General features: G+C 69.6%; 55 protein-coding genes (1 of these 55 only partly in view). 28 read left to right on the top strand and 27 right to left on the bottom strand.

Annotated elements, in window-relative coordinates; translation table 11 throughout:
- Window positions 1–227 precede the first annotated feature (227 nt).
- A complete protein-coding gene (locus ACWD4J_RS21435) occupies window positions 228–983 on the top strand; it encodes a helix-turn-helix domain-containing protein (protein WP_451396984.1) in 756 nt (251 codons plus the stop codon).
- On the opposite strand, the gene ACWD4J_RS21430 is transcribed toward ACWD4J_RS21435, so the two are convergent.
- The 10 genes from ACWD4J_RS21430 to ACWD4J_RS21385 form a co-directional block, all read right to left on the bottom strand.
- Window positions 969–2,546, bottom strand: a complete 1,578-nt coding sequence (locus ACWD4J_RS21430) for a type IV secretory system conjugative DNA transfer family protein (protein WP_451396983.1) — start codon at window positions 2,544–2,546, stop codon at window positions 969–971. The genes ACWD4J_RS21435 and ACWD4J_RS21430 overlap by 15 nt on opposite strands.
- A 1-nt stretch (window position 2,547) precedes the next feature.
- Window positions 2,548–3,957, bottom strand: a complete 1,410-nt coding sequence (locus ACWD4J_RS21425) for an ATP-binding protein (RefSeq protein ID WP_451396982.1) — start codon at window positions 3,955–3,957, stop codon at window positions 2,548–2,550.
- A 10-nt stretch (window positions 3,958–3,967) separates the two neighbouring features.
- On the bottom strand, window positions 3,968–5,509 hold the full coding sequence (locus tag ACWD4J_RS21420; RefSeq protein ID WP_451396997.1) for an SCO6880 family protein: 1,542 nt from the start codon (window positions 5,507–5,509) through the stop codon (window positions 3,968–3,970).
- A gap of 23 nt (window positions 5,510–5,532) precedes the next feature.
- Entirely contained in the window at window positions 5,533–6,891 is a 1,359-nt protein-coding gene (locus tag ACWD4J_RS21415) for a hypothetical protein (protein WP_451396981.1), read from the bottom strand.
- Window positions 6,881–7,747 (bottom strand): hypothetical protein, encoded by an 867-nt coding sequence (locus ACWD4J_RS21410; protein WP_451396980.1) that lies wholly within the window; start codon window positions 7,745–7,747, stop codon window positions 6,881–6,883. Before ACWD4J_RS21410 ends, ACWD4J_RS21415 begins: the two co-directional genes overlap by 11 nt.
- 247 nt (window positions 7,748–7,994) lie before the next feature.
- Window positions 7,995–8,303 carry a hypothetical protein gene (locus ACWD4J_RS21405; RefSeq protein ID WP_351304906.1) on the bottom strand — a complete coding sequence of 103 codons (309 nt, stop codon included), beginning with the start codon at window positions 8,301–8,303 and terminating at the stop codon, window positions 7,995–7,997.
- 364 nt (window positions 8,304–8,667) lie between these two features.
- Window positions 8,668–10,260, bottom strand: coding sequence for a hypothetical protein (locus ACWD4J_RS21400; RefSeq protein WP_451396979.1), 1,593 nt, complete (start codon window positions 10,258–10,260; stop codon window positions 8,668–8,670).
- A 60-nt stretch (window positions 10,261–10,320) separates the two neighbouring features.
- Entirely contained in the window at window positions 10,321–10,551 is a 231-nt protein-coding gene (locus ACWD4J_RS21395; protein WP_451396978.1) for a DUF397 domain-containing protein, read from the bottom strand.
- Window positions 10,544–10,732: a DUF397 domain-containing protein gene (locus ACWD4J_RS21390; protein ID WP_451396977.1), complete on the bottom strand. Its 189-nt coding sequence runs from the start codon at window positions 10,730–10,732 to the stop codon at window positions 10,544–10,546. The genes ACWD4J_RS21395 and ACWD4J_RS21390 overlap by 8 nt, the downstream gene beginning before the upstream one ends.
- Before the next feature lie 11 nt (window positions 10,733–10,743).
- The gene (locus ACWD4J_RS21385) at window positions 10,744–11,592 is read right to left on the bottom strand and encodes a helix-turn-helix domain-containing protein (protein ID WP_451396976.1); all 849 of its coding nucleotides are present in this window, start codon (window positions 11,590–11,592) and stop codon (window positions 10,744–10,746) included.
- A 207-nt stretch (window positions 11,593–11,799) separates the two neighbouring features.
- On the opposite strand from ACWD4J_RS21385, the gene ACWD4J_RS21380 reads away from it, so the two are divergent.
- The 5 genes from ACWD4J_RS21380 to ACWD4J_RS21360 all read left to right on the top strand — a co-directional run bounded on the left by ACWD4J_RS21380 (window position 11,800) and on the right by ACWD4J_RS21360 (window position 15,466).
- The gene (locus ACWD4J_RS21380) at window positions 11,800–12,318 is read left to right on the top strand and encodes an ATP-binding protein (protein ID WP_451396975.1); all 519 of its coding nucleotides are present in this window, start codon (window positions 11,800–11,802) and stop codon (window positions 12,316–12,318) included.
- A gap of 158 nt (window positions 12,319–12,476) precedes the next feature.
- A complete protein-coding gene (locus tag ACWD4J_RS21375; protein WP_451396974.1) occupies window positions 12,477–13,097 on the top strand; it encodes a Uma2 family endonuclease in 621 nt (206 codons plus the stop codon).
- Between the two features lie 14 nt (window positions 13,098–13,111).
- Window positions 13,112–13,351: an AbrB/MazE/SpoVT family DNA-binding domain-containing protein gene (locus ACWD4J_RS21370; protein ID WP_451396973.1), complete on the top strand. Its 240-nt coding sequence runs from the start codon at window positions 13,112–13,114 to the stop codon at window positions 13,349–13,351.
- A 126-nt stretch (window positions 13,352–13,477) separates the two neighbouring features.
- Window positions 13,478–14,506 (top strand): bifunctional lytic transglycosylase/C40 family peptidase, encoded by a 1,029-nt coding sequence (locus ACWD4J_RS21365; RefSeq protein WP_451396972.1) that lies wholly within the window; start codon window positions 13,478–13,480, stop codon window positions 14,504–14,506.
- Window positions 14,507–14,725: 219 nt separating this feature from the next.
- Window positions 14,726–15,466 carry a phosphatase PAP2 family protein gene (locus tag ACWD4J_RS21360; RefSeq protein WP_451396971.1) on the top strand — a complete coding sequence of 247 codons (741 nt, stop codon included), beginning with the start codon at window positions 14,726–14,728 and terminating at the stop codon, window positions 15,464–15,466.
- A gap of 472 nt (window positions 15,467–15,938) precedes the next feature.
- Here ACWD4J_RS21360 and ACWD4J_RS21355 read toward each other — a convergent pair whose 3' ends face one another.
- Window positions 15,939–17,519 carry an FAD-binding oxidoreductase gene (locus ACWD4J_RS21355; protein WP_451396970.1) on the bottom strand — a complete coding sequence of 527 codons (1,581 nt, stop codon included), beginning with the start codon at window positions 17,517–17,519 and terminating at the stop codon, window positions 15,939–15,941.
- Between the two features lie 494 nt (window positions 17,520–18,013).
- On the opposite strand from ACWD4J_RS21355, the gene ACWD4J_RS21350 reads away from it, so the two are divergent.
- Entirely contained in the window at window positions 18,014–18,808 is a 795-nt protein-coding gene (locus tag ACWD4J_RS21350; protein ID WP_451396996.1) for a hypothetical protein, read from the top strand.
- 147 nt (window positions 18,809–18,955) lie between these two features.
- On the top strand, window positions 18,956–19,153 hold the full coding sequence (locus ACWD4J_RS21345; RefSeq protein ID WP_451396969.1) for a hypothetical protein: 198 nt from the start codon (window positions 18,956–18,958) through the stop codon (window positions 19,151–19,153).
- 164 nt (window positions 19,154–19,317) lie between these two features.
- Here ACWD4J_RS21345 and ACWD4J_RS21340 read toward each other — a convergent pair whose 3' ends face one another.
- Window positions 19,318–19,728, bottom strand: coding sequence for a metal-sensitive transcriptional regulator (locus ACWD4J_RS21340; protein ID WP_451396968.1), 411 nt, complete (start codon window positions 19,726–19,728; stop codon window positions 19,318–19,320).
- A gap of 220 nt (window positions 19,729–19,948) precedes the next feature.
- Here ACWD4J_RS21340 and ACWD4J_RS21335 point away from each other — a divergent pair, with 220 nt between their 5' ends.
- A complete protein-coding gene (locus tag ACWD4J_RS21335; RefSeq protein WP_423628779.1) occupies window positions 19,949–20,569 on the top strand; it encodes a DUF47 domain-containing protein in 621 nt (206 codons plus the stop codon).
- 6 nt (window positions 20,570–20,575) lie between these two features.
- Window positions 20,576–21,574 carry an anion permease gene (locus ACWD4J_RS21330; RefSeq protein ID WP_451396967.1) on the top strand — a complete coding sequence of 333 codons (999 nt, stop codon included), beginning with the start codon at window positions 20,576–20,578 and terminating at the stop codon, window positions 21,572–21,574.
- Window positions 21,575–21,844: 270 nt separating this feature from the next.
- On the opposite strand, the gene pstB is transcribed toward ACWD4J_RS21330, so the two are convergent.
- From pstB to mshD, 11 genes are all read right to left on the bottom strand, one after another.
- Window positions 21,845–22,621: a phosphate ABC transporter ATP-binding protein PstB gene (gene pstB, locus ACWD4J_RS21325; RefSeq protein WP_451396966.1), complete on the bottom strand. Its 777-nt coding sequence runs from the start codon at window positions 22,619–22,621 to the stop codon at window positions 21,845–21,847.
- A gap of 61 nt (window positions 22,622–22,682) precedes the next feature.
- Window positions 22,683–23,747: a phosphate ABC transporter permease PstA gene (gene pstA, locus ACWD4J_RS21320; protein ID WP_451396965.1), complete on the bottom strand. Its 1,065-nt coding sequence runs from the start codon at window positions 23,745–23,747 to the stop codon at window positions 22,683–22,685.
- On the bottom strand, window positions 23,744–24,751 hold the full coding sequence (pstC, locus tag ACWD4J_RS21315) for a phosphate ABC transporter permease subunit PstC (RefSeq protein ID WP_451396964.1): 1,008 nt from the start codon (window positions 24,749–24,751) through the stop codon (window positions 23,744–23,746). The genes pstA and pstC overlap by 4 nt, the downstream gene beginning before the upstream one ends.
- Before the next feature lie 96 nt (window positions 24,752–24,847).
- Window positions 24,848–25,981 (bottom strand): phosphate ABC transporter substrate-binding protein PstS, encoded by a 1,134-nt coding sequence (gene pstS, locus ACWD4J_RS21310; protein WP_451396963.1) that lies wholly within the window; start codon window positions 25,979–25,981, stop codon window positions 24,848–24,850.
- Between the two features lie 476 nt (window positions 25,982–26,457).
- Window positions 26,458–26,871 (bottom strand): NUDIX hydrolase, encoded by a 414-nt coding sequence (locus ACWD4J_RS21305; protein ID WP_451396962.1) that lies wholly within the window; start codon window positions 26,869–26,871, stop codon window positions 26,458–26,460.
- Window positions 26,868–28,100 (bottom strand): CHAD domain-containing protein, encoded by a 1,233-nt coding sequence (locus ACWD4J_RS21300; RefSeq protein ID WP_451396961.1) that lies wholly within the window; start codon window positions 28,098–28,100, stop codon window positions 26,868–26,870. The genes ACWD4J_RS21305 and ACWD4J_RS21300 overlap by 4 nt, the downstream gene beginning before the upstream one ends.
- Window positions 28,078–30,321, bottom strand: coding sequence for an RNA degradosome polyphosphate kinase (locus ACWD4J_RS21295; protein ID WP_451396960.1), 2,244 nt, complete (start codon window positions 30,319–30,321; stop codon window positions 28,078–28,080). The genes ACWD4J_RS21300 and ACWD4J_RS21295 overlap by 23 nt, the downstream gene beginning before the upstream one ends.
- A gap of 263 nt (window positions 30,322–30,584) precedes the next feature.
- Entirely contained in the window at window positions 30,585–31,574 is a 990-nt protein-coding gene (locus tag ACWD4J_RS21290; RefSeq protein WP_451396959.1) for an ABC transporter permease, read from the bottom strand.
- Window positions 31,571–32,509: an ABC transporter ATP-binding protein gene (locus tag ACWD4J_RS21285; RefSeq protein ID WP_451396958.1), complete on the bottom strand. Its 939-nt coding sequence runs from the start codon at window positions 32,507–32,509 to the stop codon at window positions 31,571–31,573. The genes ACWD4J_RS21290 and ACWD4J_RS21285 overlap by 4 nt, the downstream gene beginning before the upstream one ends.
- 16 nt (window positions 32,510–32,525) lie before the next feature.
- Window positions 32,526–32,933, bottom strand: coding sequence for a GntR family transcriptional regulator (locus ACWD4J_RS21280; RefSeq protein ID WP_451396957.1), 408 nt, complete (start codon window positions 32,931–32,933; stop codon window positions 32,526–32,528).
- Between the two features lie 140 nt (window positions 32,934–33,073).
- Window positions 33,074–34,003 (bottom strand): mycothiol synthase, encoded by a 930-nt coding sequence (mshD, locus tag ACWD4J_RS21275; RefSeq protein ID WP_451396956.1) that lies wholly within the window; start codon window positions 34,001–34,003, stop codon window positions 33,074–33,076.
- Between the two features lie 248 nt (window positions 34,004–34,251).
- Between mshD and ACWD4J_RS21270 the strand changes: the two genes are divergently transcribed.
- The 3 genes from ACWD4J_RS21270 (at window position 34,252) to ACWD4J_RS21260 (ending at window position 38,374) form a co-directional block, all read left to right on the top strand.
- Window positions 34,252–36,045 carry a bifunctional metallophosphatase/5'-nucleotidase gene (locus ACWD4J_RS21270; protein ID WP_451396955.1) on the top strand — a complete coding sequence of 598 codons (1,794 nt, stop codon included), beginning with the start codon at window positions 34,252–34,254 and terminating at the stop codon, window positions 36,043–36,045.
- Window positions 36,046–36,378: 333 nt separating this feature from the next.
- On the top strand, window positions 36,379–36,525 hold the full coding sequence (locus ACWD4J_RS21265) for a hypothetical protein (protein WP_451396954.1): 147 nt from the start codon (window positions 36,379–36,381) through the stop codon (window positions 36,523–36,525).
- A gap of 67 nt (window positions 36,526–36,592) precedes the next feature.
- On the top strand, window positions 36,593–38,374 hold the full coding sequence (locus tag ACWD4J_RS21260; RefSeq protein WP_451396953.1) for an ABC transporter ATP-binding protein: 1,782 nt from the start codon (window positions 36,593–36,595) through the stop codon (window positions 38,372–38,374).
- A gap of 91 nt (window positions 38,375–38,465) precedes the next feature.
- Here the strand turns inward: ACWD4J_RS21260 and ACWD4J_RS21255 are convergent, their stop codons facing one another.
- Window positions 38,466–40,277 (bottom strand): trypsin-like serine protease, encoded by a 1,812-nt coding sequence (locus tag ACWD4J_RS21255; protein ID WP_451396952.1) that lies wholly within the window; start codon window positions 40,275–40,277, stop codon window positions 38,466–38,468.
- A 329-nt stretch (window positions 40,278–40,606) separates the two neighbouring features.
- Here ACWD4J_RS21255 and ACWD4J_RS21250 point away from each other — a divergent pair, with 329 nt between their 5' ends.
- The 4 genes from ACWD4J_RS21250 (at window position 40,607) to ACWD4J_RS21235 (ending at window position 44,488) form a co-directional block, all read left to right on the top strand.
- Window positions 40,607–41,845 (top strand): S1C family serine protease, encoded by a 1,239-nt coding sequence (locus tag ACWD4J_RS21250; protein WP_451396951.1) that lies wholly within the window; start codon window positions 40,607–40,609, stop codon window positions 41,843–41,845.
- Window positions 41,846–41,875: 30 nt separating this feature from the next.
- Window positions 41,876–42,112, top strand: coding sequence for a hypothetical protein (locus tag ACWD4J_RS21245; RefSeq protein WP_451396950.1), 237 nt, complete (start codon window positions 41,876–41,878; stop codon window positions 42,110–42,112).
- Window positions 42,113–42,281: 169 nt separating this feature from the next.
- The gene (locus ACWD4J_RS21240) at window positions 42,282–43,007 is read left to right on the top strand and encodes a response regulator transcription factor (protein WP_451396949.1); all 726 of its coding nucleotides are present in this window, start codon (window positions 42,282–42,284) and stop codon (window positions 43,005–43,007) included.
- Entirely contained in the window at window positions 43,004–44,488 is a 1,485-nt protein-coding gene (locus tag ACWD4J_RS21235; RefSeq protein WP_451396948.1) for a sensor histidine kinase, read from the top strand. Before ACWD4J_RS21240 ends, ACWD4J_RS21235 begins: the two co-directional genes overlap by 4 nt.
- A gap of 119 nt (window positions 44,489–44,607) precedes the next feature.
- Here ACWD4J_RS21235 and ACWD4J_RS21230 read toward each other — a convergent pair whose 3' ends face one another.
- Entirely contained in the window at window positions 44,608–45,630 is a 1,023-nt protein-coding gene (locus ACWD4J_RS21230; protein ID WP_451396947.1) for a LacI family DNA-binding transcriptional regulator, read from the bottom strand.
- 23 nt (window positions 45,631–45,653) lie between these two features.
- Window positions 45,654–46,451: a winged helix-turn-helix transcriptional regulator gene (locus ACWD4J_RS21225; RefSeq protein WP_451396946.1), complete on the bottom strand. Its 798-nt coding sequence runs from the start codon at window positions 46,449–46,451 to the stop codon at window positions 45,654–45,656.
- 278 nt (window positions 46,452–46,729) lie between these two features.
- Here ACWD4J_RS21225 and ACWD4J_RS21220 point away from each other — a divergent pair, with 278 nt between their 5' ends.
- The 9 genes from ACWD4J_RS21220 to ACWD4J_RS21180 all read left to right on the top strand — a co-directional run bounded on the left by ACWD4J_RS21220 (window position 46,730) and on the right by ACWD4J_RS21180 (window position 54,344).
- Window positions 46,730–47,605, top strand: a complete 876-nt coding sequence (locus tag ACWD4J_RS21220; RefSeq protein WP_451396945.1) for an alpha/beta hydrolase — start codon at window positions 46,730–46,732, stop codon at window positions 47,603–47,605.
- A 114-nt stretch (window positions 47,606–47,719) separates the two neighbouring features.
- Complete coding sequence (locus ACWD4J_RS21215; protein ID WP_451396944.1) at window positions 47,720–49,918, top strand: glycosyltransferase family 39 protein; 2,199 nt, start codon at window positions 47,720–47,722, stop codon at window positions 49,916–49,918.
- Window positions 49,919–50,050: 132 nt separating this feature from the next.
- Window positions 50,051–50,305 (top strand): MoaD/ThiS family protein, encoded by a 255-nt coding sequence (locus ACWD4J_RS21210; protein ID WP_451396943.1) that lies wholly within the window; start codon window positions 50,051–50,053, stop codon window positions 50,303–50,305.
- On the top strand, window positions 50,241–51,323 hold the full coding sequence (locus ACWD4J_RS21205) for a hypothetical protein (protein WP_451396942.1): 1,083 nt from the start codon (window positions 50,241–50,243) through the stop codon (window positions 51,321–51,323). The genes ACWD4J_RS21210 and ACWD4J_RS21205 overlap by 65 nt, the downstream gene beginning before the upstream one ends.
- Before the next feature lie 196 nt (window positions 51,324–51,519).
- Complete coding sequence (locus tag ACWD4J_RS21200) at window positions 51,520–52,281, top strand: LmeA family phospholipid-binding protein (RefSeq protein ID WP_451396941.1); 762 nt, start codon at window positions 51,520–51,522, stop codon at window positions 52,279–52,281.
- Window positions 52,282–52,478: 197 nt separating this feature from the next.
- Entirely contained in the window at window positions 52,479–52,586 is a 108-nt protein-coding gene (locus ACWD4J_RS21195) for a putative leader peptide (RefSeq protein WP_451396940.1), read from the top strand.
- A 148-nt stretch (window positions 52,587–52,734) separates the two neighbouring features.
- Window positions 52,735–53,574 carry a sulfurtransferase gene (locus ACWD4J_RS21190; RefSeq protein WP_451396939.1) on the top strand — a complete coding sequence of 280 codons (840 nt, stop codon included), beginning with the start codon at window positions 52,735–52,737 and terminating at the stop codon, window positions 53,572–53,574.
- Between the two features lie 55 nt (window positions 53,575–53,629).
- On the top strand, window positions 53,630–53,917 hold the full coding sequence (locus ACWD4J_RS21185) for a DUF1416 domain-containing protein (protein ID WP_267242759.1): 288 nt from the start codon (window positions 53,630–53,632) through the stop codon (window positions 53,915–53,917).
- Between the two features lie 166 nt (window positions 53,918–54,083).
- Entirely contained in the window at window positions 54,084–54,344 is a 261-nt protein-coding gene (locus tag ACWD4J_RS21180) for a DUF3099 domain-containing protein (RefSeq protein ID WP_451396938.1), read from the top strand.
- A gap of 68 nt (window positions 54,345–54,412) precedes the next feature.
- Here ACWD4J_RS21180 and ACWD4J_RS21175 read toward each other — a convergent pair whose 3' ends face one another.
- Window positions 54,413–54,775 (bottom strand): DsrE family protein, encoded by a 363-nt coding sequence (locus ACWD4J_RS21175; RefSeq protein ID WP_451396937.1) that lies wholly within the window; start codon window positions 54,773–54,775, stop codon window positions 54,413–54,415.
- Window positions 54,776–54,878: 103 nt separating this feature from the next.
- On the opposite strand from ACWD4J_RS21175, the gene ACWD4J_RS21170 reads away from it, so the two are divergent.
- Both ACWD4J_RS21170 and ACWD4J_RS21165 read left to right on the top strand, forming a co-directional pair.
- The gene (locus ACWD4J_RS21170) at window positions 54,879–55,649 is read left to right on the top strand and encodes a hypothetical protein (RefSeq protein WP_451396936.1); all 771 of its coding nucleotides are present in this window, start codon (window positions 54,879–54,881) and stop codon (window positions 55,647–55,649) included.
- Window positions 55,646–56,004, top strand: the 5' end (the start) of a protein-coding gene (locus ACWD4J_RS21165; protein WP_451396935.1) for a hypothetical protein. Its footprint extends 550 nt past the window's final position; 359 of the gene's 909 nt are visible here — the first part of the coding sequence; its start codon is at window positions 55,646–55,648; its stop codon lies off the right edge, out of view. The genes ACWD4J_RS21170 and ACWD4J_RS21165 overlap by 4 nt, the downstream gene beginning before the upstream one ends.

Below are 56,004 nucleotides of genomic sequence, written 5' to 3'. Positions count from 1 at the left end.
GGCCCCTTCCGGCCCGTCGTTTCTGATGACGGAAACGCTACGTTGCATTCGATGCCCTGGCAACAAGCTTGTAGCGCGAAATCCCCATCAACACAGGTGAATGCCGGGATTTCGTTGCAACGGTTCTAAATCTAATGCAACAATCCTCACCTCGGTTCGTTGCAATGGATTGGAAATGAACGCTATGCTGAGGCCGCCACGTACCTCGCACCACGAAGGAGATCGCGATGCCGGGAGGCAGGCTCACCCAGCAGGAGCGCCAGCAGATCGCGCTGGGACTGGCCGACGGCCTCGCCTACGCGGAGATCGCCAGACGCCTGGAGCGCCCGACCTCGACCGTCACCCGTGAGGTGATGCGCAACGGCGGTCCCACCGGCTATCGCGCCGACCTCGCCCACCGCGCCACCGAACACCGCGCCCACCGCCGCAGGCAGGCCGCGCCCCGGGGCGCGAACACACCCGCGCTGCCCCACGGACGCGACGCAGAGGCCGTGCGCGAGTACGAGGAGGCGTTCACCACCGTCTTCATGTCACAGGGCCTGCCCAAGATGGCGTCCCGGGTGCTGGTCTGCATCTACACCACAGACGCGGGCAGCCTCACCGCGTCCGAACTCGTCCAGCGCCTCCAGGTCAGCCCGGCGACCATCTCCAAAACGATCGCGCTCCTCGAGAACATGGGCCTCATTCGCAGGGAACGCGACGAACGCCGCCGCGAACGCTACGTCGTCGACAACGACGTCTGGTACGAGGGCATGATCGCCAGCGCCCGGTCCCACACTCAGCTTGCCGCGACCGCACGGCAGGGTGTCAGCCTCCTCGGCCCCGATACCCCGGCCGCCGTCCGCCTCGAGAACATCGCCCGCTTCGTCGACTTCGTCGGCGAGAGCATGATCCGCGCCGCGGAGCAGGCCCGCGACGTCCTCTACACGAAACCCGAAACGACCTCAGGCGGCACTGCCACGCCCAGTTCAGATCGCGGGTAGTTCGTGCTGCGGCCACCTGGCGCGGGCCTGTTCGCGGGAGCGGAGGAGGGCCAGGGTGGGGAGGCCCTGGGCCGGGCCTGTGGTCAGGAGGTCCGGCAGCTGGGGCAGGGGGGCCACCGCGGCTACGTCGTCCAGGACCAGGGTGAGTGGTGGGTCGAGCCGACCGGAGGATGACCGTTCGGCCATGCGCCGGCCGTGCTCGACCACGTTTGAGGTCAGGGCGGTGAGCAGCGGCATCGCTCCCGGGTTCGTCTTCGGGTCCTCGATCGATTCACCCACCACGTAAAGCGTGCCCCCTTCGTTCGCAAAGGAATCCAGGACAAGGGCATCAGTTCGGTTTGGGGTGCAGGACTCGCGGACGTTGACCGTGAAGAGCGAGGAGAGGGCTCTGGCCGTCAACTCCTGGGCGATGTCACGGCGTTCCGGGTGGGAGGTCAGGGCTGCTTCCAGTTCGCCCGCTGTGCCCGGTGCGGCCTTGGGGTTCGTACGCAGGGTGCGTACGGCCTCGTGTACCTGGGTGCCCTGGGCCCAGCGGTGTACCTGTCTGAACTGGCGGCCGTCCACGGCCGCAGCGTGCAGGAAGCTTCGGAGTAGCGTTTCCGCGGTGTCTGCGACCGCGGCGTCCAGTTTGGAGGAGGGGCGGACCGGGGCGAGGAGGGCGGCTGCTCGTTGGGCTGCGATCGTCTTGTCCTCGCAGCCGGTGCTGGGGGACCAGTGGAGGCGGGCCGGGGTGTCGCACAGGTGGGAGGGGTCGTAGAGGAGGACCGGGCCCAACTTGGCGCGGGCGTCCTTCGTTTCCGCCCATAGGGCGGGGTTCGACGTGACGACCAGGGCTGCGCCCTCGGCGTCTCGTACTGCCTGGGTGGCGGTGCGGTGTCTGGTTTCGGCGGGGGCGAACTGTACGGGGCCCTGGGGTGCGGGTTCTGGTGCGGGTGCGGGTGTTTGGGGTGCGGGTTCCGCCGGTGCGGGTTCCGCTGTGCCCACCCTCCCCCACTCTCGGCTTCGCTCGAGCGGGGGGACCCCCATCGCCCCAGCGGAACGACTGCCCACAGCGGCGGAGGCGGCGTCCACAGCGGGGGAGCCGGCGCCCACGGCGGGGGAGCCGGTGCCCACAGCGGCAGAGGCGGCACCCACAGCGGCGGAGGCCGCCGACCGTCTTGCCCTCCAGCGTGCCACCACCCCTATCACGAACACCGTCAGGACGATCAGGATCATCAGCTGGCCGATCAACAGGCCCCAGAACAGGCCGTAGCCCGACAGCTGTTCCGGTGGGGTGTTCGGCCAGGCGCCCGGTACGTCATGCGGCTGGGCGATCAAGTGGTGCATCGCGACCGGGGTGTGGGTGACCGTCACATTGCGGGGCCAGGAGCCGTGGGCGCAGAAGCCCGCCAGCCCGGTCGCCGACCACACCAGCAGCGTCATGCCCAGGAGGAAGACGAGGACGCCGATCAGCAGGCCGTCAGGGATGCCGCGCTGCTCAGGACGGCCTCCCCGGTTGCCTGGGCCTCCCCGGTCCTCCCATCCCTCCCGGCCTTTCTCGCGGTACTGCTGTCCCGCTCCCACGTCACGCCACCGTGGAGTCGTTCATCTGTTTCATCTGCTGCTCCATGAACGCGGCCCGCTCCTCCGCCTCCAGTTCGGCTGCGTGCAGGGCGTCGTCGGACAGGTCGGCGGACGACTCGGTCATCGCGCGGTCCGTGAAGACCAGCGGGCGTTCCGTCTCCGTGACCAGGTGTTTGACGACCTGGACGTTGCCGTTGACGTCCCAGACCGCGATGCCGGGTGAGAGGGTCGGGATGATCTCCACCGCCCATCGCGGCAGGCCGAGCACTCGGCCCGTCGCCCGCGCCTCGTCGGCCTTCTGGGCGTAGACCGTCCGGGTCGACGCCATCTTCAGGATCGCCGCCGCCTCCTTGGCGGCCGCGCCGTCCACCACGTCGCTCAGGTGGTGCACGACCGCCACGAACGACAGGCCGAGCCGCCGCCCGAACTTCAGCAGGCGCTGGAACAGCTGCGCCACGAAGGGCGAGGCGATGATGTGCCAGGCCTCCTCGACCAGGAAGATGCGTTTCTTCCGGTCGGGGCGGATCCACGTGTGCTCCAGCCACACGCCCACGATCGCCATCAGGATCGGCATGGCGATCGAGTTGCGGTCGATGTGGGACAGGTCGAAGACGATCAGCGGGGCGTCCAGGTCGATGCCGACCGTCGTCGGCCCGTCGAACATGCCGCGCAGGTCGCCGTCCACCAGCCGGTCCAGGACCAGGGCGACGTCCAGGCCCCAGGCCCGTACGTCCTCTATGGCGACGTTCATCGCCTCGGCCGACTCCGGCTCGGGGTGGCGGAGTTGCTCGACGATGTCGGTCAGGACGGGCTGGCGCTCGACGATCGTCTCGTTGACGTACGAGTGCGCGACCTTCAGCGCGAAGCCGGACCGCTCGTCGAGACCGTGCCCCATGGCGACCTCGATGATGGTCCTGAGCAGCGCGAGCTGCCCGGTCGTCGTGATCGCCGGGTCCAGCGGGTTGAGGCGGATGCCGGTGTCCAGGGCGGCCATCGGGTCGAGCCGGATCGGAGTGATCCCCAGCTCCTCGGCGATGAGGTTCCATTCGCCCACGCCGTCCTCGCCCTGCGCGTCCAGGACGACGACCTGCCGGTCGCGGAACCTCAGCTGCCGCAGGACGTACGTCTTCTCCAGCGCGGACTTGCCGTTGCCCGACTCGCCGAGCACCAGCCAGTGCGGGGCCGGCAACTGCTGCCCGTACAGCTGGAAGGGGTCGTAGATGTAGCCCTTGCCCGAGTAGACCTCGCGGCCGATGATCACGCCGGAGTCGCCGAGGCCGGGTGCGGCCGTCGGCAGGTAGACCGCCTGGGCCTGCCCCGTCGACGTACGCACGGGCAGCCGGGTCGTCTCGACCTTCCCGAAGAGGAAGGACGTGAAGGCTTCGGTGAGGACGGACAGCGGATCCCGCATGAGTTCAGCCCTACCTTCGGATGCCGGTCGCGAACGGGAGCGTGTTGACGAAGGCCCTGTGGTGCTCGCGGTCGCACCACTCCAGCTTCAGATACGACTTCCCGGCCGAGGCCCGGATGGTCCGCTTGTCGCGCGCCAGCGCCTCGGGCGTGCGGGAGGACACGGTGATGTAGCCGACGAGGTTGACGCCGGCCGCGCCGCTCGCCAGGTCCTCGCCGCGCTGGTCGAGGCGCGAGTGGGCGGCGATGTCGCGCGGGTCCACGGTCCGGTTCATCTTGGCGGCGCGGCTGGCCTCCGCCACGTCGTTGGTCTTCTCGGTCAGCATCCGCTCGATGGCGACCTCCGTGGGCTCCAGGTCCATCGTGACGGCCACGGTACGGATCACGTCCGGGGTGTGGACGAGCAGCGGCGCCAGGAAGTTGACGCCCACCGGCGTCATCGGCCACTCCTTCACCCAGGCCGTGGCGTGGCACCAGGGCGCGCGGCTCGCCGACTCCCGCGTCTTGGCCTGCAGATACGTCGGTTCCATCGCGTCCAGCTCGGCCGGCCAGGCGTTCCGCTTCGTCATCGCCTGGATGTGGTCGATCGGATGGTCCGGGTCGTACATGGAGTGGACGAGCGAGGCGAGCCGGCCCTGGCCGAGCGGCTGGCGAACGCGGATGTCGGCCTCCTGGAGCCGTGAGCAGATGTCGGTCAGCTCGCGCGCCATGACCACCGCGAGCCCGGCGTCCCGGTCGAGCTTCTTGCCGCCCCCCGGCCGGGCGGCGCGCGCCATCGCCTGCGCCTCGGCGGCCAGCTCCCGGGTGTAGTGCATGCAGGCGACCAGATACGCCCGGTGCTGCTCGCTGCTCGTCGACACCATGGACTGCAGCTGGTCGTACGACTGCTGGAGCCAGCCCGGCGCCCGCTCGTCGCCGCGCACCGCGACGTCCTTGGCGTGCGCGTCCGGGTCGGCTGGCAGCGTACGGGCGAGCATCTGCAGGCGCGTCACGAAGCCGTCGCCGTTCGCGACGTGCTTCAGCAGCGTCCCGAACCGGTCGACCAGCGCCTCCTGGTCCTCGCTGTCCCGCAGGCCCACGCCCGGGCCCTCGATCTCGATGGCGGCCGTGACCGTACGCCGGTCCGCGTGCAGCAGTACGGCGATCTCGTCAGGACCGAAGGGCGCGGCCAGCCAGCTGATACGGCCGATCCCGGGCGGCGGCCCGACCTCGACCTCACGGCCGTCCATACGCGTGCCGGCCTCCATGGACCCCGACCGGTAGGCGACGCCCTGCCGCAGCGTCCGCTTGTACGAACGGTTGATCTCGAACCACTTGTAGAACGTGCGCCGCTTGTACGGGACGTAGACGGCGGCCAGCGCGAGCAGCGGGAAGCCCATCAGCAGCACGATCCGCATGCTGAGGACGGGGACGAGGAGTCCGCACATCATCCCGAGGAACGCGCCCGCGATGATCAGCGCGATCTCGCCCGTCTCCCGGTTCCTGCCGACGATCGCGTTCGGCCGGGCGCGGCCGATCAGATACGTACGGCGGGGCGTGACCGGATGGGACAGGTGAGACGCATGGGAATCAGTTGTCAACGCCCTTCACCTCCCGTGCGGTTGGTACGTCCGGAGCTGCTCGCGGCGGGTCCGGCGGTGCGGGTGTTGCTTGCGTGCGGGGTGTTGACCGGGCTGGTCCGGGGCGGGGGTGCGGCGGAGGGGACAGATCCGCCGCCGCCCGTGCCGGTGGCCGACCCACGCGTGCCGTGTGCGGCCACCCCTCCACTCGCCGGGTTCGCGGGGCGCGGCTGGCTGCTGCCGCCCCCGCCGCCGTCCTCCGCCCGGCCGCGGGCGCTGTGGGTCTTGATGCCCTGGGACACGAGGGCGGCGGGGGAACTGATGACCGCGGCCGCCTTGTTCTCGGCACCCTGCATGATGCGGTTGTTGCGGGAGTTCGCGATCTCGTCGCCGAAGCCCGGTACGAACCGGTAGATCATCGCGCTCGCGAAGATGGCCAGCAGGATGATGGCGAGGCCGGACACGACGGCCGCGAGCGAGTCCGGACCGTCGGACGTGGTCAGTGCTCCGGCGAGCCCGAGCACGATGACGATCACGGGCTTCACCAGGATCACCGCGATCATGATTCCCGCCCAGCGGCGGACATGGCCCCAGAGGTTCTTGTCGACGAGCCCTGCGTAGACCACGACGCCGAGCAACGCACCGACGTACAGGAGCACGGCCCGCAGATACAGCTCCAGATAGAGCACGCCGGCGGCGAGGATGGAGATCAGCGACACCAGGATCAGCATGATCGGGCCGCCGCCGATGTCGGTGCCCTTGCTGAGAGCCTCGGAGAACGTCCCGAAGAACGTGTCCGTCTGGTCGCCGGTGGCATTGGCCAGCACGTCGCTGACGCCGTCGGTCGCGGAGACGACGGTGTAGAGGATCAGCGGCGTGAACGCGGACGACAGGACGGTGAGCCAGAGGAAGCCGACAGCTTCGCTCAGGGCGGTGGTGAACGGCACACCGCGCACGGCACGCTTCGCCACCGCCAGCAGCCACAGGACCAGGGTCAGGATGCTCGACGCCGCGAAGACGATGGCGTACTGCTGCAGGAACTTCGGGTTCGTGAAGTCGACGTTGGCCGTCTCCTTGATGGCGTCGGACAGCACGTCGACGGTCCAGGAGGCGGCTTTGGCACAGCCCTTTGCGAGGGAGGAGAGGGGGTCGAGGGTGGAGGTGAGGGGGTCGGTGGTGGAGACGCCTCCGCCGCCGGTGGAGCCGCCGTCGCGTTCGCAGTAGTTCTTGGCGGGGCCGACGATGAGGTCGCAGTTGTCGTCGGACGGCTTCGGTGTGGGTGCCGCGACGGCACGCGCGGCGAACAGGAGGACTGCGGCCTGTGCGGCGGCCAAAGCGCCGGTGACCTTGATCATGCGCTGGGAGTTACCGGGCATACGTGAACCCTCCGTACTCCTCGACGGCCTTCGCGATCTCGTCGGACGGGGACACCTTGTTGTCGCCGTTCACGGGGGCCGGTCCCTCCTTCTGCGAGAAGCTCCCGACCTTCCAGTCGCCGTCGGTCCACTTGAGCTGGAGCGTCATCGTGAACCAGTCGCTGGTGACGGGGTTGGTCGAGTCCTCACCGGCGGTGCCGAAGATGCCCGTGCACCAGACCTCCACGGTCGCGGTGCTGTCCGAGTACTTCGTGACCTTGGTGCCGACCGGCATGGTGCGCGAGACGTACGTCTGGCCCGCGGCCGCGTTGCCGTTCTCGTCCAGGCCGACCTTCGCCAGGAAGTCCTTCGAGTACGCCTTGTCGAACTTCGCCTCGAGTTCGGACACCTTGTCGGCGACGAACACGGCCTTGACGATCTCGCTACGCCGGGCCGGCTTGAGGATGTCGGCAGACACCAGGACCACGGCATAATTCGCCGCCGCCGACTGCGCCCCCTCCCGATCACGCCCAAACCCCGAAGGAACCCCGCCGTCCTTGGCGCTGACAGGCTTCTGCCCGGACGCGGCCGTAGGCGCCGCGTCCGCTCTGTCCCCGCTCCCCGCAGAGGAGTCGCCCCCGCCCCCGTCCCCGCCGCCACGGTTCGCGAAAGCGATCGCTGCGATCAAAAGGACCACCACGCCGACGATCGTGATGAGGCTTCGCGAGGAGGAGCGGCCGGGGCGGCGCGCGCCGCCGTAGATGTCGCCGCGTCGCTCGGGGAGACGGGTCCGGGTCTGGCCCGAGCCGCCGAAGTCGTCGTCCGCGCGTGCGGAGCGTCCGAAGTCGTCGTAATGGTGCTCGTCGCCGAGACTCATGCCGCGTCAGCCCCCTCAGGCTCGTGCAGAACCGCGTAGTACGACGGTAGCCCTGCCGGTCCCCAAGTGGACGCGGTGTGGTGACTCGACATCAGCAATGCCACGGACATCTGGGACATCAGGGAAACGCAACCTCAGCCGGTGGGCGCGACGGACGGGTGGGTTAGGTGGGAGGGCCGGGCGCACCCGGACGACTGACGGAGCGTTGGGGGCCGCGGTGCCGGTCGGGGGCCGGACGCGGCCGCAGCTAGACGGCCATGCCGTACACGATGGTGAAGAGCGTGCCCAGCGATCCGATGATGAATACCCCGGTCAGGCCCGCGATGATGAGGCCCTTGCCCTGCTCCGCGCTGAAGGTGTCGCGCAGGGCCGTGGCGCCGATTCTCTGCTTGGCGGCGCCCCAGATCGCGATGCCGAGACAGAGCAGGATGGCGACCGCCATCACGACCTCGACCATCACCCGTGCTTCGTTGCCCAGGCTCCCGAAGGGCCCCCAGTCCGGGGCGATCCCGCCGATGATGGTGGTGATGTCGCCCTTTTCGGCTGCCATAAGCATGTAACTCACCGCCCCTGTATGGGTTGTTCCGCACCCCCTGCCAGTGCGCGCAGAGGTCCAGCCTCATTCTTGCCGACGATGGCGCTGTCGGATGTCGACTTGGCGCCATTGATTGGCGGGTTTCGTACGGATCTCCGGCTGCCGGCCCCCGCGAGCCCCTCGCGGGGGGAGTAGGGCGGTATACGAAGGTACGTATGGTCACTCTGTGTATCACGAGGGTTGACCTCGGGCAATGATGGCCGGTCGGTGGCACCTCGTCACACGACCGGCGCCCCTGGGGCGTCCAGGGGCGCAAGGGAGCAAGGCGGCGCGGGCCGAGCGGACGGCACGGCGGTGAGGGCGCGTCAGAAACCCTCAGCGCGCGTCAGGCCGTCGAGGACGGCAGGCCGAATCCGCTCTCGACGACGTACGTGCACTGCGTGTAGGTGTAGCCGGGCTCGATCTTGCTTCCGTCGGCATAGGACTGTGCGTACGCGCTGTCGCCGTCGTCCGAGTACTTGACCAGGAAGTGGTAGTTGCCGGAGGGCAGGCGGAGCGTGGTCTTCGGGTAGTTCACGCTGCTGTCCTTGCAGGCCGACAGGTTGCCCGCCGCGTAGCTGGAGTACGTCTTGCACTTCCCGCAGGCTCCGAGGTGGAGCGTCCCGGTGACGGGGCCTGTGTAGAGGATCTCGACCGCGCTCGGGGCGTCGTTGCTGAACTCCACCGGCATCCGGACGCCACCCGGGCTGCTGGACGGCGGCAGGTTCTTGCCCGCGGCCGGGCGCTCCGTCGCGATCTCGGCGGCGATGGCGATCTGCCGGGCCCTCTTCGCTTTCTTGTTCCCCTTGTACGTGTCGGCGAAGTCGTACAGCGTCTTGCTCGCGTCCTCGAACTCGCCGTCCTTGAACTCGTCGACCCCGCAGGCGTAGACGCCGGACTCCACCGCGCTGTCGGCGTCCTTGCGCAGCCCGTCGCCCGGATCGTCCGGGAACCCGTCCGCCGTCTCGCCGATCTGGCGCAGCGCATCGGTGACCGTGCAGGGGTCGTTCCCGTTCAGGGCCGCGGAGCGCTCCTCTATCTCGTTCTGCACGGCAGGCCCGACCTTCGCGGCCTGCTCGGACTCGGGGAACGTCCGCAGCAGCTCGCCCAGCTCACCGCCGTTCGATCCCGAGTCCGCGCCGAGCCGGGAGACGCCGCATTCGTAGAGCGAGGTGGCCAGCCGGTCGTCGGGCCAGCCGGCCAGGGAGCCGAGCCGGTCCTTGCCCATGGTCTTGGGCAGCGTCCGCAGATACGTCAGCGGCTCGACGGCGTCGCAGTACTCCTTCTTGCCGTACGGGGTCGCGACCGCCTCGTAATACGCCTTCAGGCGGTCCGGTACGAGCTTCGCCGCCCGCGAGTCCGGGTGGTCGTCGCTGAGCGCCCGGTACCCGGCCAGCGCCGACCGGTAGTCCTTCTCCGCGCCCGAGAAGTCCCTCTCGGACGCCGCCGCGACCAGCTTGTCCGTCTTGGCGAGCCGGTCGAGCAGCATCTGCTCGATCGCATCGTCGCGCGCCGAGTCGTACGCCACCGCGCCGCCCGCCGGAACCGCGAGGAGCACCAGGCCCAGTACGGCCGCCAAGGGGGCGCTCAGCGCCGGGCGCAGGGGCGTACGGAGCGCGGTGCGCGCCCCGTCGGCCGCGGCGACCACCACCACGACGGCGTACCCGACGAGGGCCCCGCCCGGTACGCCGTCGATGTCCGCGGGCAGCGCGACCAGCAGCAGGACCGCCGTCGCCGCCCAGCATGCGACGGCCCGCAGCCAGCGGCCCAGCAGTACGTAGCCGAGGCCGAGGCCCGTGAGGTTGAGCAGGCCGACCGCGACGGCCCGCCAGGGGTCGGGGTCGGCGAGCGGCATCCCGACCGTCGGCGGTTGCTGCGGTGGTGGCGGTACGGTCCACCCTGCGTTGTTGCCGCTGTCGTACGGTCCCCAAGCGCCCATTTTCGGCTCCCCCCAGCCGTCTTTATGTGAGCCCTACGATCCGCCGAGACGGGGGGTCCGTCAATCGGTTACGACGCCCTCCACGAAGTGGTCGAACTCGCCTGCCTGGACGCCCAGTACGAAGGCGTCCCACTTCTTCTGCGTCGTCGTCACCACGTTGTCCGGGTCGCTGGTCTCGCGGAGGTAGACGGCATCGTCCTCGCCGAAGGCGATCTCGATCCAGGGGCCGGGGCCGACGGCGTCTTCCGGGGCGGCGCGGACCCAGTCGAGGTTGGGGGGTACGTCAGCCACGGGTTCGGTTCTCCTTGAGTACGTGGATGAGGGCGCCGAAGGCGCGGGGGGTGGTCGCGAGTATGGCTTGGTCGGGGTCGCTGCTTTCGGTCAGGTGGAGCCTTCCGGTGGCGGCGGCGACGTGTACGCAGGAGTTGCCCTGAGCGCAGTACGACGACTTCTGCCAATTGAGCTTGGGCATCTTGGTTTCCTTCACAGGTCCTGGATGACTTTGTGGATGAAGTCCCGCGACTCCTCGGGGGACAGCGCCGTGGCCTCCATACGGTCGAGCAGGACCTGGTACTTGTCGAGCTGGGCCTCGGCATCGAGGAACATGGGGCCGTGGGACTGGTCGAGATTGACGGTGTCCAGTTGCGGCACCGCGCCCTTGGCGTAGTAGATCGACTGGCCTGAGCCGGGGAAAGCTCCGGCGCTGAACGGGATGACATGGATCGTGACGTGGTCCCGTTCGCTCATGTCCAGGAGGTGCTTGAGCTGGGCTCGGGTGACTGTGGGACCACCGAACTGCATGCGCAGAGCGGCCTCGTGGACGATGGCCTGGTGGGGTGTCGGCGAGTCCTGGAAGAGCACGGCCTGCCGCTTGATCCGGAACGACACCCGGTGCTCGATGTCCGGAGGTGAAAGCTCCGGTACGTCCTGCCGGAAGATCTCGCGGGCGTAGTCCGTGGTCTGGAAGAGGCCCGGGACGTGCACAGTGACGGCTGAGCGCAACAGCGTGGCGTGGTGCTCGACCTCGGCGAGGTCCAGGAGTGCTGCAGGGAGGATCTCCCGGTACTCCTCCCACCAGCCTCGCTTGCGGCTGCTGGCCATCTCGGCGAGCGCATCGACGAGAGCCTTGTCCGAACAGTCGTAGTGGCAGGCCAGCGTATGGACCCGCTCCGGGCTCACACCAAGCCGTCCGGATTCCATGTTGCTGATCTGGTTCTGCTGCTTGAGGCCGAGCAGTTGACTGGCCTGGGTGGAGGTCAGGCCGGCGCGCTCACGAAGTTTGCGCAGCTCTGTGCCCAGTCGGAGTTGACGACCCGTCGGGTTGTTCCTCATGGGCGAGCCCGCCCTCCTTGTTCTAGCTGGTCACCCACACGGGTGGCAGTACTGACGTTTTCGCCGAATCGGTAAAGAGCTTAACTCCGCCCGAGTACCTTCTTATCTAGGCGCCCCGCCCAGAAGTACCCCGCTCGACGGAGCGGCCGCGGTCACTGGGCACTGCACAACAACCATCCAACTCCCCTCCTCGACCGGAGACTTCCGATGTCAACCGTAGCCCCGTCCTGGACCTACACCCTCGAACTTCCCCGCGACCCCCGGGCCCCAGGTGTAGCCCGCGCAACCCTCCGTACCGTCCTCGCTGCCCACGGCCTCGCCGAACTCACCGCCACCGCCGAGCTGCTGGCCGCCGAACTGCTCACCAACGCGTACCGCCACACACAAGGGCCGTGCGCGCTCCGCCTGCGCTCGGCCGAACCGGACCGGCTCCGGGTCGCCGTATGGGACTCGGACCCGACGATCCCGCCCGGTTTCGGGGGCCCGCCGGGGGCGCTCGGCGTACCGCCCGAGGACGCCGAATGCGGCCGTGGCCTGCACCTCGTACAGGCGTGTGCGGACGCATGGGGCGCGTATGTGCTCGGCGACGCGGCGAACGCGTGCGGCGGAAAGCTGCTGTGGGCGGAGTGCGGCCGGCGGGATGTCAGTGGCGTCACGTACCGTAATGACGTGTGCTCGGACCGTGAAAGAGGGGGTCGGTTGTGGTCGAGGTCGAACGGCGGCTGAAGGCGCCTGCGTGCACGCGGACACAGCGTGGGGCGCGGACCGTGGACGAGGCGCAGCAGTACGGTGGGGGCGACGCCGAGCGGGACACGGGCCCTCCCACCCCACCTGCTCGCGCGGCCGCAGAGGCGGCAGAGGCGGAGGAACGGAGGTCGCGAACCATGACCGTGCCACGCGGCTCCGGTATGTATCCGCGTCCCCGACCGGGGAACCTGCGCGAGGTCGCCGAGAAGGTCGAGGAAGCGACGGGTCTGCGGGTGCAGATCGTGGGAGGAAAGCTCGTGATGTCCCCGACTCCGCGTGGGAAGCACGCGGGTGTGGTCGCGCGGCTGCGCCGACAGCTCGGCGAGGCACTGCCCGAAGGGCTGGCGGCGTACGAGATGTCCTCGATCGCACTGCCTGACGACCCGGACGACTATGTGACGCCGGATCTGATCGTGCTGCCCACCGAGTGGGAGGAAGACGACGACTGGCTCGCCGACCCCGTCGACGTGGCGCTCGCGGTGGAGGTGATCTCGGGCTCCGAGAAGTCCAGGGAGATCAGGGACAAGACCGACTGGTACGCGGTGGCGCGCGTCGCCGTCCTCCTCGTCATCGATCCCCGGAAGGGCACCTGGGCGCTGCACACTCGCCCGGACAACGGCAGTTATCAGGGCGTGCTGCCCGGCAAATTCGGGGAGACGGTGCCACTGCCCCCGCCTTTCGGCTTCGCAGTCGGGACAGCCGGCTTCCCGGTGTACGGGGCGCCGCCCCGCCGCGCGGCACGTCCCGAGAGCGGCTGAGTGGGAGGCGTCCGATGCTGCTCGACAGCAAGGGCCGGGTCACGATCCCGGCCGCACTTCGCGCGAAGTTCAACCTGCGGGCGGGCGACGAGGTAGACGTCGTAGAGGTGGATGGCACTCTCCGAATCGTCCGGGCCGAGTCGTCGCTCACTGCGGGGCAGCGCGCGGTCCAGCGGCTGCGTGGTACCGCGAACAGCAAGGATGTGGAAGGCATGTCGACCGACGCGATCATGGCGCTCTTGCGTGGCGAATGACCGGCGGGCCGGCCCGCATCCGTGCGGTCGCCCGACCAGGCGCCCGCACGGGCTCCACGCCAATAGGCCGAATAGCGGTGCTCGGGCAACGGTCACACGGCCGAAACGGCCTTGAACAGGGCGCGGATGGGGGAGAGTTGGGGGGTGCGCAAAGTCTGGATGGTCTCGGGGATCGGGATCGGGTTGTGCCTGAGCTTCGTCGGGCTGCTTGTCGTCGGGACGTACGTGGCGGCCGGGAGCCTGGCCGGCGGGCTCGCGGGCGGGGCCGTCGGGCTCGCGAAGGGTGCCGTGCCGGCCGCGTACCAGACGCTGGTGCAGAAGTGGGGCAATCTCTGCCGGGCGATCAACCCGGCGTTGCTGGCGGCGCAGTTGTACCAGGAGAGCGGATTCAACCCGAACGCGAAGAGCCCGGCGGACGCGCGTGGCATAGCGCAGTTCATTCCGGGCACGTGGGCCGCCCACGGCGTGGACGGGGACGGCGACGGCGACCGGGACATCTGGGACCCGGCGGACGCCATCCCGTCCGCGGCCTCGTACGACTGCAAGCTCGCGTCGTACGTGAAGGACGCGCCGGGCAATCTGACGGAGAACATGCTCGCCGCGTACAACGCGGGTGCGTACGCCGTGATCAAGTACGGAGGCGTGCCGCCGTACCGCGAGACGCAGAACTACGTGAAGACGATCACGACGCTGGAGAAGAGCTTCGCCAGTCCCGTCGGGCGGGTCTCGCCGTCGCGGCAGGCGGCCGGGGCGATCTACTACGCGCAGAAGAAGCTCGGCACCCCGTATCTGTGGGGCGGGGACGGGACTGCCGCCGACGGCGGGCGCTTCGACTGCTCGGGGCTGACCAAGGCGGCGTACGACACCGTGGGGATCAAGCTGCCGCGGGTCGCCAACGATCAGTACAACGCCGGGCCGCATCCCGCGCGCGACGAACTGCTGCCGGGAGACCTCGTCTTCTTCTCGGACGACCTGACCGATTCGCGGGCCATCCGGCACGTGGGAATCTATGTGGGCGGCGGGTACATGATCGACGCACCGCGAACGGGCGCGGTAATCCGTTTCGACCCGATCGACACGCCGGACTATTTTGGTGCGACACGGGTCACGGAAGACGGCGCGAAAGCGCTGCCGACGCAGAAGCCAGGGGCGTGATCCAGGCCTTGACTTGGCCGGAAGTGTTCGTCGACACCGCCTCTGAGCTGCAAATATGGTCTCTCTTGGATAACGTCTGAGTGATCATTCCGTGGAGGATGGAACGGATGCTGCGGGAGTGTGCGTTCCTTTTCCTGAAGCGGATCGACGACCACGGGGGTTGGTGGAGAGGCGCACGCAAGGGTGCGCCCGCAGGAAGGACGAAGGGGCCGCAGCACGATGGCTGGACTCGCTACATCCGGGTCGAACCCCGACGTCAGCCTGTTGTACGACATCAACGGCCTGGCCGACGACGCCCCGGGCTGGTTCGACCGGATCATGGAATTCATCGGTGAGTACGGGCTGCTGCTCGGCATGGTGCTGCTGGTGCTGTGGTGCTGGTGGACCATGCGGAAGCGGGCCACGACGCTCGACGACGCGGCCACATCGCTGGCCGCGATCGTCTGGGCGCCGCTGGCCGCCGGGATCGCGGTCCTGATCAACATCCCGATACGCGGGTTCGTCGAACGGCCGCGGCCCTTCGTCGATCATGACGGGCTCGCCGTCCTCGTCGACGGCAAGAACGACTTCTCGTTCGTGAGCGATCACGCGACGCTCGCCATGGCGATGGGCGTCGGGCTGTTCGTGGCCAACCGGAAGATCGGCGTCGCCGGGATCGCGCTGGCGGTGCTGGAGGGCTTCTGCCGGGTCTACATGGGGGTTCATTACCCGACGGACGTGATCGGCGGATTCGCGCTCGGTACGGCGGTCGCGCTGCTGCTGTCGCCGGTGGCGATGGCGCTGCTGACGCCCGTGGCGAAGGCTATGGGGAGGTCGGGGCGGGCTGGGTGGCTGGTTCGGGCGCGGGGGTCCCTGGGGGTTGTTGTGCCGGAGCAGGGGACGGGGCCGGAGTCAGGGGCTGGGGCTGAGCCGGGTTCGGGCCTGCCGGGTGGGGGTTCGGAGCGGGATCTGGCGGCGTAGCCCCGGGAAGTCTTTGGGTGCGCTCGGACTGGGTGCGCTCGGTTCGGGTGCGGGGTCTGCGGTCTTTGCGTAGCAGGGCCAGGCCGGTTGTGCCTGCTGCGGCTGCTACGGCTGCCGACGCCAGGGCCAAAGGGCCCGATTCGGGATGGGGGGTGCCGTCCTTTTCCAGGATGGCGGCGGTTGTTGCTGCCAGGGTCAGGGTTGCTGCGGCTGCCGCGGTGGCGGTTGCTATTCGTATTCCGGTTCCGGTGTTCCTTGCTGAGTCCATGTCCTCAGCGCACGGTATTCGCCTGCGGCGGGCCAGTGGGGGGCCTTGTGCGGGAGCCGTACGGGTTGGTGTTGGGGCCGTACGGGGGACTGTGCGGGGTCAGGTGGCCGTGCGTCGTGGGCAGTGCCCACCCTCCCCCAGCTACCGCTGGGAGGTGCCCCCAGCCCTGCGGAACGCCTGCCCACAGCGGGGTAGGGGGCGCTCCTACAGCGCCTGCGGGTAGGTGAAGAACCTGTTCGGGTCGTACTTCGTCTTCAAGGTGGTCAGGCGGGAAGCCGCCTCGCCGTAGTACGCCTGGCGCCAGGTTGTGAGGGTGGGGTCCGTGTAGTTCTGGTAGGCCGCTCCTGAGGCGTGGGGGGCCAAGGCCTGGTGGGTTGTGGTGAGCCAGGCGCGGGCCGTCGTGCCCGCGGTGCCGGGGCGCCAGGCCGCTATGTACTGCGCGAGCATGCGCGAGCGGCGGTGGACGAAGGCGGTGGCCGTCGGGTCGACGCGGTTCACGGCGCCGCCGAGGGCGGTGAGCGCGATGCTGCCGGAGCCGCCGCTGACGGAGCGGATCCGGTTCAGCATCGTCTGGACACCGGCCGCGGAGATGGACCTGTCGAAGAAGTCCGATGCGGCGGCGTACGTCTCGCGGCCGAGCGAGCCCTGCGGGTTCCGGCCGGGTGTGGAGCCGGGGAGGTGGCACATCGCGTCCTCCGGGTAGGCGGAGCAGCCGGCGTAGACCTCCATCGACTGCTCGTACGACCGGCGTTTCAGCGAGACGTTGCTCGCCGAGGCGCCGATCGCGTGGGCCAGCCGGTCGACGGCGTTCTGCAGCTCGCCGTAGGTGCCGAGGGAGAACGCGTTGACGGAGACCGTCGGGGTGCCCCCCGCGGCGTTCTCCAGATGGCAGGCCGACCAGATCTCGTCGGGCTGGTCGGGCCCCCACTCCTGCCATGCCGTCAGGACCGCGGCCGCCCGGGACCACGGCCAGCTCATATAGGCGGTGACGGCCTGGGGCGCCGGGTGCGTACGGAAGCGGAGCTCGGTGACGACGCCGAAGTTGCCGTTGCCGGCGCCGCGCAGGGCCCAGAAGAGGTCGCTGTTCTCCGTCTTGTTCGCCGTGAGTTGCCTGCCGTCGGCCGTGATCACCGTGGCCTGGGTGAGGCTGTCGCAGGTCAGGCCGTATGCGCGGGAGACGACGCCGTGGCCGCCGCCGAGGGTGAGGCCCGAGACGCCGACGGTGGGGCACGAGCCGGCGGGGATCGTCACGCCCTTCGCCGCGAGCCCGCGATAGACGTCGATGAGCTTGGCGCCGGCGCCGACGACGGCCTCGCCGGAGGAGGCCCGGATCGTGGCGAGCTTCGACACGTCGAGGATGAGGCGGCCGTCGCCCGAGGACCAGCCGGCGTAGGAGTGGCCGCCGTTGCGGATGGCGACGCGGATCTTGTGGGCGCGGGCGTAGGCGAGGACCGTGCGGATGTCGTCGGCGCCTGAGACATAGGCGACGGCGGCGGGCTTCAGACCGTCCCAGCGGGTGTTGTAGAGCTGGTGGGCCGTTGCCCAGGCGGAGTCACCGGGCAGGACGAGCGGCCCGTCGAGGTCCTTGGAGAGGGCTTTCCAGCCGGCGGCCGGGGATCGGGTGGTCGCGGCGGCGGATGCGGTGCCGGTGTCCGTGGTGTTCGCGTCGGCCGTGGCTGCGGAGGTGTCGCCGTTGCCGGCGTCGCCGGTCGTGCTGCTGCAGGCCGTGGCGGCTCCCGCGGCCAGCGCGGCCGGTACCGCTGTGATGAACGTACGCCGCAACATCTGGGCCCTCCCCGTGGTGTCTCTTGGAACGAGACGGGGCTCGGCGGACTTGGGTTCCACGGGCGCGCGTCGTGTTGTGTGACGTGGTCAGGGGGCTGTTCTGTGGGACTCCGCGTCAGCGCGGGCCAGGCTGCGGGCTCTTCGGGCCGGGCCGCGCCAGCCACAGGTGCAGTGCGCGACGCAGAAACGGCCCTTCTCGACCGTCGTCGTGCGGTGTTCGTCCGGTATGGGGGGCTCGGCGGCCTGTTGCTGTTGCGCCACGGATCAACGGTACCCACTACCCGTACGCACCAGGCGCCCTTCGTGCACACCGGATTCCCTCCGGGCACCCGGGTCCCTCCGCGCACACCGGGCGCGTGACGACCTTCCCCAGCCGTCGTTAAGCGGAACGACAGGGGGTCCGACACGCAGAGACAGGGCTTGGGGGTCGGTAGGCGATGGTGGTGCAGCAGCGTAGGAGGAGGGCCACGGTGTTCGCCGCGGCCGCCGCGGCGATGGGACTGATGTCCGGCGCCACCGGCTGTTCCGGAAGCGGAGCCGCCGCCGAGAGCCAGCGCCCTGCCGATCCCGTCGACGTCGTGCGCGAGGCCGCCGACATCCTGGTCCAGCAGGGCACTTCCAAAACGCGTACGGCGATGGAGATGGCCACCGGGGGCACGCGCGTGACCATCCGCGGCGAGGGCGTCTACGACTACAGGGCGCGGCTCGGGCGGCTGAAGGTGGTGCTGCCGCAGGACCCGGCCGGCGTCGACAAACACCGGCCGATCACCGAACTGCTCGCACCCGGCGCGCTGTACATGAAGAACCGGGGCGCGGGTGTGCCTGCGGACAAATGGGTGCGCGTGGACACCACCACACTGTCCGACGGGAACCTCGTCACCGGCGGTGCCACCGATCCGCTGGCCGCTGCCGAACTGCTGCGGGGCGCCCAGGATGTGACATATGTGGGGGAATCTGAGGTTTCCGGGACGCCCGTCCGGCACTATCGGGGCACCGCTGTTCTGGCGCAGGCCGCGAAGCTGGCGTCGGCTGATCAGCGCGGGGCGCTCAAGGCGGCGGCGAAAGGGTTCGCCAAGGGGGAGGTGCCGTTCGATGCGTACCTCGACGACCAGGGGCGGATCCGGAAGGTTCGGCACCAGTTCAGCTTCGCCAACGGCGGGGGCAAGGGCGGGAAGAAGACCGACGTCGATGTGGCGTCGACCACATTGCTGTACGACTTCGGGGCGCCTGTGAGTGTGGAACTGCCGGACGCCAAGGACATCTTCGCGGGGAAGATCGCCGAGGAGTAGGGGTGCACCGCGCGCCTCGGTGCGGCGCCTCGTGTCCGCTTTCGTGCCCCGGTCGGGCGGCTGGAAATGGTCCTTCCGTGCCATGCGCGGTGCGTAGGGCTTTCCCTACTCTTGGGAGTCGGTGACGGCGGGCGGCAGGAAGAGGTGATGAACGTGGCTCCGGTGCGCGGCGGTACGGCTGTTCAGGACCACGTTGCCCTTGCCGAGATCGAGTTGTGTGGGGAGCTCATCATCGCGGCGTCCGCTTCGCGGGAGGAGCGGCTTAGTTTTGACCTCATTGATGAGGTTTTGCGGGTCGCTGATGAGCGGGTTCTTGGCTTGGGTTCGGCTGAGTACTTCTGTTGATCGGGGGGCGGTGGGGCGCCCTGACGTTTGAGGTGCTGTGCGTCGTGGGCTGTGCCCACCCTCCCCCATTGCCTTAAGGGCATGGGAGGTACCCCCATCGCCTGGGGGCACCTCCCAGCGTTAGCTGGGGGAGGGACGACCGCCCACAGCGAATAGGCAAGCCCTTATGTGCGGAGTAGGCGGGCGATGGCCTTTGTGGCTTCTTCTACCTTTGCGTCGATTTCTTCGCCGCCCTTGAGGGCTGCGTCGGCCACGCAGTGGCGGAGGTGTTCCTCGAGGAGCTGGAGGGCGAAGGACTGCAGGGCCTTGGTGGATGCCGAGACCTGGGTGAGTATGTCGATGCAGTAGACGTCCTCGTCGACCATGCGCTGCAGGCCGCGGATCTGGCCCTCGATGCGGCGCAGGCGCTTGAGGTGCTCGTCCTTCTGCTTGTGGTAGCCGTGGATGCCGCGGTCGTGGTCCGTCACGATCTGGCCACTTGCGATTGTCGCGTCCGTCACGGTGGAGTCGCCCGTGGCGTCGGTGGCGGCGGAGGGCGCTTCGCCGGTCGTCGCGCCGGCCTTGGCGGTCGTCATCGCGTCCTCCTGCTGGTCTGGCTTGTTCCATATACCCCTACTGGGTATATGGTACCGAATTTTCATGGGTACTGAACGGTTGACGGGACCCTGTGCTGGCCGCTGTCCTTCATGGGCGACACTGGGAAACGCCGGTTCGCCGTGGCCGGATGATGCGCCTAGCATCACCCTGACCGACATCAGAGCACCGACCGAAACCAAAGCACCCCGAGGATCCCACGTGCGCTTTCGTCTGACCCCCAGGGAGACGAGCTTCTATGACATGTTCGCCGCGTCCGCGGACAACATCGTCACGGGCTCCAAGCTCCTGATGGAACTGCTCGGGGCTGACGCCTCCGCCCGGGCCGAGATCGCGGAACGGATGAGGGCCGCGGAGCACGCGGGAGACGACGCTACCCACGCGATCTTCCATCAGCTGAACTCCTCCTTCATCACGCCTTTCGACCGGGAGGACATTTACTCCCTGGCGTCGTCCCTCGACGACATCATGGACTTCATGGAGGAGGCCGTCGATCTGGTCGTGCTGTACCAGGTCGAGGAGCTCCCGAAGGGCGTCGAGCAGCAGATCGAGGTGCTGGCGAGGGCCGCGGAGCTGACCGCCGAGGCCATGCCGAACCTGCGGACGATGGACAACCTCACCGAGTACTGGATCGAGGTCAACCGCCTCGAGAACCAGGCCGACCAGATCCACCGCAAGCTGCTGGCCCACCTGTTCAACGGCAAGTACGACGCCATCGAGGTGCTGAAGCTCAAGCAGATCGTGGATGTGCTGGAGGAAGCGGCGGACGCGTTCGAGCACGTGGCCAACACGGTGGAGACCATCGCGGTCAAGGAGTCCTGAGGCTTCGTGGACACGTTTGTGCTGGTCGTGACCATTGGGGTCGCGCTTTTTTTCACGTATACGAATGGTTTCCACGACTCGGCAAACGCGATCGCGACATCTGTCTCCACGCGGGCGCTGACTCCGCGCGCGGCGCTCGCGATGGCCGCGGTCATGAACCTCGCGGGTGCGTTCCTTGGCAGCGGGGTCGCCAAGACCGTCAGTGAGGGCCTGATCGCGACGCCCCATGGCGACAAGGGGATGGGCATCCTCTTCGCCGCGCTCGTCGGCGCGATCATCTGGAACCTGATCACCTGGTACTTCGGGCTGCCGTCGTCCTCTTCGCACGCGCTCTTCGGCGGCATGGTGGGCGCGGCCCTCGCCGGCGGCATCACCGTGTACTGGACCGGAGTCATCGACAAGATCATCATTCCGATGTTCCTGTCGCCGGTCGTCGGGCTCGTCGCCGGTTATCTCGTGATGTGCGCGATCATGTGGCTCTTCCGCAAGGCCAATCCGCACAAGGCCAAGCGCGGGTTCCGTATCGCGCAGACGGTGTCGGCGGCGGGTATGGCGCTCGGGCACGGTCTGCAGGACGCGCAGAAGACCATGGGCATCGTGGTGATGGCGCTGGTCATCGCCGATGTCCAGGACTACGGCGACGCGATTCCGGTGTGGGTGAAGATCGTGTGTGCGGTGATGCTTTCGCTCGGGACGTATGCGGGTGGGTGGCGCATCATGCGGACGTTGGGGCGGAAGATCATCGAGTTGGATCCGCCGCAGGGGTTTGCTGCGGAGACGACTGGGGCGTCGATCATGTTCGGTACGGCGTTTCTTTTTCACGCGCCTATTTCGACTACGCATGTGATTACGTCGGCGATTATGGGTGTTGGGGCGACGAAGCGGGTTAATGCCGTGCGGTGGGGGGTTGCCAAGAACATTGTTCTTGGGTGGTTCATCACCATGCCTGCGGCCGCCGTTGTTGCTGCGCTCAGCTATTGGGTTGTGCTGTTGGCCTTTGGCTAGCCCGTCATAGGTGGGTGCCCTAGTTCGTGGGGTTGCCCGCCGTCGTGGGCTGTGCCCACCCTCCCCCACTCTCGGCTTCGCTCGAGCGGGGAGACCCCCATCGCCCCGGCGGAACGATTGCCCACAGCGGTACGGGCGCCTGCCCACAGCGGTACAGCGGTAACGCGCGCCCACAGCAGTAACAAATGGGCCCGCCCCCCGGGAGCCAGGGGGCGGGCCCTTTTCCTTGCGGTGGCACCGCCATGCAGCACCGCAAGGGGTTCGGTGGGATCAGCCGAAGCGGCCCGAGATGTAGTCCTCGGTCGCCTGGACGGACGGGTTGGAGAAGATGCGCTCCGTGTCGTCGATCTCTATGAGCCGGCCGGGCTGGCCGACCGCGGCGAGGTTGAAGAACGCGGTGCGGTCGGAGACGCGGGCGGCCTGCTGCATGTTGTGCGTCACGATGACGATCGTGAAGCGCTCCTTCAGCTCGCCGATCAGGTCCTCGATGGCGAGGGTCGAGATCGGGTCCAGGGCCGAGCAGGGCTCGTCCATGAGCAGGACCTCGGGCTCGACCGCGATCGCGCGGGCGATGCAGAGGCGCTGCTGCTGACCGCCGGACAGGCCCGAGCCGGGCTTGTTCAGGCGGTCCTTGACCTCGTTCCAGAGGTTCGCGCCCTTGAGGGACCGCTCGACGATGTCGTTGAGCTGGCTCTTCTTGTACGAGCCGTTCAGGCGCAGGCCCGCCGCCACGTTGTCGAAGATCGACATCGTGGGGAAGGGGTTGGGGCGCTGGAAGACCATGCCGACCGTGCGGCGCACCGCGACGGCGTCGATCGAGGAGCCGTAGAGGTCCTCGTCGTCCAGGAGCACCTTGCCCTCGACGCGGCCGCCGGGGGTGACCTCGTGCATACGGTTCAGGGTGCGCAGGAACGTCGACTTGCCGCAGCCGGACGGGCCGATGAAGGCGGTCACGGAGCGGGGCTCCACGGTCATCGAGATGTCCTCGATCGCCTTGTGGGAGCCGTAGTAGGCGGTGAGGCCCGATACGTCGATTCGCTTGGCCATGTGGATCTCTTCTTCTTTCGGTTCGCTGTGGCCCCACTCGGCGGAGCCGAATGATGTCGCCTTAGCGACCGGTCTTCGGGGCCTTCCAGCGGGCGATGCCGCGGGCCACCAGGTTCAGGATCATGACGAAGGCGATGAGGGCCAGTGCCGCAGCCCAGGCGCGGTCGAACGCCGCGGGGTTGCCGGCACTGTTCGCGTACTGCTGATAGATGTACAGCGGCAGTGAGGCCTGAGCGCCTTCGAAGGGGTTGTTGTTGATGAAGCTGCTGCCCCAGACGAGGAGCAGCACCGGGGCGGTCTCACCGGTGATACGCGCGACAGCGAGCATCACACCGGTCGTGATGCCGCCGATCGACGTCGGCAGGACGACCTTGAGGATGGTGCGCCACTTCGGGACGCCCAGCGCGAGGGAGGCCTCGCGCAGCTCGTTCGGGACGAGCTTGAGCATCTCCTCGGTGGAGCGGACCACCACCGGCATCATCAGGATCGACAGCGCGAGCGACCCGGCGAAGCCGGAGAAGTCGAACTTGAGGATCAGGATCCAGAAACTGAGGATGAACAGGCCCGCGACGATCGACGGGATACCCGTCATGACGTCGACGAAGAAGGTAACGGCCTTGGCCAGACTGCCGCGGCCGTACTCGACAAGGTAGATCGCGGTGAGCACACCGATCGGCACGGCGATCAGGGTGGCGATGCCGACCTGCTCCAGGGTGCCGATGATCGCGTGGTAGATGCCGCCACCGGGCTCGGTGTCGGCGACCACGCCCATGGAGTGGGTCAGGAAGTAGAGGTCGAAGACCTTCACACCGCGCTTGACGGTCTCCCAGAGCAGGGAGACCAGCGGGACGACGGCGGCGATGAAGCAGACCCAGACGAGGCTGGTCGCGACGCGGTCCTTGGCCTGGCGGCGGCCCTCGACGCGCGCGGCGATGCCGTACGTACCGAGGACGAAGAGGACCGCGGCGATCAGGCCCCACTGGACCTTGCTGTCCAGGCCCGCGCCGAGACCGATGGCCACGGCGACGGCCACGGCACCCACGGCGATGGCCCACGGGGACCACTTCGGAAGGCTGGCGCCGCGCAGCGTGCTGGGGCGCTTCTGGGTGAGGGGTGCGGTGCTCATGCGTTGGCCCCCGAGTACTCCTTGCGGCGGTTGATGATCATGCGCGCCGCGCCGTTGACCAGCAGGGTGATGACGAACAGGACGAGACCGGAGGCGATCAGCGCGTCCCGGCCCAGCGGGGTGGCCTCGTTGAACTTGCTCGCGATGTTCTGCGCGAAGGTCCCGCCGCCCGCGTCGAGCAGGCTGGCGTTGATCTCGAAGGTCGGCGAGAGGACCGTCGCCACGGCCATCGTCTCGCCGAGCGCGCGGCCGAGGCCCAGCATCGATGCGGAGATCACGCCGGAGCGGCCGAAGGGCAGCACCGACATGCGGATGACCTCCCAGCGCGTGGCGCCGAGGGCCAGGGCGGCCTCCTCGTGCATCTGCGGGACCTGGCGGAAGACCTCACGGCTCACGTTGGTGATGATCGGCAGGATCATGATCGCGAGCAGGATGCCGACGGTGAGCATCGAGCGGGGTGGGCCGTCCTGCCACGAGAAGACGCCGGTCCAGCCGAGGTAGTGGTCGAGCCAGCCGAAGAGGCCGCTCATGTGCGGTACGAGGACCAGGGCGCCCCACAGGCCGTAGACGATGGACGGCACGGCGGCCAGCAGGTCGATCACGTACGCGATGGGGCCGCCGAGCTTGCGCGGTGCGTAGTGCGTGATGAACAGCGCGATCCCGACGGCGAGCGGGACCGCGATCACCATGGCGATGATCGAGGAGACGATCGTGCCGAAGGCGAGGACCGCGATGCCGAAGACCGGCGGGGTGAGGCTGGTGTTCCACTCGAAGGTGGTGAAGAAGTTGCCCTCGTCCTTGGAGATGGCGATCGAGGCGCGGTAGGCGAGGAAGGCCGCGATGGCGGCCATGATCACCAGCAGCAGGATGCCGGAGCCCCGGGACAGGCCCAGGAAGATCCGGTCACCGAGGCGGGTGGCGCCGCGCGAAGCGCGCAGCTGCGCGGCCGGGGAAGGAGGTTCCGGCGCGGCGGTTTCGGTGGGGTTCTTTGTTGATATGTCCATCGGGTTCTCCGGTCTGCGGGGCCGCTGTCGGGCGGCTCCAGGCGGCGGTGCACCGGACGGTGCGGGCGGACCGGGTGGTCCGCCCGCACTCTTGCGTCAGCTCAGGCCGGCGACGGTGTCGCGGACCTTGGTGGCGATCTCGGTGGGCAGCGGGGCGTAGCTGTTGTCCTTCAGCACCGCCTGGCCGTCCTCGCTGGCGATGTAGGTGAGGAAGGACTTGGTGGCCGGCAGGGTGTCGGCCTTGTTGCCCGTCTCACAGGCGATCTCGTACGTGACGAGGGTGATCGGGTACGCGCCCTCGGCGGTGGGCTTGTAGTTCAGCTGCAGCGCCAGGTCCTTGCCCTCGCCGACGACCTTGGCCTCGGCGATCGCCTTGGAGGCGTTGTCGACGGTGGCCTTGACCGGCTCGGTGGCCTCGGTCTTGATGTCGACCGTCTTGATGCTGGTGCCGGCGTAGGAGAGCTCGAAGTAGGAGATCGCGCCCTCGGTCTGCGTCACCTGCTGGGCCAGGCCGGAGGAGCCCTGCGCGGACTGGCCGCCCTTGGCCTGCCAGGCCTTGCCGCCCGAGTACTTCCAGTCGCTGGGGGCAGCGGCCTTCAGGTACTTGGTGAAGTTGTCCGTGGTGCCGGACTCGTCCGAGCGGTGGAACGCCTGGATCTTGGTGCTGGGGAGCTTCGCGTCGGGGTTCAGCTTCTTGATGGCCGCGTCGTCCCAGGTCTTGATCTTGTTGTTGAAGATCTTGGCGAGGGTCGGGGCGTCCAGGACGAGGCTGTCCACGCCCGGCACGTTGTAGCCGACCGCGATCGGGCCGCCGACCATCGGGATGTCGATGGCCTGGCTGTTCGAGCAGACCTTCTTGGACTCCGTGATCTCCTCGGGCTTCAGCGGCGAGTCGGAGCCGGCGAACGCGGTCTGGCCCTGCAGGAACGCGGTGACACCAGCACCGGAACCGGTCGGGTTGTAGTTGATCTGCACGCCCTTGCAGGCGGCCGTGTAGGCCTTCACCCAGGCGTCGATCGCGTTCTTCTGCGCGGAGGAGCCGGAGGCCAGCAGCTGGCCCTTGGCGTCGTCACACTTGATGCTGCTGGAGGTCGTGGCGGTCGCCTTGGTGTCGCTGCCACCACTCGTGTTGCCCGTGTCGTCGGAGCCGCACGCCGTGAGGGCCAGGGCGCCGGAAACGGCGACAGCACCGAGGGACAGGGCGCGCCGGGTCTTGCGCTGAAGCTTCACTTTTCGGGTTTTCCTTCCAGGAGCCGCCCGGCCGGGGCGGCGTGCGATATCGGGTGGTGCGGCTGCTCCGGGGTGGGGCCCGGTGGGGGTGGGCAGCGGACTCTGCTGCTCAGCCTCCTGTTCAGCTATGCGGGCCGGGTTGCCACTCGCTTGAGCGGCACGCACCCGGTAAGGCCGAAATTAGGCAGAACAGGTGACGTGGCCGAAGGGCGTAAGTGAACGAGGGGTGAACCTCGGTGGACGGTGCGGTGAGGTCACGGAATGCTTACGGGATCTGGCGGCGCCCTATGCGGTTTTGGGGCGCCCGGGTTTTTCGGGCGCCCCCTAGGGAGGGCGTGGTCACCGGCGCTTGAGGGGTGCTGTGCGGCGTGGTGCTGTGCCCACCTGTTCCGCCCCAGCGGAACGATTGCCCACAGCGGCACAGCGGCACAGCGGCACAGCGGCACAGCGGCACAGCGGTAAAGCGGAGTGCGGTGCTACGTGAGGTGTAGGGCCGTGAGGAGGTCGTCTATCAGGTCTCGGTCGCGGGGCTGGGTGAGGTGGGGGCGCGCCTCTTCCGGGGGGAGCCAGAGGAGTTGGTCCACTTCCTCGGTGGGGGTGAAGTGGCCGTTGCCCGCTTCCGCCGCCCAGTACGTGACCAGCTTGGGGCGGCCCTTTGCGATGTAGTGGACGGTGGACAGGCGGGGGCCCAGGACGCACTCGTAGCCCGTCTCCTCCGCGACCTCCCGCACCGCGCACGCCGCCAGTCCCTCGCCGCGCTTCAGCTTGCCCTTCGGGTGCGACCAGTCGTCGTACTTCGGCCGGTGCACCAGGCAGATCTGCAGTTCCCCGTCGGCAAGGGAGCGCCGCCACAGGACGCAGCCCGCCGCCCGTACGACATCGTTGTTCACGTGGTGCTCACCGCCTCCCGCAGCCAGACCCGCTGGAACGCGAACCGGGCCGCCTCGACCTCGTGTCGCTGATCTGCGTGCAGTACCCCGAGCGCGTAGGCCGTCGCCGGGGCGATTCGGGGAGTCCGGGCCGCCGAGGCCGCGGCAGCCGCCGCCTCCGCCGCGTCCCGGTGCTGTTCCAGGGCCTGTGCGGCCTCGAGGAGGCGTACGTCGACGCCCTCCTCGCCGTGCAGCACCTCGAGTGCGTAGCGGTGCAGGCGCAGCAGCAGCCGGACCTGGTGCCAGGGGGCGTCCTGCGGCTGCGGCGACGGGTCGGCCGCGAGGCCGTGGACCAGGGCCTCCGCGTTGTAGGGGTGACCTGCCCGGTACAGGGGCAGGGCCTTCACCGCCTCGGTCAGGCGGTCCTCCGCGGCGGCGGCGAGCGGTTTGAGGGCGTTGGTGCGTGCCGCCTGGGGGGCCAGCGGGACCTCGCTGGCCAGTACGGCGACGCTGTCCGCTACCGCGTGGAAGCGGGAGGAGCCGAGCGCTTCCAGCGCGGCCGAGTGGGCCCTTGTGCGGGCCAGGGTCAGCTGGCGCTCCAACAGGGCGCCAGCTTTGGCTGCGCCCACGGTCAGGGTGCCGCGGTCCGGGGAGCCTGGGGGTGGGGTTCCTAGGCCGACGTCGTCGGGTTCCTCCCCCAGTGCCTTAAAGGCCTGGGAGGTACCCCCAGTGCCCACCCGTTCCGCCCCAGCGGAACGATTGCCCACAGCGGTAGCGGCGGCGCGGCTGCCCACAGCGGAAGCGGCAACGGCAACCGGGGCAGTCGCCGGCGGCTTGCCCGACAAGCGTTGCAGTGCGCCCAGCAAGCGGTTCAGGCGAGAGGCGTAGGCGTGTTCGCGGGCCAGGGTGCCCGAGAGCCACGCCAGTTCGGGGCGGAGTGCGTCGGACCAGTCGGCGTCGAGCAGCGGGCGGAACGTGTGCAGGGTGCCGCTGATGCGGCGGGCCGAGCGGCGCAGGGCGCGCACCGCGTCGACCGTCTCCTCAGCTCCGCCGGAAGCACCGCCGGAACCTCCGCCAGAGCCCCCCTTGGACCCCCCGTTAGAACCCCCGTTCGAACTTCCACCGGAGCCCCCGCTCTCCCTGTGCAGCCGCAGGGAGCGCAGGAACTCCGTTGCCTGACCCTGCAGATAGGCCGTAAGGACCTCCCCTGCGAGGGCTGCCTCGTGCTCATGGTGTTGCTGCTGTGCCACGCCGGCGCCTCCGGGCGTCTATGAGCATCTCCTGGACGTTCCGCAGGGGCTGGCCGTCGCCGTCGGTCGAGTGCCGGGTCCAGGCGCCGTCGGGCCCCAGGTGCCAGGAGGACGTGGTGTCGGACATTCCGGTTTCGAGCAGCCGGCTGAGGGCCGCCCTGTGGGCCGGGTCGGAGACCCTGACCAGTGCCTCGATCCGGCGGTCGAGGTTGCGGTGCATCATGTCGGCGCTGCCGATCCACACCTCAGGCTCGCCGCCGTTGCCGAAGGCGAAGACGCGCGAGTGCTCGAGGAAGCGGCCGAGTACGGACCGTACGCGGATGTTCTCGGACAGGCCGGGGACGCCGGGCCGCACCGCGCAGATGCCGCGCACCCACACGTCCACCGGCACACCCGCCTGCGAGGCGCGGTACAGGGCGTCGACGACCGCTTCGTCGACCATCGAGTTGACCTTGATGCGTACGTAGGCGGGGCGCCCGGCACGGTGGTGCTGGGCCTCCTTGTTGATCCGCGAGACCAGGCCGTCGCGCAGCGACTTGGGGGCCACGAGGAGGCGGCGATACGTTTCTCGGCGCGAGTAGCCCGACAGCCGGTTGAAGAGGTCCGACAGGTCTGCGCCGACCTGCGGGTCCGCGGTGAGCAGCCCCAGGTCCTCGTAGAGCCGGGCGGTCTTCGGGTGGTAGTTGCCCGTACCGACATGGCTGTAGCGCACGAGGGTGTCGCCCTCCTGGCGCACCACCAGCGACAGCTTGCAGTGGGTCTTCAGGCCGACCAGGCCGTACACGACATGGCAGCCCGCCTCCTCCAGCTTGCGGGCCCACTTGATGTTGGCCTGCTCGTCGAAGCGGGCCTTGATCTCGACGAGGACCAGCACCTGCTTGCCGGACTCGGCCGCGTCTATCAGCGCGTCGACGATCGGCGAGTCGCCGGAGGTGCGGTACAGGGTCTGCTTGATCGCGAGGACGTCCGGGTCGGCCGCGGCCTGCTCCAGGAACGCCTGCACGGAGGTGGAGAACGAGTCGTACGGGTGGTGCAGCAGCACGTCCCGGTCGCGCAGCGCCGCGAAGATGTCGGGCGCCGACGCGGATTCGACCTCGGAGAGGTCGCGGTGGGTGCCCGCAATGAACGCCGGGTACTTCAGCTCGGGCCGGTCGAGCTTGGCGATGCCGAAGAGGCCGGTCAGGTCCAGCGGGCCCGGCAGCGGGTACACCTCGGCCTCGCTGATCTTCAACTCGCGTACCAGCAGGTCCAGGACGTAGCGGTCGATCGACTCCTCGACCTCGAGGCGCACGGGCGGGCCGAAGCGGCGCCGCATGAGTTCTTTCTCCAGGGCCTGGAGCAGGTTCTCGGCGTCGTCCTCCTCGACCTCCAGGTCCTCGTTCCTGGTGAGGCGGAACATGTGGTGCTCCAGCACCTCCATGCCCGGGAACAGCTCCTCCAGGTGCGCGGCGATGACGTCCTCGATCGGGACGTACCGGTTCGGCGACGCCTCCAGGAAGCGGGACAGCAGCGGCGGCACCTTGACGCGGGCGAAGTGGCGGTGGCCCGAGACCGGGTTGCGCACCACGACCGCGAGGTTGAGCGACAGGCCCGAGATATAGGGGAACGGGTGCGCCGGGTCCACGGCCAGGGGCGTAAGGACCGGGAAGATCTGATGCCGGAAGAGCGTGAACAGGCGGGCCTGCTCCTTGTCCGTCAGCTCGCTCCAGCGGACCAGGTGGATGCCCTCCTCGGCCAGCGCGGGGGCGACATCTTCCTGGTAGCAGGCGGCGTGCCGGGCCATGAGCTCGCGCGAGCGGGCCCAGATCATCTCCAGCACCTCGCGCGGCTGCAGGCCGGAGGCGGACCGGGTGGCGACACCGGTCGCGATACGGCGCTTCAGGCCGGCGACCCGGACCATGAAGAACTCGTCCAGGTTGCTGGCGAAGATCGCGAGGAAGTTGGCGCGCTCGAGGAGCGGTGTGCGGGGGTCCTCGGCGAGCTCAAGCACGCGTTCGTTGAACGCCAGCCAGCTGCGTTCACGGTCCAGGAACCGGCCCTCCGGCAGCGCGATGCCGTCGTATCCCTTTTGCTCATACGCGTCCAGGTCCGCGTCGACCGAGTCGATGTCCGGCTCCAGTTCGGAGACGGCCGCCGCGAGCGTGTGCGGGCGGTGCGCGGCGATGGAGCCCACGGAGGGCTGCGCGTGCTGGACCTCTGCGTTGGTGTCGGGCTGGTTCATGGAACCATTCTTCCGCGCCGAGGGCATTACGGGCGCGTCAGAAAGTGCGGGCTCCAACGGGGAGGTGAGGCGAAGTCTCCCGTTCCGGGAGCTGGGGGGCGGGTCGGGCACCTCGGGCGTCATTCACCGAGCGTCGCAAGCCCGTCTGAATCGTCGGTTACGGCGATATGACGTGCGGGATAGCGGCGGAAGGCCCCCGGGCGACTTACGGTGCCGGGGGCCCAGGCGCCGACGCCCCTTTCCGGGGGCGACGGCACCCTACGTCATACGGTGCTGCGGCGCAGCAGACGGAAGGCTGCCCAGGCGGCGGCTGCGGCCAGGGCGAGCATGATCCCCGTCTCGGTGAACTGGACCCACCAGAAGTGGGAGTGGGGGTGGAAGTCGACGTACCAGCCGGTGATGTTGAGGTCGGCGGGGCACTTTTCCATGTCGTGAGTGCGCTGCCAGCAGGCGTCGTACGGGAGGCGCTTGCCGGAGGCGGTGACGTAGCCGGACTGCATAAGGAAAGAGTCCGGTCCGATGGTTGTCCACCGCTCTGCGTAGGTACTCGTGTTCGTGCCTGTGATCGTGCGCACCGGGAACACGTCCCACCGCACCGTGCCGACGGCTATCGGCACCGACAGCGAGACCACTCCGGCGATCGCCATCGCCGGGAGCGTGCGGCGTACCAGCAGGCCGACGAGCGCCCCAATAGCGACGGCCAGCAGGCAGTACGCGGTGAGCACGGGGCCGTACGCCTCGAAGACGCCCCGGTCCACCCAGCGCAGGTTGTGAGCGTCGGCGAAGGGTGCCCTGAGGAACTGGTAGATCCCTACCAGGGCGAGCACCAGGGCGGTCGTCGCGACGGCGGCCACCGTGAGCTTCGAGGCGAGCCAGCGTGCCGGGGACGCCGACTGGGTCCAGGCGAGCCGGTGCGTGCCGCTCTCCAGTTCGCGGGCGATCACCGGACCGGCCACGACGGCGCCGATGAGGAGCGGTAGGAAGAGGAGAACTGTGGCGGCGTAATCGGCAGTGATCCACATGAGGTCCCGGGCGCTCGAGAACCCGAGGAAGGTGTCGGTGCAGGCGCCGACGCAGTCCGTCGGCTCCTCGAACAGCTCCGCCGAGACCCACAGGAAGATCGCCACGGCCGCCGCCGCGATCACCAAGCCCAGCCCCGTCCACAGAATGGCGCGGTGCAGGCGCACGGTCGTCCAGTACAGGCCGCGCAGGCGCCCGCCCGAGGGGCGCCCCAGGGTTGCCGATGCGCTCATGCGTTCACCGCCGAGGACTGGGACGTGACGGAAGCGACCGACGGGACGGACGCGTCCTGTGTGAGCAGGGCCGGTGCGTCCGGTGACCGCAGATGCGCGAGCAAGATGTCCTCCAGGGATGGCTCCGTGGCTTCCCAGCCGGGGGCGACCGGACCCGCGGGGCGGATCAGGGCGGTGAGGCCGCGGCCGGTGGCGCGGGACTCGACGACGGTGTGCGGGGCGAGCCCGTCGGTGAGCGGGCCCCGGCCGGTGATCAGCCGGTGGGCGGCGACCAGGTCGTCGATGGGGCCGCCGAGGCGGATGCGGCCGTCGCCGACGAGGAGGAGGAAGTCGCAGGCGTGCGCGAGCTCGCCCAGGATGTGCGACGACATCACCACCGTCGTGCCGTGCTCGGCAGCCTCCGCCAGGAGGGTCCCCATCAGCTGATGGCGCGCCAGGGGATCGAGGTCGGCCATCGGCTCGTCGAGCAGGAGGAGTTCGGGCCGTTTGCCGAGGGCCAGGGCGAGGGCGACCCGGGTGCGCTGTCCGCCGGACAGGTTGCGGATCCGGGCCGCCGGGGCGAGGCCGCCGTCGGTCACGATCTTCTCGGCGAGGGCGGAGTCCCAGTGCCCCGGGTTGAGTTCGTGGCCCATCCGCAGCGTCTCGGCGATCGTGAGCTGCGGGTAGAGCGGCTTGTCCTGGGCGACGTACGCGATGCGCTCACGGACCGCGGACGGGTGGGAGCCGAGCACGGTGAGGGTGCCCTCGGTGGGTTCGAGCAGGCCGGCCGCGTGGGCGAGCAGCGTCGACTTTCCCGCCCCGTTGGGGCCGACGACCGCGCAGATACGGCCGGCCGGCAGCCGGAAGGTGCAGTCGCGCAGTGCCCAGCCGCCGCCCCGTGACGGCCCCGCGAACCGTTTGCCCAGTGCGGCCGCCTCGATGGCGCTGTCCGTCATGCCGTGTCCCCCTCGTTCATGCCGTGTCCCCCTCGATGTCGTTGATCTTTTCGGCGAACTGCTCCTCCAGAACGGAGGCGAAGAGCGCCGCCACGTCGTCCCGGTCCAGCCCGTCCGCGCGCGCCCGGGCCGCCCAGGCGGCGAGCTCGGACCGCAGCGGCGAGCCGGCGGCCGCGGCGCCCAGCGAGCGGCGTACGAAGGTGCCGAGGCCGCGGCGGGCCTCGACCAGTCCTTCGCGCTCCAGCTCGCGGTAGGCCTTCAGCACGGTGTTCGGGTTGATGGCCGTGGCCTCCACGACCTCGCGGGCCGTGGGGAGCTGGTCGCCGGGCTCCAACAGGCCCAGACGCAGGGCCTGTTTCGTCTGCTGGACGATCTGCAGATAGGTGGCGACGCCGCTGCGCCGGTCGATGCGATACTCGACCACTCGTACAACCACCCTTTCACTAATTGAGTAGTGAAAGGGTGGCGTAATGAGCCCGTGGCGTCAAGATCCGAGTTGTGTGTCAGCAGTGACGGGTGATGTGGCGGGTGATGTCCCGTCAGGGGCGCCCCGCCACCACCCCGTTACAGCTCCGTGCGGTACATCAGGTCCGCCTCGTGCGTCACGAAGCCCAGGCGCTCGTACACGCGCAGGGCCGCCTTGTTGTCCGCGTCGACGTAGAGCATCGCGGTCGGCAGGCCGGAGGCGGCGAGGTGGTTCAGGCCGATGGTGGTCAGGGCGCGGCCGAGGCCGGTGCCCTGGGTCTCGGGGGCGACGCCGAGTACGTACACCTCGCCCAGCTGCTCCTCCGCGTGGACCTTCGTCCAGTGGAAGCCGATCAGTTCGCCGTCCTCCCGCTCCGCGAGGAAGAAGCCCTCCGGGTCGAACCAGGGTTCGGCCATGCGGTCGTCGAGGTCGCGCTGGGTGAGGGAGCCCTGTTCGGGGTGGTGGGCGAAGGCGGCGGCGTTCACGGCGAGCCAGGCGGCGTCGTCCTCGCCGGGGATGAACGTACGCACCCGGACGCCCTCCGGCAGCACCGGCTCGGGGAGGCGGAGGTCCGACAACGGACGCCGCATCTGACGCAGTTCGCGGAAGAGGGTCAGGCCGAGGACCTGCGAGAGGTGCCGGGCGGCGGAGTGCCCGCCGTGCGCCCAGATGCGCAGCCGCTTGCCGGACTCGGCGAGCAGTGCGGTGCCGAGGGCGCGACCGTGCCCGTGGCCGCGGTGCGCCGGATGGACCACCAGCTCGGCGGCCGGTGCCTCGACGGGGTCGGTGTCCTCGAGCTGGGCGTATCCGGCGAGCTCGTCCTCGAGGAGCAGCAGAAGATGCCGTACGCCCTCGCGGGGCCCGCCGCGGAGCTGCAGCCGGCCCTGCTCGGACACCGCCTGCTGCCCGTCGGCGCGGGCGGCCTCCGCGATCAGCTCGAGCACGGCCTCTGCCTGGTCCGGGGTGAGCGCGCTGTGCGTCTCGATGCGGCGGAGGAAGGCGGGCGGAAGGGCGTCGTCGCTGGTCATGGATACGAGAGTACGGCGGTCCCGACGGCGGGCAAACGGTTCCCGGCGGGGTGTTCCGGCCGTTGCCCGGCACCCCGTGGGCGGCGGGCGCCGATGCCGGGCAGGGGAGTGGCTTCGGAAACCAGTCCGTAACCCTCAACCCCCTGTTGCGCTACGCGCGTTGACTCTAGGCTGCGGCACACACTCGCCACACCCTTCACGCCGAGCCGGCTGCTCCAGCCGAGCCAACTGAGCCAACAAGGGGACACATGTCCGCTAGACCCCAGAAGAAGAGGGCCGCCCGCCGGGTACTCGTCGCCGCGGCGGTGCTTTCGACCACCGGGGCACTGATCGCCGCGATGCCCGCGAACGCGGAGGAGAACCACGACGGCGCCGCCAAGACCGGCCGCTACCAGGACGTGCAACTGCTGTCCTTCAACGACCTGCACGGCAATCTGGAGCCCCCGGCAGGCTCCTCGGGGCGGGTCACGCACCTGAACGAGGACGGCACCACCAAGACCATCGACGCGGGCGGCGTCGAGTACCTCGCCACCCATCTGCGCGAGGCCCGCAAGGGACACCCGTACTCGATCACGGCCGCCGCCGGCGACATGGTCGGCGCCTCGCCGCTGATCTCCGGACTCTTCCACGACGAGCCGACCATCGAGGCGCTCAACGGCCTCGACCTCGACGTCACCTCGGTCGGCAACCACGAGTTCGACGAGGGCGCCAAGGAACTGGCCCGTCTGCAGAACGGCGGCTGCCACCCCGAGGACGGCTGCTACAACGACAGCGAGGAGTTCGAGGGCGCCAACTTCCCCTACCTCGCCGCGAACGTGACGGACGAGAAGACCGGCAAGCCGATCCTCAAGCCCTACTGGGTGTGGAAGAAGGACGGCGTCAAGATCGGCTTCATCGGCGTGACCCTGGAGGGCACCCCGAACATCGTCTCCGCCGCGGGCGTCAAGGGCCTGAAGTTCGGTGACGAGGTCGAGACGATCAACAAGTACGCCAAGGTGCTGCAGAAGCAGGGCGTGAAGTCGATCGTCGCGCTGATCCACGAGGGCGGCACGCCCGCATCGGCGGCGTACAACTACGACTGCGACAGTCCCGGCCCCGGCGACGGCATCTCCGGCCCGATCGTCGACATCGCGAAGAACGTCACGCCGCAGGTGGACGCGCTGGTCACCGGCCACACCCACCAGGCGTACGCGTGCACCATCGACGACCCGGCGGGCAACCCCCGCATGGTCACCTCGGCCTCCTCGTTCGGCCGGCTCTACACGGACACCACGCTGACGTACGACCGCGGGACCGGCGACATCGTGCGTACGGCCGTGAAGTCCGCGAACCACGTCGTGACCCGTGACGTCGCCAAGGCCGCGGACATGACGGACCTGATCAACCGCTGGAAGGCGCTCGCCGACCCCGTGGCCAAGCGGCCCATCGGCTATATCGCGGGCGAGATCGGCAACACCGGCACCGAGTCCCCGCTCGGCGACCTGATCGCCGACGCACAGCTCGCGTACGCCAAGTCCCTCGACCCCGAGGCCGACCTGGCGCTGATGAACCCCGGCGGAATCCGCGCCCCGCTCACGTATGCGGCGAGCGGCAGCGAGGGCGACGGCGTGGTGACCTACGGCGAGGCGTACACCGTCCAGCCGTTCTCCAACACCGTCAACCTGGTGGACCTCACCGGCGCCCAGGTGATCACCGCACTGCAGCAGCAGGTCAGCGGTACGAACGAGGCCTCGCCGAAGATCCTCCAGGCCTCGGCCGGTCTTACGTACACCCTCGATCTGACCAAGTCGGGCGCCGCGCGGGTCGTGACCGACTCGGTGAAGCTGAACGGCGCCGCGATCGACCCGGCCGCCACCTACCGCGTCGCGATGAACTCCTTCCTCGCGGGCGGCGGCGACGGCTTCGCCGAGCTCGGCAAGGGCGCGAACATGCTCATCGGCGGCGACGACCTGGCGGCCTTCGAGTCGTATCTGACGGCGAAGTCCTCGGCCGCGACGCCGTATCCGGTGCCGGCCGCCGACCGGATCACGATCGTCAAGTGAGGCACTGACTACGCACTGACGACCGCTGCGGGGCGGCCGACGGGACCCGAGGGTCTCCGTCGGCCGCCCCTTTTCTTGCGCTGGGGCGGCGCCTAAATGTGCGTAAGTTCTGTGTGAAAATCAAAAGAAAACGTGGCCTGGAAATCGCGGATAAATTCTGTGTGAGTGCCCGTCCGGTTCCTGAAAATGTATGAGAACAGAACTCAGCGGCAACTAATGGAGGTCTCATCGGATTTGGTCTTTTCGGATCCGGAGGGCGCGTAATGTCTTCCGTGTCGAAGCCGAACAGGGCTTACGGCAAACGGAAAAGCAGCACGGAGAAGGGACAACCCCATGAGCTTCCACAAGATCGCCCCCGTCAAGCCGGCCCGCAAGCCCGCCGCGAAGCCCGCTGTGAAGCCGGCCGCCGCGCACAAGCCCGCGCCGCAGCCGAAGCCCCGCCGGCGTCCGGTCGGCAACAAGGCCGGCAAGGACTGCTGAGCACCCGATCGGTGCCATCGAGGCGGGCCCCCCGCGGTAAGCCGGGGGCCCGCCTCGGCCGTGTTCCATGCCCTGTGTCACCGGCCGGAGAAAGGGAGTTGGGGAGTTGAGCGAGCGTAAGGGTGAGGCGAATGCCCTTCAGGTGTTCCGGCGATTCTGGCCGTTGACGCGCGGCGACCGCAGATGGCTGGTCGCCATTGTTCTGTGTGTCGTGGTCGCCGCGCTCGCCGAGACGGCAGCGATCCTGATTTTCGCGAATCTCACGGACCATGCGCTGAACGCCGGTTCGCTCTCCGCCTTCTGGTCGCCCGCCGGGCAGTGGCTCGGTGTCGCCGTGCTCGGCGCCGCCGTCGGATATGCCGGGAACTCGCTGGCCGTGTGGACCGCGGAGAGATTCGTCCTGCGGCTGCGTGCCGGTGTGTTCCGCCATGTGCAGGGACTGCCGCCGCACTTCTTCCAGAAGCACCGCCGCGGTGATCTCGTCGAGCGGCTCACGGGCGATGTCGAGGCCATCGAGCAGATGGTGGTCTCGGGCGTGGTCGGCACCGCGTCCGCGCTGTTCTCCGCTCTCTTCTACGCGGTCGCGGCCCTCTGGCTGCGCTGGGACCTCGCCCTCGTCACCTTCCTGCTCGCCCCCCTCTTCCTGCTCGCCGCCCGCCGCTTCTCCGAGCGGATCAGGTCGGCGGCCCGCGACGAGCGGACCGCCGACGGCGCCATCACCTCGGTCGTCGAGGAGTCCCTCGGCAACGTGGTCCTGACCCAGGCGTACAACCGGCGCCACGAAGAGGAGCGCCGGCTCGACCGGGAGGCGCGGGCCTGGATGCGCGCCTCCGTGCGCGGTGCCCGCGCGAGCGAGCTGTACGAGCAGTTCGTCGAGGTCGTCGAGACGCTGTGCGTACTGGCCGTCATCGGGTTCGGCGCCTGGGAGATCTCCGCGGGCCGGATGACGCTGGGCGACCTGCTGGCCTTCGCGGCCTTCATCGGCTACCTCTACCCGCCGATCCGCAACCTCGGGCAGCTCGGCCTCACCCTCACCGCCGCCACGGCCGGAGCGGAACGTATCCAGGAGATCCTGGACGCGAAGCCCGCCGTGACCGACCCCGTCTCACCCGTGCCGAGCTGGCCCGTGCACGGCCGCATCAGCTTCGACGGCGTCTCCTTCCGCTACCCGGACGCCCCCGCGGACTCGCTGACCGATGTGTCGCTGACCGCCGAACCCGGCGAACTCGTCGTGGTCACGGGCCCCAGCGGGGCGGGCAAGTCCACGCTCTCCAAGCTGATGCTGCGCTTCTACGACCCCTCGGCAGGGACCGTACGCCTCGACGGCGTGCCGCTCACCGGCGTACCTCTGGATTTCCTGCGCGAGAACGTCGCCCTGCTGCCGCAGGAGACGCTGATCCTGCACGGCACCGTCCGCGAGAACATCGCCTGCGGCCGGCCCGGCGCGAGCGAGTACGAGATCTGGCAGGCAGCCGAGGACGCGGCCGCCCACGACTTCATCACCGCCCTGCCCGAGGGCTACGACACCCCGATCGCGCCGGGCACCACCGCCCTCTCCGGCGGCCAGCTGCAGCGCATCGCGATCGCCCGCGCCATGCTGCGCGGCGCCCCCGTCCTCGTACTCGACGAGCCCACGGCCGGACTCGACGCGCTCGCCGCCCGCCGCGTGGTGCAGCCGCTGCGCAGGCTGATGGCGGGCCGTACGACCATCATGATCACGCACGATCTCTCGCTGGCGCCGGACGCGGACCGCATCCTCGTCGTGGACGGCGGCCGGCTCGTGGAGAGCGGCACGCACGGGGAGCTGCTCGCGCGGGGCGGGGCGTACGCCCGGCTGCGCAGTGCATAAGGAGCAGCGCATAAAAGAGGGGGCCCGGCACCTTGTGAAAGGTGCCGGGCCCCCTCGCCGCCGCGTCAGAACAGCGGAACAGCAGGCTGTGTCAGAACAGCAGGTCGTACTGGTTGAAGCCCGTGCCCAGCTTGATGCGCGACGCGAACAGGTCCGTCGAGGCCTTGTCCGTGCCCGGGTAGAGCCACAGCGTGCCGTCGGACGACCTGGCCAGGACGTCGGAGATGCCGTCGCCGGTCATGTCGCCGTTGGAGACGAGCGCGGTGAAGTTCCAGCCCGTGCGCGCCTTGATGCGGGGCGACCAGGGAGCCGAGGCCTTGCCCGTGCCCTTGTAGAGCCACAGGGTGTTCGAGGTGTCGCGGACCAGCAGGTCGGGCTTGCCGTCACCGGACAGGTCGCCGCGGCCGAGGACCTTGAAGCCCTTCCAGGCCCCGCTGACGACCTTGATCTTCGCGCCGAACTGGCCGTTGCCCTTGCCCGGGTACAGGTAGGCCGAGCCGTCGGCGTCCACAGTGACCATGTCGGGCCACGCGTCACCGGTCATGTCGCCGGGGATCGCGTAGGACTTGTAGCCGCCCCAGACCGAGCTGATCTGCATCCAGGCAAAGTCCTGGATGCTGTGGTCCAGGTAGCTGCGGTACAGCTTGCCGTCGCCCTTGTCCCGGACGATCAGGTCCTGGTACCAGTCGCGGTCCAGGTCGGCCTGGATGCCCCAGCTGATGCCCTCCCAGCCGTTGCTGAGGTACTTCCGCTGGGCGAGCGAGGTGCCCTTGCTGTCCTGTTCGAACAGGTTGCCCGACGGCGTACGGGCCAGCAGGTCCGCCCGGCCGTCGTACGACTGGTCGGCGTCGTCGATGCGCGGCTGGGCCGCCCACGTGTACGCGCTGACCTTGGTGAACACCGGGTACGCGCCCTGGGCCGTGCAGCCCGCGACGCCCCAGGACACCACGCCCACGATCTTGCCGCCGACCACGAGCGGGCCGCCGGAGTCGCCGTTGCACGGGCTCGTGGTGCCCTCGTCGGTGCCGCTCGCCGGGGTGCCCGCGCAGATCATCGAGCCCTCGGCGAACTGGTCGCTGCCCAGGACCGACTGCATCGCGCTGTTGCACGTCGAGTCGGCGACCAGCGGCAGGCTGGCCTTGCGGAGCTTCGTCGACAGCTCGGCGCCGTCCGCGCCGGAGGTCACGCCCCAGCCGTAGACGGTCCCGGTGGTTCCCGGGGTGTACAGCGCGCTGTCGTTGGAGGCGGCCAGGCGCAGCCAGGCCTGCTCCAGCGGGCGGTCCAGGGTGAGGACCGCGATGTCGTTCTGCAGGGTCGACTCGCTGAAGCGGGGGTGGCTCCACTGGTTCACCACGCCCGCGACGGTGCCGGTGGTGGTGTCGTCCAGGTCGGCGGTGCCCGCGAGGACGGAGCCGTTGGTCTTCCAGTCGAGGCCCGCCACGCAGTGCGCCGCAGTGAGGACCTTGTTCGGGGCGACGAGGGTGCCGCCGCAGAAGTAGCCCTCGTCGGTCGTGGAGTCGTAGTAGCCGAGCTGGACCATCCACGGGGCGGTGGAGATGGTGGTCTCGGTGCCGCCGATTATGAACGGACTCTGAGTCTTGCCGGACTCCGTCGTCGGGGTCGGCTCGGCGGTCGGGGTCGGCTCCGCGGACGAGGTCTGGCCGTCGGAGGCCGCCACCTTCTTGGCGGCCTTGACGATCCGGCTGCGGAGCTGCTTGTCGGAGGCGGTCCGCTTGGGGGACGCGGTGTGGGACAGGGCCGCCTTGGGCAGGTGGTGCGGCTCGCCGGCCGCTGAAGCGGACTCTGCCGCGACGGCACCGGCGCCGGCCAGCGCCAGTGCGAGAACTGCCGCGGACGCCGCCTTGAGGGGGCGTTTGCCACGGCCGCGCAGGGCACGTATCACTCAGTTCTCCTGGGGGTGTGCTGTGATCGTGAGCCCGAGCAGGGCATACGACGCAGACACCCCTCCTGGCACATACCTCACAGGCGAAGCCGCGGAGCCCCCTCCGGCCCGGTGATCGTAGGTCTCCCCAACCCCTCTGCACACCGGCTTCACAGGGCATAGCCAAGTGTTCGTCCACCGCTTCCGTAACTTCACCCGCCCCGCAACCCCGCGTTTTCGGAGCGGCCGATCCAGACCCCGCCCGGCCTTATATCGGGCATACGCACTTCTGTCGGGCTTCTCAGGGAGCACTCAGGGAGCTCTCATGCGGCACGGGAAAGCTCTGAACCATGACCGAGAGCATCCGCCGCGACGGCGAGTACCCCCAGGGCGACAGCCAGCAGTCCGCGTACCCCGAGCAGCAGCACGCTTCCGACGACGCCACGCAGCGGTTCGAGCAGACGGTGCCCCACCCGGGTGCCGGGCACCCCTACGGGCAGAACGCCGGGCAGCAGGCCGCGTACCAGGCCGCCCCGGCGGCGGCCGAGTGGCCGCCCCCGCCCGCGTACGAGCCCGTGCAGCCGGTGGCCGTCGCGCCGGGCACCACGGTGTGGCCGGGCTCCGGTCAGGGCGGCGACGGCGGTCATGACGGCATCGGGTCCGGCGGCGGTCACGTCTTCGCCGCCGCTGCCGAGCCGGCCCCGGCGCCCCGGCGCCGCGCTAAGGGCCCGCTGGGCCTGCTCGCCGCCGTCGCCATAGCGGCCGCGGCCGTGGGCGGCGCCACCGCGTACGCCTTCCAGGAGCTGACCGGCAAGGACACCACGACGGTCAGCGCCGGCACGAGCGTGGTCGCCGCCAGCAAGAAGGGCACCGTTGCCGGTGTCGCGGAGGCGGTCAGCCCGACCATCGTCGAGATCAGCGCCACCTCGAACTCCGGGGAGTCCACCGGCTCCGGCGTGATCATCACCAGCAGCGGCGAGATCGTCACCAACAACCACGTCATCTCCGGCGCCTCGACGATCAAGGCCACGACCAGCAACGGCAAGGAGTACACCGCGAAGGTCGTCGGCACCGACAGTTCGAAGGACCTCGCCCTGATCAAGCTGGAGGGCGCCTCCGGCCTGAAGACCGCGACGCTCGGCAACTCCTCCGGCGTCCAGGTCGGCGACGAGGTCGTCGCCATCGGCTCCCCCGAGGGCCTGACCGGCACCGTGACCAGCGGCATCATCTCCGCGCTCAACCGGGACGTCACCGTCTCCACGGACGAGAGCCAGGGACAGCAGGAGCAGCAGCCCGGCGGCGGCAGCGGCTGGCCCTTCGAGTTCGGCGGCCAGCAGTTCAACGGCGACACCGGCTCCTCCACGACCACCTACAAGGCCCTGCAGACCGACGCCTCGCTCAACCCCGGCAACTCGGGCGGCGCGCTGATCGACATGAACGGCAACATCATCGGCATCAACTCCGCCATGTACTCGCCGACCTCGTCGAGCAGCTCGTCCAGCGCGGGCAGCGTGGGCCTGGGCTTCGCCATCCCGATCAACACCGTCAAGTCCGACCTTGACAAGCTGCGCTCCGGCTCCACCAGCTGAGCGTGCACCACCACCGGTAAGGAGTACGACATGATCAAGCAGGTTGTGCACCAGGTGACCACCCCCGTCGCCCCCGCCGGGTTCGCCCTGGCCCTGGCCGTGGCGTACGAACTCCACGCTCCTCAGACCTACGAGGCCCCGGCACCGCTGCCCCGCGCGCCCGAGCTGGCGATCCCGCAGCCGCAGCTGATGGGCCTGCGCACCAGCACTGCGCGCCCCCACCGCCGCAAGGTGCCGCTGCGGCGCCTCACCCCGGCGATGTGCTGAACCGGGGCCCGATGCGGGTGGGGCCTTGTACGGCGTGGGCGTAGCCGAAGACGGCGGCCCGCGCCGTCAGCGCGTACACGCCCCCGACCCGGCAGAGGCGTACCCGCCCCGCATGCCGTGCGACGCTGTTATCTGTCCCCAAGACGACGCACCCCGAGGATGAAACCCGATGAGCCCCGCCGAAGGCGAACCGCTGCGCATTCTGATCGTCGACGATGAGCCCGCCGTGCGGGAGGCCCTCCAGCGGAGCCTCGTCTTCGAGGGATACGACACCGAGGTCGCCGTCGACGGCGCGGACGCCCTGGAGAAGGCCACCGCCTACCGGCCCGACCTCGTCGTACTCGACATCCAGATGCCGCGTATGGACGGCCTCACCGCGGCCCGCCGGATGCGCGGCGCGGGCACGACGACGCCCATCCTGATGCTGACCGCCCGCGACACGGTCGGCGACCGCGTCACCGGCCTCGACGCGGGCGCCGACGACTACCTCGTCAAGCCGTTCGAACTGGACGAGCTGTTCGCCCGTATCCGGGCCCTGCTGCGCCGCAGCTCGTACGCGGCCACGGCGATCGGCGCCCAGGAGGAGGACGCGCTCACCTTCGCCGATCTGCGGATGGACCTCGCCACGCGCGAGGTCACCCGCGGCGGGCGGACCGTCGAACTCACCCGCACCGAGTTCACGCTCCTCGAGATGTTCCTCGCGCACCCGCGCCAGGTCCTCACCCGAGAGCAGATCCTCAAGGCCGTCTGGGGCTTCGACTTCGAGCCCTCGTCGAACTCCCTCGACGTCTACGTCATGTACCTGCGCCGCAAGACCGAGGCCGGCGGCGAGCCGCGCCTCGTGCACACGGTGCGCGGCGTCGGGTACGTCCTGCGGTCGGGCGGCGCCGAGTGAAACGAGTACTCAAGCGATACCGATCCCTGCCACTGCGCTCGCGGCTGGCGCTGCTGGTCGCCGCCGCGGTGGCGTTCGCGGTGGCGGCCGTGTCGGTGACCTGCTGGTTCATCGTGCAAGGAAAGCTGCTGGACGCGGTCGACGACGACCTGGAGTCGGCGAACGGCCCGGTTCGGGCCGCACTCCTCGGCGAGGTCCTGACCGACTGCAGTGAGTCCACGCCCCAGCAGAACGATTTCGGCCCCCAGCCGTCCACCTACTACATGCAGGTGGTCAAGTCCGACGGCAGCCTGTGTGTCTTCCCGTACTCCGCGGGCAAGGTGAAGGTCGTCGACATCGACACGGACGTGGCGAAGGGCACGAATCCCGGCGTGGGGATGTTCCGCGACGGCACCGACAGCGACGGCAACTCCGTGCGGGTGCTGACCCTGCCCCTGATGGCCGACAACGGCCCAGGCGGGCGGTCGGTGGTCGAGAACCATGCCCTCCTCGTCGCCCTGCCCCTGCAGGACACCGAGAAGACCCTCAACGACCTCGCACTCGTCCTCCTCCTGGTCTCGGGCATCGGCGTCATCGGCGCCGGCGCCGCGGGACTGGCGGTGGCACGGGCCGGCCTGCGCCCGGTCGACACCCTCACCGAAGCCGTCGAGCACGTGGCCCGCACCGAGGACCTCACCGTCCGTATCCCGGCCGAGGGCGAGGACGAGATCGCGCGTCTGTCCCGCTCCTTCAACTCGATGACGTCCGCGCTGGCGTCCTCACGGGACCTGCAGCAGCAGCTGATCGCGGACGCGGGCCACGAGTTGCGTACGCCCCTGACCTCCCTGCGCACCAACATCGAGCTGCTCGTCCGCAGCGAGGAGACCGGCCGGGCCATCCCGCCGGAGCACCGCAAAGCGCTGCTCGCGTCCGTGACGGCGCAGATGACGGAGCTGGCCTCGCTGATCGGCGACCTGCAGGAGCTGTCGCGTTCGGACGCGGGTCAGCAGGGGGACAAGGCCGAGGTCGTCGCGATGCACGACATCGCGGAGACGGCCCTGGACCGCGCCCGCCTGCGCGGTCCCGAGCTGACGATCACGGCCGATCTCAAGCCGTGGTACGTGCGCTCCGAGCCGGCGGCCCTGGAGCGGGCCATCGTGAACATCCTGGACAACGCCGTGAAGTTCAGCCCGTCCGGCGCCAGCATCGACGTCGCGCTCGACAAGGGCGTACTGACGGTGCGCGACCACGGCCCCGGCATCTCCGACGAGGAGCTCCCGCACGTCTTCGACCGCTTCTGGCGCTCCCCGTCCGCCCGCGCACTGCCCGGCTCCGGCCTCGGCCTGTCGATCGTGGCCCGTACGGTGCAGCAGTCCGGCGGCGAGGTGACGCTCAGCCCGGCCGCGGGCGGCGGAACGGTGGCGACGATACGGCTACCGGGCGCCCCGACCCCACCTCCGACAACGGACTTCACCCCTGACCTCAGCCCGTCCGGTGTCTGAGGCCCCATTTCAGCCCGTCCGGCGTTTGAGGACGAGGGGGCGGAGCCCCCGATCAGGGGGTCCGGGGGCGGAGCCCCCGGTTTCGGGAAGGGGCGGGGTAGGGGAAAGAAAGGCCCTGATCAGGCGCACCCGCAGGACCGCCGCACCACCAACCGCGACGGAAACAACTTCAACCGCTCGCGTCGCGACCCCGCGACCCGCAGACTGTCGTCCAGCACAAGATCAACCGCGGCCCGAGCCATAGCCGGCCGATCCGACGCAACGGTGGTGAGCGGCGGATCAGTCAACGCCGCTTCCTTGACATCGTCGAACCCGGCCACGGCCAGCTCCCCCGGAACGTCGATGCGCAGCTCACGCGCGGCCCGCAGCACGCCGATGGCCTGGTCGTCCGTGGAACAGAAGATGGCGGGCGGCCGATCGGGACCGGCCAGCAGGTTCAGCGCTATCCGATAGGCGTCATAGCGGTTGTACGGCGCTTCGAACAGACGGCCCTCGGTCGACCGCCCCGCCTCCTGCATCGCACGCCGCCACCCCTCGACGTGGTCGGAGACCGGGTCACCGACCGAAGGCGTCTCCGCCGTACCGCCCAGACACGCGACGTACTCGTAGCCGTGCTCCAGCAGGTGGCGGGTGGCCAGCTGCGCGCCGCCCACGTCGTCCGTGACGACCGCGACGTCGTCGATCGCCTCGGGCCGTTCGTGCAGCAGCACGACGCGGGCGTCCCATGCCTCGATCTCGGCGGCCGCAAGGTCGTTCAGCGCGTGGCTGACCAGGATCAGTCCGGAGACCCGCATGCCGAGGAAGGCACGCAGATAGTGGACCTCGCGCTCCGGCACGTAGTCGGAGTTGCCGACGAGCACCATCTTTCCGCGCTCGGCGGCGGCCTGCTCGACCGCGTGCGCCATCTCCCCGAAGAAGGGCTGACGGGCATCCGGAATGATCATGCCTATGAGGTCCGTGCGGCGCGAGGCCATCGCCTGCGCCACCCGGTCGGGCCGGTAGCCCAGCTCCTTGATCGCGGCGAGAACGCGCTCGCGCGTGGCCGGGGCGACCGGCCGGGGTCCGTTGTTGATGACATAGCTCACGACGGCTGTGGACGTGCCCGCCAGCCGTGCCACGTCATCCCTGGTTACCTTGGCCACGCGCGGAGTCTACGCGGATGGACCTACCTCTGGGCAGGTCGTACGACCGCTTCCTCCGGATCGGCCTCGAGAACGGGCGCCAGGTCGGCGGCCTCGTCCTCCGCCGGCGCCACCGGAGCCTTGGCCGCGGCGTCGGCGCCGCGCTCGGCCTTCTCCGGAGTGACGAACCGGTAACCGACGTTCCGGACGGTTCCGATCAGCGACTCGTGCTCCGGGCCGAGCTTGGCCCGCAGCCGCCGGACGTGCACGTCGACCGTGCGCGTACCGCCGAAGTAGTCGTAGCCCCAGACCTCCTGCAGCAGCTGGGCGCGCGTGAAGACGCGGCCCGGGTGCTGCGCGAGGTACTTCAGCAGCTCGAACTCCTTGAAGGTCAGGTCCAGGACCCGGCCCTTCAGCTTCGCGCTGTACGTCGCCTCGTCCACCGACAGGTCGCCGTTGCGGATCTCCATCGGGCTGTCGTCCGCGGTGATCTGCTGGCGGCCCATGGCCAGCCGCAGCCGCGCCTCGACCTCGGCCGGACCGGCGGTGTCGAGCAGCACGTCGTCGATGCCCCAGTCGGCGGTGACGGCCGCGAGACCGCCCTCCGTCACGACCAGGATCAGCGGACAGCCGGGCCCGGTGGACCGCAGCAGCTGGCACAGGCTGCGCACCTGCGGCAGGTCGCGGCGGCCGTCGATGAGGATGACGTCGGCACCGGGGGTGTCGACGAGAGCGGGTCCCTCCGCCGGGGCCACTCGCACGTTGTGCAGGAGCAGGCCGAGAGCGGGGAGCACCTCCGTCGAAGGCTGGAGGGCGTTCGTCAGGAGCAGAAGAGAACTCATCGCGCCCCACCTGCCTGGGTCGTCGTTACGTCGTGCACGGTCAGCTCGCCCATTACGTCGGTTCCCTCCTCGGTCCCTGCGAGGACGTATTACGCGCGGCACTGCTTCGTACTTCTTCGTACTGTGCGGGTCCCCGCGTCCCTGGGAAACCGCTGCGCTTGCAGGCGGCCACAGGATCGTGGCCAGGTCGTATACGGCTTCGTATACGACACGTCTGAAAGCGCAAGAGGACCCGGGGGCGTCGCTGCCCGGATCCTCTGTCCAGCAGAATAGCCCACATGCGCTCCGTTACGGCAGGTCAAGTCCGGCGATCTTCTGTGCACCCGATCACGGGACGGACGCAGCGCAGACTGCTCCACACGGACGACGGGGTGGTCATCGACGCTCTTTACGAGCCGGGGTCCGGCGCGTTCCAGGAACTCGCGATCGTGGTCGCCCACGGTTTCACCGGTGATCTGGAGCGGCCCCATGTACGCCGGGTCGCCGGTGTCCTCGGCCGGCACGCGGCCGTCGTCACGTTCTCCTTCCGCGGCCACGGGGCCTCCGGCGGACGCTCCACCGTCGGCGACCGCGAGGTGCTCGACCTGGCGGCCGCCGTGCGGTGGGCCCGCGAGCTGGGGCACACACGCATCGCGACGGTGGGCTTCTCGATGGGCGGCTCGGTGGTGCTGCGCCATGCTGCGCTGTACGGGGACGAGGCGGGTGCGGGCGCTGCTGCCGGTGCCGGTGATGACGCTCGTACGGCTGACGCTCGTACGGACGCCGTGGTCGCGGTGAGCGCCCCGGCGCGCTGGTACTACCGGGGCACCGCCCCCATGCGGCGGGTGCACTGGCTGGTCACCCGGCGGATGGGACGTGCCGTCGGCCGGCTCGGCCTGCGTACGCGGATCCACCACCGGGACTGGGACCCGATCCCGCTCTCACCGGTCGAGGCGGTCCCGCTGATCGCCCCCGCGCCGCTGCTGATCGTCCACGGCGACCGTGACGGGTACTTCCCGCTGGATCATCCGCGCTCCCTCGCGGAGGCGGCCGGCGGTGCGGCCGAGCTGTGGCTGGAACCCGGCATGGGCCATGCGGAGCACGCCGCGGACGAGGCGCTGCTGGCGCGGATCGGGGACTGGACGACGGCCGCGCTGCGGCCCGCAGAAGCGTGACCTCTCCATCCTCGTGACCCAGTCCCTGTGATCTGTCTGTGCATCCACTGATTCACAGGCAACCCACATGGCCGACCCAGTGGTCACCCAAACAGGGCCGCCACAGTCGTGCCCATGACGACCCAATTCGCCCCGTCGCCGTCGGCGCGGGAGACCACTCGCCGCCACGCCAGGTCCGGCGCACCGGACTCCTCCTCCCGCGTCACGCGGGTCTTTCTGGGACGCCCCGAGGACCCGCGCTGGGCGCGTCCGGCCCTGTGGGCGGTACTGGCCCTCGCGGCCGCGCTCTACCTGGTGAACTTCTCGCTCATCGGACAGGCCAACACCTTCTACACGGCCGCCGTCTACAGCGGTACGCAGAGCTGGAAGGCCTTCTTCTTCGGAGCGCTGGACGCCGGGAGCTTCATCACGGTGGACAAGCCGCCGTTCGCCCTGTGGGTGATGGGCCTGTCCTGCCGGATCTTCGGCTACGGCACCTGGCAGATGATGCTGCCGGTGGCAGCCGCGGGCGTGGCGTCCGTGGCGCTGCTGTACCGCATGGTGCGCCGCTCGTTCGGACACCTCGCAGCGACGATCGCGGCCCTGGTGCTGGCGCTCACCCCGATCACGGTCGCGATCACCCGTGACAACAACCCGGACCCGATCCTGGTCCTGCTGATGCTGCTCGGTGCGGCCGCGCTGCTCAAGGCGGTGCGGACCGGCAAGCTGATGCCGCTGGTCTGGTCGGCCGTCGCCATCGGCTTCGCGTTCAACACCAAGATGATGCAGGGCCTGATCGTCCTGCCCGCCTTCTTCCTCGTCTACGTCTTCGCCGCGAAGGAAGGCTGGAGCAGGAAGATCCGCAACCTGGCGGTGGCGCTGGTCGCCCTGGTGGTCTCCGGCGGCTGGTGGATGTTCGTCGTCGACCAGTGGCCCTCCGACTCCCGCCCGTACATCGGCGGCTCGACGGACAACACGGTCTGGGACCTGGTCATCGGCTACAACGGCTTCGGCCGGATCCTCGGTTCGAGCGCCGGGAACGGCGGCGGCCAGGGCGGCAGCTTCGGCGGCACCTCCGGTATCGCCCGGATGTTCAACGAGATCATGGGCGGCCAGATCTCCTGGCTGATCCCCTTCGCGACCGTCGCCCTCGTCGGCGCACTGGTCCTGCGCGGCCGCGCTCCGCGTACGGACGCGCAGCGGGCCTCGCTGATGCTGTGGGGCGGCTGGTTCGTCATCCACTACCTGGTCTTCTCGCTGGCCGAGGGCACCTTCCACCCGTACTACGTGACCGCCATGGCCCCCGGCATCGCGGCGCTGTGCGGCGCGGGCGGCGTGGCCCTGTACGAGGCCTTCCGTGAGCGCCCGGTCGCCAAGTGGGGATGGGTGCTGCCCGCGGCCATCGCGGTCAGCGCGGTGTGGGCGATCGTCCTGCTGGAGCGGGACGGCGGATACGGGTGGCTGGAGGCCGGCATCGGTGTCCTCGCCGCGGTCTCCGTCATCGGGCTCGTCGCCGGGCGGATCGGCAAGCGGAACCGCCTGATCGGGCTGGCCTCGCTCGCCGCGGTCGTCGCGCTGCTGGCCGGGCCTGCCGCGTACAGCGTCGAGGCGGCCACCTCGTCCACGAACGGGACGAACCCGACGGCCGGGTCTTCGGCTTCGGGGATGGGCGGTGCCGGTGGTGGCGGTATGGGCGGCGGCCAGCGGCCCAGCGGCGGGCCGGGCACGTCCTCGTCCAGCTCGTCCGGCTCGTCCAGCTCGTCCGGCTCGTCCTCGTCCTCCGACGGTGGGCAGATGGGGCAGCCGCCGTCTGCACCGAGTGGTTCGCAGTCCGGCAGCGAGTCGGGTTCGGCGTCCGGCGACGCCCCGAGCGGTGCTCCCAGTGGCGGAGACGGCGGCATGGGCGGCGGTATGGGCGGTGGCAGCGTCAGCTCCGCGATGATCACGTACCTGAAGAAGCACCAGGACGGCGCCGAGTGGCTGGTGGCCGTGGCCACCGACCAGACCGCGTCCTCGATCATCCTCGAGTCCGGCGAGCCCGTGATCTCCATGGGCGGCTGGAGCGGCAGCGACAACGCCATGACGCTGGCCAAGCTGAAGCAGCTGGTCAAGGAGGGCAAGCTGCACTACATCATGATCAGCAGCGAGGGCGGCCGCGGGACGAACTCGGAGATCTCCACCTGGGTCCAGAAGCACGGCACGGCGGTCTCGGCCTCGGAGTACGGCGGCTCGTCGAGCTCCGGTTCCTCGAGCTCCTCCAGCTCCTCCTCCAGCTCCTCGTCCACGTCCACCAGCAGCGGTCTCTACCGCCTGGACGCCGACGACGTCAGCTGAGGCCACCACCCCATGACGGGCGGGCCGCCGGGTTGCTCCCCTTCCCGGCGGCCCGCCCTTGCGTACGATGCCGTTCCGGGACGCGCAATCATGGACGCAGACGATCGACGAAACCGCCGGGAGGAGCCGCACATGGCAGCGGGGACCATCCGTTACTGGGCCGCCGCCAAAGCCGCGGCCGGTACCGCCGAGGAGCCGTACGAGGCGGAGACGCTCGCCGAGGCGCTGGACGCCGCACGGCTGCGCCACCCCGGCGAGCTCGTCCGCGTCCTTCTGCGGTGCTCGTTCCTCGTCGACGGGGACCCTGTGGGCACCCGCGGGCATGAGACGGTACGGCTGGCCGAGGGCGGCACGGTTGAGGTGCTCCCGCCGTTCGCAGGAGGGTGACACCCACAGCATGAGCAATCAGCCGTACGAGACGTACGAGCCGTATCCGCAGCAGCCTCAGCATCCTGGGAACGCGATGCTTTCGCATCCGTTGCCGCCGGAGGTGCCGGCGCCTGCGGAGCCGTACAGCGACCCCTCGGCGGGGGCGCCGTCTCATGCTGAGGAGCCGTACGACGGGGGCTTTGCCCACCCGTCCCGCCCCAGCGGGACGACTGCCCAAAGCGGTCAGGAGGCCCTTACCGCCGCTCAGCGAGCGCGGGCTCAAGGGCGGTCGCCCATCATCGAGCCCGGGCTGCAGCCCGCCGCGCTCACCGCGGTGCTCGGGCTGCTGCTCTCCGGGGCGGCGGCCGTGGGGCAGTACGCGCTGCTCGTACCGCTCGTCGTGCTGCAGGCCGTGACCGCCGCAGGGTGGTTCCGGCTCAACGGGATGTGGCCCGCGCGGCAGGGCATCGCCCTCGCGTTCGCGGGCGGCCTCGTCGCCGACGCCGCCCTGCTGGTCGCCGGGCGCGGGAACGGACCGGCCGCGATCCTCGGCACGCTCGGCGTGTGGGTGCTGCTCGCCCTCGTCCTGCAGCTGCGCAGCCATGCGGCACCGGACGAGCGGATGTACGGGCTGATGGCGACCGTCGCATCGGCGGCGCTCGCGATCATCGCGGCCGGACATCTGGCCGCCCCGCCGGACGCCGTCACGGTGGGCGGCGTCGCCGTGGCCGCCGCCGTGCTCGTGAAGGCGCTCCTGCGGGCGCTTTCGCTGCCTGTCGTGCTCTGCGTCGTACTGGCGTCGGCGGCCGCGGCCGGGGCCGGAGTCGCCGTGGGCCGGCTCGCGTCGCTGTCCGGCGGCGCCGACGGGACGCAGGGCGCGCTGCTCGGGCTCGGCGCGGGGGTGTGCGCGCTGATCGGACACCGGGTGGCCGGCTACGACTACCCCTCGCGGTTCGTGCACATGACCGCCGGGATCGCCCTTCCGCTGGCGGCTGCCGCCCCTGCCGTGTACGTGCTGGGGCGCGGGCTCGGCTGATCCCTGCCGGGGTTCCGGCTCGTCGCCGGGGCCTCGCGGCCAGCGTCACAGCTGATCGACAAGTCCTCTGCGGGCCCCCGGACCGGGGGCCCGCCCGCGTTAGGCTCGGCGGAACCGGGGCTCCCCGGTGGTGGGACACGGCCGATGACCGGCCGTGGCCCGCTGTCGCCGAGGCAGGGGGAAGAGAGGCCGGGTCATGCGCGCACTCCGAGTGCTCCTCATCATCGCCGTCGTCCTCGGCGGTCTGTTCGTGGTCGCCGACCGGGTCGCGGTCGGCTTCGCCGAGAACGAGGCGGCGAAGCGCATCCGCACCAGTGAGGGCCTGGACAGCACCCCCGACGTGTCGATCAACGGCTTCCCGTTCCTCACCCAGCTCGCGAGCGGCAAGCTCGACGACGTGGAGATCGGGATGAAGGACTTCGATGCGTCCACCACGGGCAGCGGCAACGGGAACGGCAGCGGCACGGACAGCATCCGTATCGCCAAGCTCTCCGCCCATATGCGCGGTGTCACCTTCTCGGGCGACTACAGCTCCGCGACCGCCGACACGGCCTCCGGCACCGCCCTGATCTCCTACGACGAGCTGCTCAAGGCCGCGCAGGTCGAACCCGTCCAGGTGATCCCCGGCCTCACCGCCAAGGTGACCCGCCTCTCCGACGGCGGCAACGGGCGGATCAAGGTCGGCATCGAGCTCACGGGGAGTCTGCTCGGCGAGAAGGTGAGCCAGTCGGTCTCGGTGCTCGGCTCGGTCAAGGTCGACGGCGACACCGTGAAGGTCGGCGCCATCACGCTGCCGAATCTGCCCTTCTCCGTCGCCGAGGACAGCCTCCGCGAGATCACCGACTTCGCGCAGAAGATCGACGGGCTGCCCAGCGGGATCAAGCTGGACACGGTGCGGGCGGCCGAGGACGGCGTCGAGATCTCCGTGTCGGGTTCGGACGTGAAGCTCACCGGGTAGCGAGGAGGCAGGACGGCGAGGTCTGTCCGAAAGACGAGACGGAGCTGTCCGTACAGCAGATACGACGCACCCGGCGTCGTTGCGCACCCGTACCCGAATGCCCGCCACGGCCGCCTGATTCCGGTATGTGGACGATCGTGTCTCATCATCCGACACACCGGTGACATGTCCGCCTGTACCTCCCTACGATCGGACCCATGCAGAGCAGGATTGGCGGCCTCCGTCCGCGGGGCCAGGCGGATCTCACGAAGCGGCGGGCAGTAGACCTGTGCCGCGTCGCCGCCATGCTCTGTCGCAGCTTCTGACAGGGAGCCTGGCTCCCGCACCCCGAGGCCCCTTCGAAGCCTTCGCGTATTTCGCGCGCCGTCCAGCGCTGCCCGCCCTCGGGCCCGCGACCGCGCCGTACGCCCACCCGACTCACATCCCGCCGCAACTGCCCCGGAGGAGAAAAGCATGAGCCGCAGCGACGTCCTGGTCGACGCCGACTGGGTCCAGGACCACCTGGACGACCCGAAGGTCGCCATCGTCGAGGTCGACGAGGACACCTCCGCGTACGAGAAGAACCACATCAAGAACGCCATCCGGATCGACTGGACCAAGGACCTCCAGGACCCGGTCCGCCGTGACTTCATCGACCAGGAGGGCTTCGAGAAGCTCCTGTCGGCGAAGGGCATCGCCAACGACACCCTCGTCGTCCTCTACGGCGGCAACAACAACTGGTTCGCCTCCTACGCCTACTGGTACTTCAAGCTGTACGGCCACGAGAGCGTCAAGCTCCTCGACGGCGGCCGCAAGAAGTGGGAGCTCGACTCCCGCGACCTGGTCGCCGAGGTCCCGGCCCGCCCGGCCACCGAGTACAAGGCCAAGGCCCAGGACACCTCGATCCGCGCCTTCCGCGACGACGTGGTCGCCGCGATCGGCAACCAGAACCTGGTCGACGTGCGCTCGCCCGACGAGTTCAGCGGCAAGCTGCTCGCCCCGGCCCACCTGCCGCAGGAGCAGTCGCAGCGTCCGGGCCACGTCCCGTCCGCCCGCAACATCCCGTGGTCGAAGAACGCCAACGACGACGGCACCTTCAAGTCGGACGACGAGCTCAAGGAGCTCTACGCCGAGGAGCAGGTCGACCTCGCCAAGGACACCATCGCCTACTGCCGTATCGGTGAGCGCTCCGCGCTGACCTGGTTCGTGCTGCACGAGCTGCTCGGCGTGGAGAACGTCAAGAACTACGACGGCTCCTGGACCGAGTACGGCTCCCTCGTCGGCGTGCCGATCGAGCTCGGCGCCAACAAGTAACAACCCACCGCAAACCCGGCCGTCCGGCCTACTTTCACTTCCATAGGAGAAACGCATGTGTGGAGCGCAGGTCGGCGGCCCCGACGCCTCGACGATCAAGCCCGGTGAGACCACCATCCAGGGCCAGGTGACCCGTGACGGCGAGCCCGTCACCGGTTACGTGCGTCTGCTGGACTCGACCGGCGAGTTCACCGCCGAGGTCCCGACCTCGGCGACCGGCCAGTTCCGGTTCTACGCGGCCGAGGGCACGTGGACCGTGCGCGCCCTGGTGCCGGGTGGGACCGCGGACCGTACGGTCGTCGCCCAGAAGGGCGGCCTCGCCGAGGTCGCGATCGCCGTCTGAGGCACTCGACGCACACCGTAGATCGCTGAACGGCTGAAGGGCCGCACCCCAGGGGTTGGACGCCACTGGACGGGGTGCGGTCCTTCGCCATGTCCGTGGCGCGCGCGATCCCATGAGGGCCCGACGGGCGGGGCCCAGGTGGCCGGACCCGCACTACGCTGGATCCATGTACGCCCGAAGGCGCCATATCTACTTCGCCATGATGGGCACGTGCCTGGTGCTGTTCGTCCTGGCCTGGGGAGTCGTGCGCCTCTGGTCGATTCCCGTGGCGGTGGGGATGTGCGTCGTGGCGATGGTGATCCCGCCGGTCGCCGCGATGATCGCCAACCGGCGGGGCCCGGACGACCGCTGGTGGGACGATCCGTCCGGGGACCCCACGTCGGACGAGTGGTGGGACGAGCTCGACGGCAAGAAGCGGCGCCGGTAAGCGGCGCCGGTAGCCGGGCCTGCCTGCCGTCGGCTTCGTGGTCGGCCTTCCTTCTCGACGAGCGTCTGTCAGTAGACGAGCGCCTGGGCGCCGTCCGCCATGGCCTCGCCCACGAACACCTGTGCACCGGCGATCCGTACGCCCTCGATCACGTCCTTCTCCGTGATCTCGCGACGGGCCGCGCACTGGGTGCAGAGGGTGACCCGGCCGGCGGCCAGGATCGACTCGAGCAGATCGGGCAGGGGCGCGGCGTGCGGCAGTTCGAACTCTGCGGCCCGCCCCGGCAGCGCGAACCATGCCGACTCACCGGTCAGCCACAGCGAGACCTCCACCCCGCTGGCGACGGCCACCGCCGCCACCGTGAAGGCCTGCGAGCACCGCTCGGGGGCATCGGTCCCGGCGGTCACCTTGATCACGAGCTTTTTCGCCATGTCCGAATCGTAATCATGCCGTGTACAACCACACCTGTGGCCTATGAGTCTCCTGTGCGCGCAGTTACGGAAGCTGCGCTTCACTTCTTGTGGGGGACATGTCTTGGAAGTCCAGGAAACACAGGAAACGCCTCAGGAACCTGGGCCTGAACCCGTACGACCGGCACGCCGGCGTGGCCGTACGACGCTGCTGATCGCGATCGCCGCGGCTCTCGGAGCCGTCGCCGGCACCTGCACCGGGTACCTCATCCAGGCCGACCGGGAGCCGACCCCGCTCGCGTCGCTGTCGCAACCGGTGGTCGAGCAGGCCAAGGGCAAGGGGCCCGAGCCGCTGTCGGCCGCTCAGGACCGCAAGGTCAAGACCGAGGGCGATCTGCGCAAGCTGCTGCTCAAGCGGCCCAAGGGGGCCAGGGACGGCATCTATGCGGCGGGTGACGACGGTGGCTGGATGTCAGTCGCCGAGTACGCGGACGCGTACGAGAAGCCCGTCAATGCCTTCCGCAACCTCCTCGGTGAGGAGTTCCGGCGCGCGGCCGTCACCAGCTGGCTCGTGGGCAGCACGTACAGCGTCGAGATCCGTCTGGTGCAGTTCCGCCAGGAGGAGAACCTCGCGGCGGCCGGCCGTGCCGACAGCGGGTACTACTGGGCCGAGAAGGAGGCCGGCACCCGTAGCTGGGCCATCCCGGGCACCGGGGACGGCATGGCGTACGTCCACACCACGCCCGAGCAGCAGGCCGGCTACCTCCCGATCTACTCGGCCGAGGCGCACGCGTGGCGCGGCGACATAGCCATGGAGATCTGGGTCTACGACACCAAGCCGATCCCCAAGGAGAAGATCATGGATCTGGCCGAGCGGCAGGTGGGGCGGCTGTGAGCGACGGTTCCCTGCACGAGCAGCCGCAACCGATGAGTGAGCCGGGCGGGCAGCCCATGATGCAGCAGCCGCCCATGGCCGAGCAGTGGACCCAGCAGTCCGGGCTCGAGCCGGAGCCCGCTCCGAAGCGGCCCGCGCGGCGTGGCCGCGTTGCCGCCGTCGCCGGGTTCGTCGTCCTGCTGGCCGCGGTCATCGGTGGCACCGGCTTCACCGCCGTGACCGTCGACCAGGCCGACCGGGACGCGGGTGCGCCCGTGTGGCGCTTCCCGAAGGCGGAGGGCGACGACGACAAGAGCGCCGACGAGAAGACGAAGGCCCGTGCCGCGTCCGGGCTCAGCGGCATGCTGGTGCCGTA

The sequence above is a fragment of the Streptomyces sp. NPDC002577 genome, from assembly GCF_053594815.1.
Note: the sequence above shows the minus strand (reverse complement) of the source record. Positions and strands in the feature narration are given on the sequence as shown.

Coding starts and splice junctions, on each gene's coding strand:
- mshD (WP_451396956.1), bottom strand. CDS start 34,003: ATGACCAGCGACGACGCCCTTCCGCCCGCCTTCCTCCGCCGCATCGAG.
- ACWD4J_RS21245 (WP_451396950.1), top strand. CDS start 41,876: ATGATCAAGCAGGTTGTGCACCAGGTGACCACCCCCGTCGCCCCCGCC.
- ACWD4J_RS21410 (WP_451396980.1), bottom strand. CDS start 7,747: ATGAGTCTCGGCGACGAGCACCATTACGACGACTTCGGACGCTCCGCA.
- pstA (WP_451396965.1), bottom strand. CDS start 23,747: ATGAGCACCGCACCCCTCACCCAGAAGCGCCCCAGCACGCTGCGCGGC.
- ACWD4J_RS21370 (WP_451396973.1), top strand. CDS start 13,112: ATGCTGCTCGACAGCAAGGGCCGGGTCACGATCCCGGCCGCACTTCGC.
- ACWD4J_RS21360 (WP_451396971.1), top strand. CDS start 14,726: ATGGCTGGACTCGCTACATCCGGGTCGAACCCCGACGTCAGCCTGTTG.
- pstC (WP_451396964.1), bottom strand. CDS start 24,751: ATGGACATATCAACAAAGAACCCCACCGAAACCGCCGCGCCGGAACCT.
- ACWD4J_RS21435 (WP_451396984.1), top strand. CDS start 228: ATGCCGGGAGGCAGGCTCACCCAGCAGGAGCGCCAGCAGATCGCGCTG.
- ACWD4J_RS21375 (WP_451396974.1), top strand. CDS start 12,477: ATGACCGTGCCACGCGGCTCCGGTATGTATCCGCGTCCCCGACCGGGG.
- ACWD4J_RS21340 (WP_451396968.1), bottom strand. CDS start 19,728: ATGACGACCGCCAAGGCCGGCGCGACGACCGGCGAAGCGCCCTCCGCC.
- ACWD4J_RS21225 (WP_451396946.1), bottom strand. CDS start 46,451: ATGAGTTCTCTTCTGCTCCTGACGAACGCCCTCCAGCCTTCGACGGAG.
- ACWD4J_RS21365 (WP_451396972.1), top strand. CDS start 13,478: ATGGGGGAGAGTTGGGGGGTGCGCAAAGTCTGGATGGTCTCGGGGATC.
- ACWD4J_RS21175 (WP_451396937.1), bottom strand. CDS start 54,775: ATGGCGAAAAAGCTCGTGATCAAGGTGACCGCCGGGACCGATGCCCCC.
- ACWD4J_RS21180 (WP_451396938.1), top strand. CDS start 54,084: ATGTACGCCCGAAGGCGCCATATCTACTTCGCCATGATGGGCACGTGC.
- ACWD4J_RS21205 (WP_451396942.1), top strand. CDS start 50,241: ATGAGACGGTACGGCTGGCCGAGGGCGGCACGGTTGAGGTGCTCCCGC.
- ACWD4J_RS21265 (WP_451396954.1), top strand. CDS start 36,379: ATGAGCTTCCACAAGATCGCCCCCGTCAAGCCGGCCCGCAAGCCCGCC.
- ACWD4J_RS21400 (WP_451396979.1), bottom strand. CDS start 10,260: ATGGGCGCTTGGGGACCGTACGACAGCGGCAACAACGCAGGGTGGACC.
- ACWD4J_RS21240 (WP_451396949.1), top strand. CDS start 42,282: ATGAGCCCCGCCGAAGGCGAACCGCTGCGCATTCTGATCGTCGACGAT.
- ACWD4J_RS21260 (WP_451396953.1), top strand. CDS start 36,593: ATGCCCTGTGTCACCGGCCGGAGAAAGGGAGTTGGGGAGTTGAGCGAG.
- ACWD4J_RS21250 (WP_451396951.1), top strand. CDS start 40,607: ATGACCGAGAGCATCCGCCGCGACGGCGAGTACCCCCAGGGCGACAGC.
- ACWD4J_RS21290 (WP_451396959.1), bottom strand. CDS start 31,574: ATGAGCGCATCGGCAACCCTGGGGCGCCCCTCGGGCGGGCGCCTGCGC.
- ACWD4J_RS21350 (WP_451396996.1), top strand. CDS start 18,014: ATGGGACTGATGTCCGGCGCCACCGGCTGTTCCGGAAGCGGAGCCGCC.
- ACWD4J_RS21285 (WP_451396958.1), bottom strand. CDS start 32,509: ATGACGGACAGCGCCATCGAGGCGGCCGCACTGGGCAAACGGTTCGCG.
- ACWD4J_RS21195 (WP_451396940.1), top strand. CDS start 52,479: ATGCAGAGCAGGATTGGCGGCCTCCGTCCGCGGGGCCAGGCGGATCTC.
- ACWD4J_RS21425 (WP_451396982.1), bottom strand. CDS start 3,957: ATGCGGGATCCGCTGTCCGTCCTCACCGAAGCCTTCACGTCCTTCCTC.
- ACWD4J_RS21185 (WP_267242759.1), top strand. CDS start 53,630: ATGTGTGGAGCGCAGGTCGGCGGCCCCGACGCCTCGACGATCAAGCCC.
- ACWD4J_RS21270 (WP_451396955.1), top strand. CDS start 34,252: ATGTCCGCTAGACCCCAGAAGAAGAGGGCCGCCCGCCGGGTACTCGTC.
- ACWD4J_RS21345 (WP_451396969.1), top strand. CDS start 18,956: ATGAACGTGGCTCCGGTGCGCGGCGGTACGGCTGTTCAGGACCACGTT.
- ACWD4J_RS21200 (WP_451396941.1), top strand. CDS start 51,520: ATGCGCGCACTCCGAGTGCTCCTCATCATCGCCGTCGTCCTCGGCGGT.
- ACWD4J_RS21405 (WP_351304906.1), bottom strand. CDS start 8,303: ATGCTTATGGCAGCCGAAAAGGGCGACATCACCACCATCATCGGCGGG.
- ACWD4J_RS21380 (WP_451396975.1), top strand. CDS start 11,800: ATGTCAACCGTAGCCCCGTCCTGGACCTACACCCTCGAACTTCCCCGC.
- ACWD4J_RS21215 (WP_451396944.1), top strand. CDS start 47,720: ATGACGACCCAATTCGCCCCGTCGCCGTCGGCGCGGGAGACCACTCGC.
- ACWD4J_RS21295 (WP_451396960.1), bottom strand. CDS start 30,321: ATGAACCAGCCCGACACCAACGCAGAGGTCCAGCACGCGCAGCCCTCC.
- ACWD4J_RS21415 (WP_451396981.1), bottom strand. CDS start 6,891: ATGCCCGGTAACTCCCAGCGCATGATCAAGGTCACCGGCGCTTTGGCC.
- ACWD4J_RS21190 (WP_451396939.1), top strand. CDS start 52,735: ATGAGCCGCAGCGACGTCCTGGTCGACGCCGACTGGGTCCAGGACCAC.
- pstB (WP_451396966.1), bottom strand. CDS start 22,621: ATGGCCAAGCGAATCGACGTATCGGGCCTCACCGCCTACTACGGCTCC.
- ACWD4J_RS21355 (WP_451396970.1), bottom strand. CDS start 17,519: ATGTTGCGGCGTACGTTCATCACAGCGGTACCGGCCGCGCTGGCCGCG.
- ACWD4J_RS21385 (WP_451396976.1), bottom strand. CDS start 11,592: ATGAGGAACAACCCGACGGGTCGTCAACTCCGACTGGGCACAGAGCTG.
- ACWD4J_RS21210 (WP_451396943.1), top strand. CDS start 50,051: ATGGCAGCGGGGACCATCCGTTACTGGGCCGCCGCCAAAGCCGCGGCC.
- ACWD4J_RS21390 (WP_451396977.1), bottom strand. CDS start 10,732: ATGCCCAAGCTCAATTGGCAGAAGTCGTCGTACTGCGCTCAGGGCAAC.
- ACWD4J_RS21220 (WP_451396945.1), top strand. CDS start 46,730: ATGCGCTCCGTTACGGCAGGTCAAGTCCGGCGATCTTCTGTGCACCCG.